The 57,081-nt window shown below is 37.4% G+C and carries 66 protein-coding genes (1 of these 66 only partly in view); 28 read left to right on the top strand and 38 right to left on the bottom strand.

Annotation, left to right across the window (positions count from 1 at the left end; all coding sequences use genetic code 11):
• The 8 genes in view from C6H22_RS03395 to C6H22_RS09000 are tightly spaced (at most 39 nt apart) and all read left to right on the top strand, a layout consistent with a single transcriptional unit that may run on beyond the window.
• On the top strand, positions 1-59 hold the end of the coding sequence (locus C6H22_RS03395) for a 4Fe-4S binding protein (RefSeq protein ID WP_095627721.1). 256 nt of this gene lie to the left of the window's left edge; the window shows 59 of its 315 coding nt (coding positions 257-315); the start codon falls outside the window, past its left edge; the stop codon is at positions 57-59.
• Between the two features lie 18 nt (positions 60-77).
• Positions 78-1,202 (top strand): 2-oxoglutarate synthase subunit alpha, encoded by a 1,125-nt coding sequence (locus C6H22_RS03390; RefSeq protein ID WP_104693937.1) that lies wholly within the window; start codon positions 78-80, stop codon positions 1,200-1,202.
• Between the two features lies 1 nt (position 1,203).
• The gene (locus C6H22_RS03385; protein ID WP_104693936.1) at positions 1,204-2,031 is read left to right on the top strand and encodes a 2-oxoglutarate ferredoxin oxidoreductase subunit beta; all 828 of its coding nucleotides are present in this window, start codon (positions 1,204-1,206) and stop codon (positions 2,029-2,031) included.
• A 1-nt stretch (position 2,032) separates the two neighbouring features.
• Positions 2,033-2,584, top strand: a complete 552-nt coding sequence (locus tag C6H22_RS03380; protein WP_104693935.1) for a 2-oxoacid:acceptor oxidoreductase family protein — start codon at positions 2,033-2,035, stop codon at positions 2,582-2,584.
• A 13-nt stretch (positions 2,585-2,597) separates the two neighbouring features.
• Entirely contained in the window at positions 2,598-3,707 is a 1,110-nt protein-coding gene (locus C6H22_RS03375; protein WP_104693934.1) for a DegT/DnrJ/EryC1/StrS family aminotransferase, read from the top strand.
• 39 nt (positions 3,708-3,746) lie between these two features.
• A complete protein-coding gene (locus tag C6H22_RS03370) occupies positions 3,747-4,067 on the top strand; it encodes a 4Fe-4S dicluster domain-containing protein (protein ID WP_104693933.1) in 321 nt (106 codons plus the stop codon).
• Between the two features lie 32 nt (positions 4,068-4,099).
• Complete coding sequence (locus C6H22_RS03365) at positions 4,100-5,875, top strand: Coenzyme F420 hydrogenase/dehydrogenase, beta subunit C-terminal domain (RefSeq protein WP_104693932.1); 1,776 nt, start codon at positions 4,100-4,102, stop codon at positions 5,873-5,875.
• Entirely contained in the window at positions 5,799-6,359 is a 561-nt protein-coding gene (locus C6H22_RS09000) for a polysaccharide pyruvyl transferase family protein (protein WP_324826069.1), read from the top strand. The genes C6H22_RS03365 and C6H22_RS09000 overlap by 77 nt, the downstream gene beginning before the upstream one ends.
• 6 nt (positions 6,360-6,365) lie before the next feature.
• On the opposite strand, the gene C6H22_RS03355 is transcribed toward C6H22_RS09000, so the two are convergent.
• From C6H22_RS03355 to nth, 5 genes are read right to left on the bottom strand one after another with little or no spacing between them, the layout of a single operon-like run.
• Positions 6,366-7,235 carry an energy transducer TonB gene (locus tag C6H22_RS03355; protein WP_104693930.1) on the bottom strand — a complete coding sequence of 290 codons (870 nt, stop codon included), beginning with the start codon at positions 7,233-7,235 and terminating at the stop codon, positions 6,366-6,368.
• Positions 7,219-8,217, bottom strand: a complete 999-nt coding sequence (locus C6H22_RS03350) for a hypothetical protein (protein ID WP_104693929.1) — start codon at positions 8,215-8,217, stop codon at positions 7,219-7,221. The genes C6H22_RS03355 and C6H22_RS03350 overlap by 17 nt, the downstream gene beginning before the upstream one ends.
• A gap of 3 nt (positions 8,218-8,220) precedes the next feature.
• Complete coding sequence (fliN, locus tag C6H22_RS03345) at positions 8,221-8,574, bottom strand: flagellar motor switch protein FliN (protein WP_104693928.1); 354 nt, start codon at positions 8,572-8,574, stop codon at positions 8,221-8,223.
• A gap of 23 nt (positions 8,575-8,597) precedes the next feature.
• The gene (locus C6H22_RS03340; protein WP_104693927.1) at positions 8,598-9,014 is read right to left on the bottom strand and encodes a chemotaxis protein CheX; all 417 of its coding nucleotides are present in this window, start codon (positions 9,012-9,014) and stop codon (positions 8,598-8,600) included.
• A 48-nt stretch (positions 9,015-9,062) separates the two neighbouring features.
• On the bottom strand, positions 9,063-9,719 hold the full coding sequence (nth, locus tag C6H22_RS03335; protein ID WP_104693926.1) for an endonuclease III: 657 nt from the start codon (positions 9,717-9,719) through the stop codon (positions 9,063-9,065).
• 109 nt (positions 9,720-9,828) lie between these two features.
• Here nth and dnaB point away from each other — a divergent pair, with 109 nt between their 5' ends.
• Positions 9,829-11,250, top strand: coding sequence for a replicative DNA helicase (dnaB, locus tag C6H22_RS03330; RefSeq protein ID WP_104693925.1), 1,422 nt, complete (start codon positions 9,829-9,831; stop codon positions 11,248-11,250).
• A 117-nt stretch (positions 11,251-11,367) separates the two neighbouring features.
• Positions 11,368-12,477: a GDP-mannose 4,6-dehydratase gene (gene gmd / locus C6H22_RS03325; RefSeq protein ID WP_104693924.1), complete on the top strand. Its 1,110-nt coding sequence runs from the start codon at positions 11,368-11,370 to the stop codon at positions 12,475-12,477.
• Positions 12,478-12,542: 65 nt separating this feature from the next.
• Here the strand turns inward: gmd and C6H22_RS03320 are convergent, their stop codons facing one another.
• Complete coding sequence (locus tag C6H22_RS03320) at positions 12,543-13,109, bottom strand: YhcH/YjgK/YiaL family protein (protein WP_104693923.1); 567 nt, start codon at positions 13,107-13,109, stop codon at positions 12,543-12,545.
• A gap of 111 nt (positions 13,110-13,220) precedes the next feature.
• Here C6H22_RS03320 and C6H22_RS03315 point away from each other — a divergent pair, with 111 nt between their 5' ends.
• The 9 genes from C6H22_RS03315 (at position 13,221) to C6H22_RS03275 (ending at position 18,901) form a co-directional block, all read left to right on the top strand.
• Positions 13,221-13,940, top strand: coding sequence for a DUF3943 domain-containing protein (locus tag C6H22_RS03315; RefSeq protein WP_104693922.1), 720 nt, complete (start codon positions 13,221-13,223; stop codon positions 13,938-13,940).
• Positions 13,941-13,964: 24 nt separating this feature from the next.
• Positions 13,965-14,567 carry a GTP cyclohydrolase II gene (ribA, locus tag C6H22_RS03310; RefSeq protein WP_104693921.1) on the top strand — a complete coding sequence of 201 codons (603 nt, stop codon included), beginning with the start codon at positions 13,965-13,967 and terminating at the stop codon, positions 14,565-14,567.
• Positions 14,568-14,638: 71 nt separating this feature from the next.
• The gene (locus C6H22_RS03305) at positions 14,639-15,895 is read left to right on the top strand and encodes a molybdopterin molybdotransferase MoeA (RefSeq protein WP_104693920.1); all 1,257 of its coding nucleotides are present in this window, start codon (positions 14,639-14,641) and stop codon (positions 15,893-15,895) included.
• Between the two features lie 21 nt (positions 15,896-15,916).
• A complete protein-coding gene (locus C6H22_RS03300) occupies positions 15,917-16,141 on the top strand; it encodes a MoaD/ThiS family protein (protein WP_104693919.1) in 225 nt (74 codons plus the stop codon).
• Positions 16,141-16,689 (top strand): molybdopterin synthase catalytic subunit, encoded by a 549-nt coding sequence (locus C6H22_RS03295; protein ID WP_233707008.1) that lies wholly within the window; start codon positions 16,141-16,143, stop codon positions 16,687-16,689. The genes C6H22_RS03300 and C6H22_RS03295 overlap by 1 nt, the downstream gene beginning before the upstream one ends.
• On the top strand, positions 16,689-17,231 hold the full coding sequence (gene mobB, locus C6H22_RS03290; RefSeq protein WP_104693917.1) for a molybdopterin-guanine dinucleotide biosynthesis protein B: 543 nt from the start codon (positions 16,689-16,691) through the stop codon (positions 17,229-17,231). Before C6H22_RS03295 ends, mobB begins: the two co-directional genes overlap by 1 nt.
• Positions 17,231-17,761 (top strand): molybdopterin adenylyltransferase, encoded by a 531-nt coding sequence (mog, locus tag C6H22_RS03285; RefSeq protein WP_104693916.1) that lies wholly within the window; start codon positions 17,231-17,233, stop codon positions 17,759-17,761. The genes mobB and mog overlap by 1 nt, the downstream gene beginning before the upstream one ends.
• Before the next feature lie 19 nt (positions 17,762-17,780).
• Entirely contained in the window at positions 17,781-18,092 is a 312-nt protein-coding gene (locus C6H22_RS03280) for a hypothetical protein (RefSeq protein ID WP_104693915.1), read from the top strand.
• Positions 18,093-18,097: 5 nt separating this feature from the next.
• Entirely contained in the window at positions 18,098-18,901 is an 804-nt protein-coding gene (locus C6H22_RS03275) for a hypothetical protein (RefSeq protein WP_104693914.1), read from the top strand.
• Positions 18,902-18,981: 80 nt separating this feature from the next.
• Here C6H22_RS03275 and C6H22_RS03270 read toward each other — a convergent pair whose 3' ends face one another.
• From C6H22_RS03270 to uvrC, 18 genes are all read right to left on the bottom strand, one after another.
• A complete protein-coding gene (locus tag C6H22_RS03270) occupies positions 18,982-20,202 on the bottom strand; it encodes a phosphoglycerate kinase (RefSeq protein ID WP_104693913.1) in 1,221 nt (406 codons plus the stop codon).
• Positions 20,203-20,260: 58 nt separating this feature from the next.
• Positions 20,261-20,584, bottom strand: a complete 324-nt coding sequence (locus C6H22_RS03265; RefSeq protein WP_104693912.1) for a histidine triad nucleotide-binding protein — start codon at positions 20,582-20,584, stop codon at positions 20,261-20,263.
• A gap of 27 nt (positions 20,585-20,611) precedes the next feature.
• Positions 20,612-21,805 (bottom strand): cation:proton antiporter, encoded by a 1,194-nt coding sequence (locus C6H22_RS03260; protein WP_104693911.1) that lies wholly within the window; start codon positions 21,803-21,805, stop codon positions 20,612-20,614.
• 1 nt (position 21,806) lies between these two features.
• Positions 21,807-22,406 (bottom strand): formyltransferase family protein, encoded by a 600-nt coding sequence (locus tag C6H22_RS03255; protein ID WP_104693910.1) that lies wholly within the window; start codon positions 22,404-22,406, stop codon positions 21,807-21,809.
• Positions 22,403-22,633 carry a hypothetical protein gene (locus tag C6H22_RS03250; protein WP_104693909.1) on the bottom strand — a complete coding sequence of 77 codons (231 nt, stop codon included), beginning with the start codon at positions 22,631-22,633 and terminating at the stop codon, positions 22,403-22,405. Before C6H22_RS03250 ends, C6H22_RS03255 begins: the two co-directional genes overlap by 4 nt.
• 15 nt (positions 22,634-22,648) lie before the next feature.
• Entirely contained in the window at positions 22,649-23,722 is a 1,074-nt protein-coding gene (locus C6H22_RS03245; protein WP_104693908.1) for a DHH family phosphoesterase, read from the bottom strand.
• An 8-nt stretch (positions 23,723-23,730) separates the two neighbouring features.
• Entirely contained in the window at positions 23,731-25,956 is a 2,226-nt protein-coding gene (gene flhA, locus C6H22_RS03240) for a flagellar biosynthesis protein FlhA (RefSeq protein ID WP_382275382.1), read from the bottom strand.
• A gap of 68 nt (positions 25,957-26,024) precedes the next feature.
• Positions 26,025-26,816, bottom strand: coding sequence for a histidinol-phosphatase HisJ (hisJ, locus tag C6H22_RS03235; protein ID WP_104693907.1), 792 nt, complete (start codon positions 26,814-26,816; stop codon positions 26,025-26,027).
• The gene (gene ubiE, locus C6H22_RS03230) at positions 26,816-27,538 is read right to left on the bottom strand and encodes a bifunctional demethylmenaquinone methyltransferase/2-methoxy-6-polyprenyl-1,4-benzoquinol methylase UbiE (RefSeq protein WP_104693906.1); all 723 of its coding nucleotides are present in this window, start codon (positions 27,536-27,538) and stop codon (positions 26,816-26,818) included. The genes hisJ and ubiE overlap by 1 nt, the downstream gene beginning before the upstream one ends.
• 2 nt (positions 27,539-27,540) lie before the next feature.
• Positions 27,541-28,938, bottom strand: a complete 1,398-nt coding sequence (argH, locus tag C6H22_RS03225; protein ID WP_104693905.1) for an argininosuccinate lyase — start codon at positions 28,936-28,938, stop codon at positions 27,541-27,543.
• An 8-nt stretch (positions 28,939-28,946) separates the two neighbouring features.
• The gene (gene hemJ, locus C6H22_RS03220; RefSeq protein ID WP_104693904.1) at positions 28,947-29,393 is read right to left on the bottom strand and encodes a protoporphyrinogen oxidase HemJ; all 447 of its coding nucleotides are present in this window, start codon (positions 29,391-29,393) and stop codon (positions 28,947-28,949) included.
• A gap of 26 nt (positions 29,394-29,419) precedes the next feature.
• The gene (locus tag C6H22_RS03215; protein ID WP_158654609.1) at positions 29,420-30,058 is read right to left on the bottom strand and encodes a YigZ family protein; all 639 of its coding nucleotides are present in this window, start codon (positions 30,056-30,058) and stop codon (positions 29,420-29,422) included.
• A 4-nt stretch (positions 30,059-30,062) separates the two neighbouring features.
• Positions 30,063-30,548 (bottom strand): META domain-containing protein, encoded by a 486-nt coding sequence (locus tag C6H22_RS03210; RefSeq protein WP_104693902.1) that lies wholly within the window; start codon positions 30,546-30,548, stop codon positions 30,063-30,065.
• 10 nt (positions 30,549-30,558) lie between these two features.
• Positions 30,559-31,314: a glutamate racemase gene (murI, locus tag C6H22_RS03205; protein ID WP_104693901.1), complete on the bottom strand. Its 756-nt coding sequence runs from the start codon at positions 31,312-31,314 to the stop codon at positions 30,559-30,561.
• An 8-nt stretch (positions 31,315-31,322) separates the two neighbouring features.
• Positions 31,323-32,618: a transcription termination factor Rho gene (gene rho / locus C6H22_RS03200; RefSeq protein ID WP_104693900.1), complete on the bottom strand. Its 1,296-nt coding sequence runs from the start codon at positions 32,616-32,618 to the stop codon at positions 31,323-31,325.
• 101 nt (positions 32,619-32,719) lie between these two features.
• Positions 32,720-33,391 carry a response regulator gene (locus C6H22_RS03195; protein ID WP_104693899.1) on the bottom strand — a complete coding sequence of 224 codons (672 nt, stop codon included), beginning with the start codon at positions 33,389-33,391 and terminating at the stop codon, positions 32,720-32,722.
• Positions 33,392-33,417: 26 nt separating this feature from the next.
• Positions 33,418-34,911: a sensor histidine kinase gene (locus C6H22_RS03190; protein WP_104693898.1), complete on the bottom strand. Its 1,494-nt coding sequence runs from the start codon at positions 34,909-34,911 to the stop codon at positions 33,418-33,420.
• 29 nt (positions 34,912-34,940) lie between these two features.
• The gene (uvrC, locus tag C6H22_RS03185; RefSeq protein WP_104693897.1) at positions 34,941-36,818 is read right to left on the bottom strand and encodes an excinuclease ABC subunit UvrC; all 1,878 of its coding nucleotides are present in this window, start codon (positions 36,816-36,818) and stop codon (positions 34,941-34,943) included.
• A 79-nt stretch (positions 36,819-36,897) separates the two neighbouring features.
• On the opposite strand from uvrC, the gene C6H22_RS03180 reads away from it, so the two are divergent.
• The 8 genes from C6H22_RS03180 (at position 36,898) to C6H22_RS03145 (ending at position 43,842) form a co-directional block, all read left to right on the top strand.
• The gene (locus tag C6H22_RS03180; RefSeq protein ID WP_104693896.1) at positions 36,898-38,274 is read left to right on the top strand and encodes a sigma-54-dependent transcriptional regulator; all 1,377 of its coding nucleotides are present in this window, start codon (positions 36,898-36,900) and stop codon (positions 38,272-38,274) included.
• Between the two features lie 77 nt (positions 38,275-38,351).
• Complete coding sequence (gene mqnP / locus C6H22_RS03175) at positions 38,352-39,230, top strand: menaquinone biosynthesis prenyltransferase MqnP (protein ID WP_104693944.1); 879 nt, start codon at positions 38,352-38,354, stop codon at positions 39,228-39,230.
• Complete coding sequence (locus tag C6H22_RS03170; RefSeq protein WP_104693895.1) at positions 39,220-39,798, top strand: hypothetical protein; 579 nt, start codon at positions 39,220-39,222, stop codon at positions 39,796-39,798. The genes mqnP and C6H22_RS03170 overlap by 11 nt, the downstream gene beginning before the upstream one ends.
• 11 nt (positions 39,799-39,809) lie before the next feature.
• Positions 39,810-40,334 (top strand): DUF6115 domain-containing protein, encoded by a 525-nt coding sequence (locus C6H22_RS03165; protein WP_104693894.1) that lies wholly within the window; start codon positions 39,810-39,812, stop codon positions 40,332-40,334.
• Positions 40,335-40,462: 128 nt separating this feature from the next.
• Positions 40,463-41,752: a murein transglycosylase domain-containing protein gene (locus tag C6H22_RS03160; RefSeq protein ID WP_104693893.1), complete on the top strand. Its 1,290-nt coding sequence runs from the start codon at positions 40,463-40,465 to the stop codon at positions 41,750-41,752.
• On the top strand, positions 41,752-42,486 hold the full coding sequence (locus tag C6H22_RS03155; RefSeq protein WP_104693892.1) for an arginyltransferase: 735 nt from the start codon (positions 41,752-41,754) through the stop codon (positions 42,484-42,486). The genes C6H22_RS03160 and C6H22_RS03155 overlap by 1 nt, the downstream gene beginning before the upstream one ends.
• On the top strand, positions 42,467-43,120 hold the full coding sequence (gene thiE, locus C6H22_RS03150; RefSeq protein WP_104693891.1) for a thiamine phosphate synthase: 654 nt from the start codon (positions 42,467-42,469) through the stop codon (positions 43,118-43,120). The genes C6H22_RS03155 and thiE overlap by 20 nt, the downstream gene beginning before the upstream one ends.
• Positions 43,117-43,842, top strand: coding sequence for a hypothetical protein (locus tag C6H22_RS03145; RefSeq protein WP_104693890.1), 726 nt, complete (start codon positions 43,117-43,119; stop codon positions 43,840-43,842). Before thiE ends, C6H22_RS03145 begins: the two co-directional genes overlap by 4 nt.
• Positions 43,843-43,860: 18 nt before the next feature.
• Here C6H22_RS03145 and C6H22_RS03140 read toward each other — a convergent pair whose 3' ends face one another.
• The 11 genes from C6H22_RS03140 to C6H22_RS03090 form a co-directional block, all read right to left on the bottom strand.
• Positions 43,861-45,837 (bottom strand): LTA synthase family protein, encoded by a 1,977-nt coding sequence (locus tag C6H22_RS03140; protein WP_104693889.1) that lies wholly within the window; start codon positions 45,835-45,837, stop codon positions 43,861-43,863.
• The gene (locus C6H22_RS03135) at positions 45,815-46,423 is read right to left on the bottom strand and encodes a hypothetical protein (RefSeq protein ID WP_104693888.1); all 609 of its coding nucleotides are present in this window, start codon (positions 46,421-46,423) and stop codon (positions 45,815-45,817) included. Before C6H22_RS03135 ends, C6H22_RS03140 begins: the two co-directional genes overlap by 23 nt.
• Positions 46,424-46,436: 13 nt before the next feature.
• Entirely contained in the window at positions 46,437-47,774 is a 1,338-nt protein-coding gene (locus C6H22_RS03130) for an exo-alpha-sialidase (protein WP_104693887.1), read from the bottom strand.
• On the bottom strand, positions 47,761-48,960 hold the full coding sequence (locus C6H22_RS03125; RefSeq protein WP_104693886.1) for a pyridoxal phosphate-dependent aminotransferase: 1,200 nt from the start codon (positions 48,958-48,960) through the stop codon (positions 47,761-47,763). Before C6H22_RS03125 ends, C6H22_RS03130 begins: the two co-directional genes overlap by 14 nt.
• A 115-nt stretch (positions 48,961-49,075) precedes the next feature.
• Positions 49,076-50,053 (bottom strand): beta-ketoacyl-ACP synthase III, encoded by a 978-nt coding sequence (locus tag C6H22_RS03120; protein ID WP_104693885.1) that lies wholly within the window; start codon positions 50,051-50,053, stop codon positions 49,076-49,078.
• An 8-nt stretch (positions 50,054-50,061) separates the two neighbouring features.
• A complete protein-coding gene (plsX, locus tag C6H22_RS03115; RefSeq protein ID WP_104693884.1) occupies positions 50,062-51,045 on the bottom strand; it encodes a phosphate acyltransferase PlsX in 984 nt (327 codons plus the stop codon).
• Positions 51,046-51,086: 41 nt separating this feature from the next.
• Positions 51,087-51,236: a 50S ribosomal protein L32 gene (rpmF, locus tag C6H22_RS03110; RefSeq protein WP_104693883.1), complete on the bottom strand. Its 150-nt coding sequence runs from the start codon at positions 51,234-51,236 to the stop codon at positions 51,087-51,089.
• A 1-nt stretch (position 51,237) separates the two neighbouring features.
• Positions 51,238-51,591, bottom strand: coding sequence for a hypothetical protein (locus tag C6H22_RS03105; RefSeq protein ID WP_104693882.1), 354 nt, complete (start codon positions 51,589-51,591; stop codon positions 51,238-51,240).
• A 46-nt stretch (positions 51,592-51,637) separates the two neighbouring features.
• Positions 51,638-52,051, bottom strand: coding sequence for a nucleoside-diphosphate kinase (gene ndk, locus C6H22_RS03100; protein ID WP_104693881.1), 414 nt, complete (start codon positions 52,049-52,051; stop codon positions 51,638-51,640).
• 189 nt (positions 52,052-52,240) lie between these two features.
• Positions 52,241-52,447 carry a KCU-star family selenoprotein gene (gene kcuS / locus C6H22_RS03095; protein ID WP_104693880.1) on the bottom strand — a complete coding sequence of 69 codons (207 nt, stop codon included), beginning with the start codon at positions 52,445-52,447 and terminating at the stop codon, positions 52,241-52,243.
• On the bottom strand, positions 52,444-54,621 hold the full coding sequence (locus tag C6H22_RS03090) for a carbon starvation CstA family protein (protein WP_104693879.1): 2,178 nt from the start codon (positions 54,619-54,621) through the stop codon (positions 52,444-52,446). The genes kcuS and C6H22_RS03090 overlap by 4 nt, the downstream gene beginning before the upstream one ends.
• Positions 54,622-54,850: 229 nt before the next feature.
• On the opposite strand from C6H22_RS03090, the gene C6H22_RS03085 reads away from it, so the two are divergent.
• Entirely contained in the window at positions 54,851-55,759 is a 909-nt protein-coding gene (locus C6H22_RS03085) for a DMT family transporter (protein WP_158654608.1), read from the top strand.
• Here the strand turns inward: C6H22_RS03085 and C6H22_RS03080 are convergent.
• The 3 genes from C6H22_RS03080 to C6H22_RS03070 form a co-directional block, all read right to left on the bottom strand.
• Positions 55,756-56,232 carry a methyltransferase domain-containing protein gene (locus C6H22_RS03080; RefSeq protein ID WP_233707011.1) on the bottom strand — a complete coding sequence of 159 codons (477 nt, stop codon included), beginning with the start codon at positions 56,230-56,232 and terminating at the stop codon, positions 55,756-55,758. The genes C6H22_RS03085 and C6H22_RS03080 overlap by 4 nt on opposite strands.
• Positions 56,233-56,252: 20 nt before the next feature.
• A complete protein-coding gene (locus C6H22_RS03075; protein ID WP_104693876.1) occupies positions 56,253-56,492 on the bottom strand; it encodes a methionine biosynthesis protein MetW in 240 nt (79 codons plus the stop codon).
• A gap of 34 nt (positions 56,493-56,526) precedes the next feature.
• A partial coding sequence (locus C6H22_RS03070; protein WP_104693875.1) for a YggS family pyridoxal phosphate-dependent enzyme occupies positions 56,527-57,081 on the bottom strand: 555 nt, incomplete at its 5' end.

The following is a 57,081-nucleotide window of genomic DNA, read 5'->3' as shown; positions in this document are numbered from 1 at the left end:
CAGAATCTAGAGAGCGTGCACAACGTGTAAAAGATAATCATTTTATGGTTGTTGATTAATTTTAAGAAGGAGAAAGAATGCGAGAGGTCATTACAGGCGGAAATGAGTTGGTGGCACAGGCTGCAATTGATGTGGGTTGTAGGTTTTTTGGCGGATATCCTATTACACCATCGAGTGATATAGCCCATGAGATGAGTGTGAATCTTCCTAGAGTTGGTGGAAAATTTATCCAAATGGAAGATGAAATCGGTGGTATTTCAGTAGCGCTTGGTGCTGCTATGACAGGTAAGAAAGCGATGACTGCTACTTCAGGACCAGGTATTTCACTGAAAGCGGAGCAAGTTGGTTATGGTTTTATGGCAGAGATTCCATTAGTTGTTGTTGATGTCATGCGTGGTGGACCTTCTACAGGATTACCAACACGCGTTTCACAAGGTGATCTTAATCAAGTCAAAAATCCAAGTCATGGGGATTTTTGTTCTATAGCAATCGCGGTTGGGAATCTTAGTGAAGCGTATACACAAACCATTCGCGCTTTTAACTTGTCGGAAAAATATATGACTCCAGTGTTTTTACTTCTTGATGAAACCGTAGGACATATGCATGGTAAGGCACTTATTCCAGACCTTAGTGAAGTTGAAAAGATGATTGTTAATCGTGAGGAGTTCAAGGGCGATCCTAAAGACTACAAGCCCTATGGTGTGCCACAAGACAAACCAGCAGTATTAAATCCTTTCTTTAAGGGATATCGTTATCATATTACAGGGCTTCATCATGGACCTACGGGATTCCCCACAGAAGATGCGGTTCTTGCACAAGAGCTTATTGATAGACTCTTTAGCAAGATAGAAAATAATATTGATGATATTGTAGAATATGAGGAATACCAATTAGAAGATGCAGAGATAGCAATTATTGCATATGGTTCGGTGTCTTTGGCTGCCAAAGAGGCTATCAATACATTACGCCAGGAAGGTAAAAAAGTGGGTATGTTTAGACCTATTACAATTTGGCCTAGTCCACAAAAGCGGCTTCAAGATCTTGGTAGAAAAATCAATAAAATCCTTGTGCTTGAGCTTAATAAGGGACAATATCTCCACGAAGTTGAGCGTGTAATGCAACGCAATGTAGAGTTTTTGGGTAAGGCAAACGGACGAAGTCTTTCACCTCAAGAAATTATCAACAAAATACAGGAGCTATAAGATGGCATTTAATTACGAAGATTACTTACGAATGGATAAAATGCCCACACTTTGGTGCTGGGGTTGTGGCGATGGTGTGATACTCAAATCTGTTATACGAGCTATAGATAGCTTAGGTTGGAAAATGGATGATGTATGTATTGTGAGTGGGATTGGCTGTAGTGGGAGATTTTCATCATATGTCAATTGCAATACCGTCCATACTACGCATGGTAGGGCTTTGGCATATGCTACAGGCATTAAACTTGCTAATCCAGAGAAAAAGGTTGTTGTGATTTCAGGTGATGGAGATTCTATGGCGATTGGTGGTAATCATACCATTCACGCTTGTCGTAGAAATATTGATATTAATCTTGTGCTTATTAATAATTTTATTTATGGTTTGACAAACTCCCAAACTTCCCCTACAACACCTAAGGATTTTTGGACTGTAACGGCACAATATGGCAATATTGATCCAAGTTTTGATCCTTGTGAAATTGCTATGGCAGCCGGTGCAACATTTGTAGGTAGAGAATCTGTAATCTCTCCTAAAAAGATTGAAAAACTTCTTGTAGAAGGTTTTAGTCATGAGGGCTTTAGTTTCTTTGACGTTCATAGCAATTGCCATGTGAATCTTGGGCGCAAAAATAAGATGGGCGATGCTACCAAAATGCTTCAATGGATAGAATCTCGCCTTGTTTCTAAGAATAAATTTGATACATTAAGCGAAGAAGAAAAAGCTGGTAAATTCCCTACAGGTGTGCTTAAACACGATACAAGTCGTATAGAGTATTGTAAGGCATATGATGGTGTGATAGCAAGAGCTCAAGCTAAAGGGGGGCACTAAGATGGAATATCAACTTCGTTTTACAGGTGTTGGTGGACAGGGCGTGTTGCTTGCAGGAGAGATTCTTGCAGAAGCTAAAATCAGAGATCATGGTTATGGTGTGAAAGCCGCTACCTATACTTCCCAAGTGCGTGGAGGACCTACAAAGGTGGATATTTTGCTTGATAATAAGGAAATTTTATATCCTTATGCCAATGAGGGAGAAATTGATTTTATGCTTTCTACTGCGCAAGTGAGTTATAATACTTTTAAAGGTGGTGTGAAGGCAGGTAATATCATCGTAGTAGAGCCAAACCTTGTAACACCAAGCGATGAGGATAAAAAGAAATTCAAAATTTATGAGATACCAATCATTACAATCGCCAAAGAAGAAGTGGGTAATGTGGTAACGCAATCTGTGGTGGCATTGGCTATCACCGTGAGTATGACAAAGTGTGTAAATCGGGATTTGGTATTTGACACGATGTTGGAAAAAGTTCCAGATAAGGTTAAAGATCTCAATAAAAAAGCCTTTGAATTAGGCGAAAAATATGCACTTAAAGCATTAGGATAGAATCTAAGCCCTAATGCTTCCTTTCATTGATCTTGCCAAGATTAATACACGCTTTGCATTTGAACGCAGTTTTGATGCATTTGTGCAGAGTGCACAATATATTCAAGGTGAGGCGTGTGCCCAGTTTGAACAGGCATTTGGCACATATTGTGGGAGCAAATATTGTATAGGCGTTAGTAGCGGATCTAGTGCTTTGTATTTGATTCTAAAAGCCTATAAAATTTTAGGTAAACTTCGTGATAATGATGCAATTATTGTCCCAGCCAATACCTATATAGCAAGTGTATTTGCAATCACACAAAATAATCTTATTCCTTTTTTCGCTGAACCTAGCACACAGGATTTTTTGATTGATGTCTCCAAACTCTCAAATCTTATGAATGATCGTATCAAGGCTATTATGCCCGTGCATTTATACGGACAAGTCTGTGATATGTCGGCAATTTCTGATTTTGCCAAGATACATAATCTGCTTGTTATTGAAGATAGTGCACAGGCACACGGAGCGTATTTTACAGATTCTACAAGGCGAGCGGGATCTTATGGCAATGCTGGAGCTTTTAGCTTTTATCCTGCCAAAAATCTTGGGGCATTGGGTGATGGTGGTGCTATCACAACCGATGATGATGAGCTCTCCACAATGATTCGATCTCTTGCTAATGCCGGAAGCACAAGTAAGTATATTCATGCTTTTGATGGTATTAATGCACGTTTAGATTCACTACAAGCCCTTATCTTACACACCAAATTACCGCTTTTAGATTCTGATAATGCACATAGACGAAAAATCGCCAATATATATATACAAGAGATTAGACATAGTGAGATTATTTTGCCAACACACCGCGCTTTGTATCCACATTCACATGTGTGGCATTTGTTTGTTATCTGCACCAAAGATCGTGGGAGGCTACAAGAATATTTATCGCGTAATGGTGTGCAAACGATCATTCACTATCCTATACCTGTGCATAAACAACAAGTGTATGCATGTTATAATCACTTAGAATTACCTATCGCACAAACCTTGCAAAATGAGATTATAAGCTTACCCATTAGTCAAGTCCAAAGTATAGAGGATACGTATAGGATTGTTGAGATTATAAATGGGTTTATGTTATAATGCTTCATTACCTAAAATAAAATCAAGTAAGGGGTTTTGATGCCGATTTTACCACAATACAACGATTGTTGTGGATGTAGCGCATGCTATGCAGCTTGTCCTCATAATAGCATTGCTATGGATCCAGATATAGAGGGATTCTTGTATCCTTATGTAAATGTTGATACATGCACAGAATGTAAGGCGTGTGAGGTTGTGTGTCCTACACTGCCATTTCTAGATTTTGCACCATATAATGCAGTGAAAAAAACTTCAAAGTTTCCATATAATACAAAACTTTCTTGTGCTCAAACCATAGATCAAGCGTTGCTATCACAAGTGCATTTCATACCCCCCCCCCTATTACAAATTTTCGTATAAATTCTACTATAAATCCTTCTTCTCATTCCGACATGGATTCCACTCATGTTGTTTCTAATACAGATTCTAAGCGCCACTATTTTGCTTTCAAGGCTAAAGATACGCAACTACGCTTAAACTCTTCATCCGGCGGTATCTTTAGTTTACTTGCAGAATCCATTATAAAGCAAGGTGGAGTTGTTTTTGGTGTTGGATATGATGAGAATCTGCGCGTGGTGCATAAAGGTATAGAAACTATTGATGAGTTAGATTCTATACGACGATCTAAATATGTGCAATCAGACAAAGGAGAGAGCTTCAGGCAGGTTAAGGAATTATTAAAAAATGGTCGAAAAATATTGTTTAGTGGTGTACAGTGCGAAATTCAAGGACTCTTAGCTTATCTCAAAAAACCTTACGCAAATCTTTTGACTTGTGAGGTTATTTGTAATTCTGTTCCAAGTCCGAAAGTGTGGGAGATTTATAAGGAAAGTTTACTTGAAGAAGAGGGAGAAAAGCTTATAGATTTTAATTTTAGAGGTAAAGATTATGGTTGGAAGAAAGGTATTTTTGCGGTAAAGACAAAGACAATTCCACATTACGAGTCTGATTTTATGCGCGGATTTTTGGAGCATGTGATTACGCGTCCGAGTTGTGAAAATTGTTATGCAAAAGATGGACAGAGTGGATCGGATATTACACTAGGTGATTTTTGGGGTCTTGAAAGATCTCACCCAGAATTTAGTGATGATGTAGGGGTAAGCTGTGTGATTACACATAACACAAAGGCACTCCAGGCAATAGAATCTTTAAAAGATTTTGGAGAATGGGAGTATAGTAGTTATGAATCTATAGCATATGGGAATCGTGCCCTTTTTGTATCTGGTCATACAAATCCTGTGCGGAAGCAGGCTTTACATGAAATTATACATACTTATAGCACACAGGGTGCGAAAGAAGCTATGCATATTTTGAGGAAGTATCTTAAGTCAAACGTAAATAAATCTTGGTATTTACGAGCTTTACGACAAAAAATTGTAACATGTATGCCGTATTCTCTAAAGACTACATTAAAGAGGATTTTTAAGAAGACTGGTGGAAGAGACATAACAATTGTCACCTTTATAGATACAACCAATAATTATGGGCAAGTTATGCAAGCTTATGCTCTTCATCAATATCTACATAAGACATATCCAAAGGTCAATATTAGTTTTGCTGATATTGGCGATATTCGCGTACCTTTTGTGCGTCGAATATGGAGAGCATTGAAAAAATATGGAATTTTTGGATTTATACAAGAGTTTTTTATTAGGTTTAATGCTAGACTTAGTAAAAAAGATATAGATTCTGCTAATCTAAATTTTTGTGTCTTGGACACAAGGCGTGCATTTGATGTATTTCGTGCAAATTTTATGTATAAATCAGATAAAACTTTTGGTAATTTGTATTTCAGAAATATTCCTAAATCGGATATTTACATTGCTGGGAGTGATCAGATTTGGAATAGTTACTGGGGTGTGACTAGAGAGAATTTTTGCGTGAATCCTTTGTATCATTATATGCTTGGGTTTGTAGATAAAAAGAAGCCACATTTTAGAAATGTAAAGAAAATAGCCTATGCTCCAAGTATAGGGTCACCAGACATAGCACAGGACTTACAAGATTTATATTATCAATATTTATCCTCCTTTGATGTTTTATCTGTGCGCGAGGAGTGCAATATTAGTTCGCTTAAAACATTGGGCCTACATGCTGTGTGTGCCAGATCCTACCATGTTGCTTTCTCGAGAGGATTACTTATCGATAGCTACAAGATTAAAGGATAAAAAAGATGTATTTGTGTATATGTTAGGACAAGAGACATTGATTGATAAAAATGCACTTTTAGATTTTATCCAAGAGCGTGCAGAAATACTCTATGCAAATGCCAATATTGATAGCAAAAATGCATGTTTATATGATGTAAGCACGGATTTTTATCCAACACCATCACAATGGATAGGGGCAATAGCAGATTCCAGATTCATGGTTACAAATTCTTTTCATGGTTGTGTCTTTGCAATTATTATGAATACGCCATTTTTGGTACTAAAGCTTGGAGGAAGTGCTGGATCTATGAATACGCGATTTGAAACATTATTGGAGATTTTTAATTTACAAGATTGCTTGTGTGCTTCGTTAGAAGAATTTATGGATAAATTTTTGACACAAATAGAAATAGATTGGCAAGAAGTCAACGCGCGCCTTTATCTATGGTCACAAGTGGGCAAGGATTATTTAGCAAAAAATGTAGGGATTTATGCAATTTAATATAGTTTAATAATAATATAGCTCCATGCTTACTCGGATTCTAATAAGCACGGTGCTTGTGGGGTGCGGATAGTCTTTATAGGCAATTTCTATTGTGCGTTCAGAATTTCTATCTAAAATCACATAACCCGAAGATTTGATCAGCCTAAGATCCGTGATATCTCCATTTGGGTGAAGATAAAATTGCACAATATTAACTCCTTGTTGTTCTAGTCGGATTGCATCTTGTGGATATTTGAGATATTTGCCCGTGATACGCCCTATATCTCGTAAATTGTTGATGATAAAATCCTGTTCCACAAGTCCATAATCTCCAAATTCTTCGCCATAGAGATCATTAATATCACGTTTTGTAATCTTATCAAGTTTTGGATAGTGCGAAAAAATTGCTACTAACGAAGGGGATTGTCTTTTTTTTCTAGAGCGCGAATCTATAGAATTATTTGCGTTATTGGAGGGATTATTAATCGTGAGATTATGCAAGTTTATAGAATCTAGAGTGTTTTCTGGGGTTTGTGAATAGGTAGTGTTTGGCGTAGAGTGAGAATCTAGTGATTTAGAATCCCGATTAGCGATATTGCCAGTTTGTGTCGTATTTTGGGGTTGTGTAGTGTTTTTGGTTTGTGATTTTTGTGCAGAGGTGCTTTGTTTTGTTTCGGTGGCATTTTGATTTGTTTCTCGTGTATATGATTGCTGGGGTAAAAATCCTGAAATTTTTATTTTATTTGGGATTTCTCCTGTGCCCTTTTTAAACCGGAGGTTTGGTTGCCTTAGATTCCAAAATATCACTGCAATGATAGCGATGTGGATAATAATTGAGCAGAGCAAAGCAAAACGTAAGCGTTCATGTTCTGTGATTTTATGTATTTTGGTCATTTTTGAGTTGTCGCAAACGCTGCGCTTTTTGCTCCAAAAGATTACTAAATTGCGAATCTTCAATCACAAGACTATCATAAAGCGTCGGTTTTGGAGATTCATTGTGTTTGGCTATTGGATATCGATCAAGTAAGGTATTGGAGTTACCTATGAGCAGGACATAACGATACCCATTTGTTTCGAGTGTGAGAATCTTGTTTTTAGAATCTACGCGTTTTTGGGCAATGATTTTTATTGTTGGATCAAATGGATTAAGCTCAAAGTGTGTATTTTTTGTAGATTTTGTATCTAGATAGGATGAAAAGGGCTGTGTGTTTTTACGCAAGGTATTTCGTGTCCACAATAAAATCACAAGGAGAAGCACCATAATTCCAACCAAGGCACCATAACGCCAAGGGTCTAGATCTCCATTTTTGCCAAGTTTCAAGGCTTGTGTAGAATCTTCTTGATTAGGGTTTTGTTGAAATTGTTTAGTATCATTTTGTAGCAAAATTTGAGTAGATTGTGTTGTGCTAGTAAAATGCGCATCATTAGGCTTTGGAAGTGTGGCGATATTTTGAGAAATTTCAGAATCTCTTTGCGTAGTGGGAATATTGAGTGATTTATTCATCAAAAGTTCTAAATGCGAGGGTTTAGCTTTGAGAAATGTAACTTTAAATGTTTGTCCCGCTTTACTCACTTCGACATCAATTTGTGTTGGATCACCCACGCCTAGAACATAGAGATCATTATTGATGTTAAAAACTTGTATCTCATTTACAAGCGATCCACTGATGCGCTTATTTTGTGCTTGTGCGGTAATATTTGTAAAAATTACCCCCTTATATTCATCTTTGGTTGTGATTTGAGGTGTGAAATCATAGGGCGTATCCAAATATAGTAGAACTTCATTGCTTTGTTTGCCTGTGTGTATATCTATCTTTTGTGCTTGTATAGCAAAAACAAAACTCAAGTTACACAAAAACCCCATAATATAGCGCATAATTTAGACTTTCTCACGTGTGAGATAATATACAATCGCATTAGAATCTAAAACCTCATTGATACGGATAGCGAGGTTTTTTTCATAGACCATAACCTCGCCTTTTCCGATCACGCGACCATTAACAAATGTTTCAATGCTTTCACCAGCAGGTTTACCCAAATCAATAATCGATCCTTTTTCAAATCGCAAAATCTCATTGAGCGGAAGTTTTGTAGATCCTAATTCAGCCTCAAAAAGCACTTCCATATCCAATAACCCATTGTAGTTTTGCATCATATCTTCAAGATATGTTGCAAGTTCTATTTCTTTTGGCGTGTGGATTCGCTGTTTATCAAGGATAGATTCACCACCCATTATTCACTCCTTATTGAGATTTACTAATTTTTGGCTATATTTCTTACATAAATTCCGCAATGTCCTCTACCTAATTTAAAGTGCAAGCCACTATCATAGTCTTTTATGAGCTTGTGTCCTAAGTAGCTAGGCACAGATATACCAAAGCTTGTATTGCCCTTATAAAGCACTTTGGCATGTCCTACTATAAGATTTGCGAGTTCTTTTGCTATATCTTCTAGGGTTTCTTTGTTAGGATCATCATCTTGGAGCATTGCTTTTGCCATGATTTTTAAAAATGCTTTATCAAAGAGCAAAAACACATCTGTATCTGGCGTAGAGCCTTTGAGCATACTAATTTTTGTGAGGTAGCCCTTTTTGATTGGCAAGAGAGAATCTTTTGGGAGTTTGTTGATGCTTTGTTGCACTACTTCTATAAAACTTTGGCGAATGACATCCATGGAGATCTCCTTGTATGCTAAAATTTTCGCATTATAGGCATTTTTTGTTTATTTTGGCTTAAAATTTCGTGTGCTTTTACATAAATGTTGCACAAAACACTCTTGACATAAGGGTTTTTGTGCCTTGCAAATATAACGCCCAAAGAGCACAAAGGCTTGGTGGAGTGTGGATAGATGATCTTTAAAAGCTTTGGTGAGATCAGATTCTGTTTGTAGAGCAGTGTTAGAGCTACTTAATCCTAATCTATGAGAAGTGCGAAATACATGCGTATCTACTGCCATAAAATTTGCTTCAAAAAATTCTATAAGCACGACATTCGCGGTTTTTTGTCCCACACCAGCAAGAGTTTTTAATGCTTCTTGCGTAGTGGGAATTTCCCCATTATACTCCTGCGTGACTTGGGTTGCCATTTTTTTGAGATTTGCCGCTTTGTTATTGAAAAACGAAATAGATTTTATATATTCTTTGATCTTTTCTAGTGGGGCATTGGCTAGGGATTTGACATCGGGGTATTGTGCAAAAAGTGCAGGAGTTACAAGATTGACCCGTTTATCTGTGCATTGAGCTGAGAGCATTACGCACACAAGAAGTTCGTACATATTGTTGTAGCGTAATTCTGTTTTAGCATTTTCATAGCGCTCTAAAAAAAGAGATTTTATCTCACTAACTTGTGCCTTTGTAGCTTTTTTTGGCTTTTGTGGCATTATGATCCTTAAGGTTGGTATCTTAAAAATTTGCATTATAATATTTTTTGAGACTTTTAGCTATAATTTACGACTTCATTGTATTTTGTTTTAGGTGGGAGTGGAGTTTATGGAGACGATTATTGCTATTGAGCGTGCGGTGCTTTCTTCGATTTTGTATGCACCAAGTATTTATGAAGAAATTGCAGTAATTCTAAGTCCCAAAGATTTCTTATATCCCACACACAAAAATGTTTTTGAAGTTATGCGTGAGTGTGATGCACTAAATCTCCCTCTTGATGCTCAAATCATCTTGCAGCGATCACAAGGTAAGGTGCGTGAAGATGAGATTGTCGAGATTGCTAGTGCAGATTCTATTGCTAATGTCGAGGCTTATGCCAAAGAAATTAAAGAATCTGCACTCAAAAGAGAACTTCAAGAATTAGCAATGCTTTTGCGTGAAAAATCACTAGATTCACACTCTAGCGCGCAAGAGATTATGGAGGTTATTGAAAAACGTGTTAGTGATATTGCACTGGGCAACATAAGCGGTAAGGGTTTTATCGATGCTCCGACACTTGCAAAAGAAACAATGCAATACCTTGTGGATCTTAAAGAGCGTGGTAATGAGATTCTCACAGGTGTTACGACAGGGTTCCATGAATTAAATGATATTACAACAGGCTTTAATAGCGGTGATTTAATTATCATTGGTGCACGTCCTTCTATGGGTAAAACAGCCTTCATGCTAAGCATTGCCCAAAGCATTTTAAATGCCGATGTTGGCGTAGCAATTTTTAGTCTAGAAATGCCCGCGTTGCAGTTAATGATACGCTTACTTAGTTCTCTTAGTTCTATTTCTATGCAAAATCTGCGTCGTGGTAATTTAAATGATAATGAGCTTGAGCAACTTAGTATGTGTACGGATATGATGACGCATAAAAAGCTTTTTATCGATGATGGGAGTGTGCTTAATATCGCACAATTACGCTCTAAACTTCGAAAGCTTAAGCGTCAGCACCCAAGCGTTGGCATTGCGATGATTGACTATCTTCAGCTTATGGTGGGTGATAGAAATCAAGGCAAACAAATTGAGATTAGTGATATTTCTCGCGGACTTAAGACATTAGCAAGAGAGCTAGAAATGCCTATAATTGCACTCTCACAGCTCAATCGTGAGCTTGAAAGACGCGATGACAAACACCCAACGCTTTCAGATCTCCGAGATTCTGGAGCTATTGAACAAGATGCAGATATGATTTTATTTTTGTATCGTGATGATGTATATAAAAAACGTGCCGATAGAGAAAGAAAAGCACGCTTAGAAAAAGAAGGTAAAGCAACGGATTTTAAAGCAGAATATATAGAGCGCGATGTAGAGCCTGCAGAACTTATTGTGGCTAAAAACCGAAATGGTGAGACACGAACAATTAAACTTCAGTTTAGAAAGCGTTTTACCCGTTTTGAGAATCCAGAAACAACACAGCAAGAAGAGCAGCACGACACAAAACTTGATGTGGATGAAATAAGAAGTATTATTAGCCCCTATTAGGAGTATTTAAGATTTTGTAGATTTTATAGGTTTTGGGATTTTGTAAAAGTTTAAGCACCTTTGGTGTAGAATAGCTTTTATGTTTTTTTAAGATTTTGTAAAGATTAAGGAAGTTATATGAAAACAGCGCTTATTACAGGGATCACAGGGCAAGATGGTGCGTATCTTGCGGAGTTTTTACTCAAAAAGGGTTATGAGGTGCATGGGATTAAGAGAAGAAGTTCGCTTTTTAACACCGATAGAATCGATCATCTCTATCAAGATCCCCATGTAGATAATCGCAATTTTTTCTTACACTATGGAGACTTGACAGATTCTCTTAACCTTACACGCATTATCCAAGAAACCAAACCTGATGAAATTTATAATCTTGCAGCGATGAGTCATGTGGCTGTGAGTTTTGAGACACCAGAATATACTGCAAATGCCGATGGTATAGGCACACTTAGAATCTTAGAAGCTGTTCGCTTATTGGGACTTGTAGAAAAAAGCAAGATTTATCAAGCTTCCACGAGTGAGTTGTATGGACTTGTGCAAGAAGTGCCACAGAGTGAAAAAACACCATTTTATCCACGTTCTCCATATGCGTGTGCCAAGCTTTATGCGTATTGGATCACGGTTAATTATCGCGAGGCATACAATATTTTTGCAAGTAATGGTATTTTATTTAACCATGAAAGCCCTATACGAGGGGAAACTTTTGTGACAAGAAAAATTACGCGTGCAGTGGCAAAAATTGCATTAGGATTGCAAGATAAACTTTATTTAGGGAATCTTAGTGCCAAACGCGATTGGGGACATGCCAAAGACTATGTGCGAATGATGTGGCTTATTTTGCAAGCACCAAAGCCAGAGGATTGGGTTATCGCCACAGGAGTAACTACAGAAGTGAGAGAGTTTGTCAAAATGGCGTTTGCAGAGTTAGGCATAGAGATAGAATTCCGTGGTGAGGGTGTGCAAGAACGAGGATATATCAAAGCATGTTTGGGAAGTTTTAAGCTTGAAGTCGGCAAAGAAGTGGTGAGCGTAGATGAGCGATATTTTCGCCCAACAGAAGTTGATTTATTGATTGGGGATGCGAGTAAGGCACGAGAAAAATTGGGTTGGGTGCCAGAATATGATTTAGCTGCATTGGTAAAAGATATGGTGCATAGTGATCTAAAGCTTATGCAAAAAGACAAATATTTAAAAGACGGCGGTTATACTATTTTTAGTTATTTTGAATAAATATTGTGAGCCAAATCTAAAACACATAGAATTCCTTTAGTAGTTGTGACTATTTGTGCTGTATTCTAGATAAAGTATTGTATAGGGATTTTTAGGACTACTTTTTTTGGTTGAGTAAGTAACTCTATAGTACTCATTGCATCTTGTGTGTTTGTATGGGATTGTATAGGATAGGTTAAACCACCAGCATGCACGTCTTGAGGAAAAAATATCCCCAAAATTCCACTATGAAAAAAGAAATGATGGGGTGGTGTAATTGATTTGGCATAGACAATAAGGTCTTTGGATTCATCATATGGTGTAAGGGGAATAAAATCTTTGATATAGCCTACTTCAAAACATTCTGATCCCTCTACACATAGCTGAAAATCCACAAATTTTTTATGAGATTCATAAAATGCTTCCGTATGAGGCTTTAGAGGATACGTTTGCTCAATGGCGCGTATATTTCCTCCTAACTCATATGTAAATTCTACGCGAGCATTTTCTTTTGTACTCGCAAGTGCATTGATGCGCTTATACACTACAGAATCTATCGTAAGTGCTTGTGCAAGGTAGTTTTTTACTTCCATAAGTGATGGATAGAGTGCAAAAAAAGATTCAAATTGCCTAAAATCTCCAACAAGTGCCATATGTAATTCCTTTTTGTTCAGAATTATAGCATGTTGTGTATTATTGCATTAGGCAAAAGATAGTAAAATGCGACCTTTCTTGAAAGATTTTGTGTAATATAAGGTTGGCTTTTGTTGCGGTGTATGTTTATATCATTATTGCTTATAGCCACGCTGTATACACAATCGAGTATAGATTATAGTAAATTACAATTACATTCAGATTCACAACAAAATGCATCGTATGTAGCCTTGAGTAGCGGTGTCTTATTGGTGGGTTCTATAGGTGGCGCAGTGATTTTGTATTTCATGCCCCAAAGCGTAACACATTGGAATAAGGAAGATATTTACAATCTTGACACAAACTATAAGGATCACGTTTCAAATGTGCTTGTAGCTGATAGAGATGATTGGTTTTTAAACTGGATTACGCATCCTTATTGGGGTAGTGTATATTATATGCAACCTCGCAAAGCTGGGTATGGATGGTTTGATAGTGCACTATTTTCATTTGCAACAAGCGCATTGTTTTGGGAATTTGGTATTGAAGCCTTTGCAGAAGTGCCTAGCTGGCAAGATCTTGTTGTTACTCCTGCTTTTGGTGCAATACTTGGTGAAATGTTTTATCAAGCGAGTATATATATTTATGCCAATGATCGCACCTTGTTGCATTCGCGATTTTTAGGAAATTTCGCTCTTATCCTTATGGATCCTGTTGGTTCATTTATCGAATTGATGAGGCTTGATGAGCGTTTTGGGGTAGATAAAAATGTTTTTTATACACGTCTTAGCCCTCTTCGTTCAAGACAGGGAAGTAATGGCGTGATGTTAAGTTTGCATTATGCATTTTAAAATATTTTGATACAAAGGAAAAATATGCGTTTTGAAGTGTCACAAAAAGCTAAGCTCCCTACAAAATATGGAGTGTTTTGGATTCAGAGTTTTAAGGAATATGAGGAAGATTTTGATACACAAAAAGTAATATGTCCTAAAGAGCATTTAGTGGTATTTACGCAACATCTTGGTGAGATTCCATTGGTGCGTTTGCATTCTGAATGTCTCACTGGCGATGTATTTGGATCATTAAAGTGTGATTGTGGTGAAGAGTTGGCGCATTCTATGCGAGCTATCCAAGCTAATAAGCAAGGTGGCATGCTTTTATATCTACGTCAAGAAGGTAGAGGCATAGGGCTTTTTAATAAGGTTAATGCCTACGCATTGCAAGATAAAGGCTTAGATACAATTGAGGCAAATTTAGAGCTTGGTTTGCCTAGTGATTGTAGAAATTATGAGATTGTGGGAGCAATTTTTAAAACTTTTGGGATAGAAGAAATTGAGCTTTTAACAAATAATCCTCTTAAAGTAGATTCTCTTGCGCAATATGCTAAGGTGAGCAGGCAAAGTATTATTGTTGGTTGTAACGAACACAATAAGCAATACTTAGAGGTCAAAAAGAATAAAATGGGGCATATGCTTTAGGCTACTTTAATAATAGACTAAGATAAATAGCCTACAATACAACTCCCTAATATTTGCAAAAAGGATAAGATATGCGCGCGATGATTGGCTATGATGAGGCTGTGGAGATCTTGCGTAATGTCCCCGTGCATACACTTCCTAGCCAAAAGGTTATTTTCACTCAGGCACTTAATCGTTATCTTGCTCAAGATGTTTTTGCTTCCAAAAATATCCCACCTTTTCCCACTTCTAGCATGGATGGTTATGCGATTTCTAGTGCTTATATAGAGACTTTACGCACAAAAGGATTAACTATTCAAGCCACAAATAATGCTGGTATAGAACAAGAATTTAACATACAACCTGCCCATACTATCCGCACCTACACGGGATCGCGTATGCCAAATGGTGCAGATACGATTATTTTGTGTGAAGATATTACAGAAATACAAATGCAAGACACAAAGCTTGTGTACCTAAAAGATCCAACACAGACTATCAAGCCCACACAATGGGTGCGTCAGGTAGGTGAAAATTACACCAAAGGACAGAAGCTCTTAGAATCTGGCACACGCATCACACCTTTTGAGATAGGACTTCTTGCAGATCTTAATCAAGTTTTTGTGCAAGTCGTGCAGAAACCCAAAGTCGGGATTTTAAGCATAGGTGATGAGATTCTTGAAGTGGGTGAAGAGAGTGATAGGACTAATGCATTACGGAGTGTCAATAATCATTTACTCAATGCACTTGTGGAAACTTTTGGAGGTGAGGGCATACTATATCCACAAGTTGGTGATGATAGAGATTCTATACGCGCACTTTATCGCCAAGCCTTGAAACAATGCGATATATTACTTACCACAGGTGGTATGAGCGTGGGGGATTTTGATTTTACCAAAGACATTATGGCTCAAGAAACAGAAATGATTTTTAAGGGTGTGCGATTAAAACCCGGTAAGCCCGTAGCATACGGAATCTACTCTCGCGGAGAGAAACAAACGCATGTCTTTGGATTACCCGGTTATCCAAATTCTTGCGTAGCGACATTTTTGCTTTTTGCGCGGAAGATTCTTGCGCGTTTGTGTGGCACACAAACAAGAGAGCTTGTTTTGGAAGCGACTTTGCTTGATGAAGCAGTGCGCGTAGATTCGCGTATGGAATTTCGTGCGTGCGATGTGGAAGTGCGTGATGGCAAATTGTATGCAAGTTTTGCAAGTAAAAAAACCTTGCAAAGCTCAATGATTGAGAATCTAGGCGCACACACGGCGTTTGCGATTTTGCAAGAGGGAGGCGAGAGCTTGCCAAAGGGTGCAGTTGTGCCATTATTAGTGTTTCGTGATTTTATATAAATTTAGCATTAGGGGGAAATAATGATACGCGTGGAGTTTTTAGGACCTTTAAGCACACAAGCACCACTTGAATTAGAGGTGAAAGATATGCGAGAATTAAGGGAAGTTCTTGCCCAAAAACCAGAGCTTAGTAAATGGCTACAAATCTGTGCCATAGCAGTAAATGATGAGATTATCAAAGATGACAATTTTGCACTTAAAAGTGGTGATAAGATTCTGATTTTGCCTCCTGTATGTGGTGGATAATGCAAGATTTAACCCTTTATAATGGTCCTTTGCCAACGACAAAAATTTATACACAATGGGAGAATGTTGCACGAGAGAAAAATTGTGGTGCATTGTGTGTTTTTACCGGTATTGTGCGTCAAGAAGAATCTAAAGAAGGTTTCCAAAGGGATTCTAAAGCACAACCTAACACAGAATCTCATGCACATACACAATCCCACGGAGGCATAGATTCTCATAATCCTTGCGCAAATATGGTAAATGCTTTAAGCTTTGAAGTGTATGAGCCATTGTTGCATAAGTGGTTTGAAGTTTGGCAAATAAAAGCAAAGAAAATGGGTGCGGTGTTGCTTATGGCACATTCTGTAGGCGATGTTTCCCATACACAAAGTTCTTATATGTGTGCAGTGATTTCAAAGCATCGTCGTGTAGCTCTTGGGTTGTATGAAGAGTTTATCGAAGATTTTAAGGCAAATGCACCCATTTGGAAATATGATATTATTGATGGACAAAAAGTTTTTGCCCTAAGTCGTAGTATGCCTATTAATGGCAGTGGAGTGCTTAGTTAATGCCAAAAATCGTAGCTTTTAGCGGTAAAAGCAATAGTGGCAAGACTACACTTATTTGTGCTATTGCTGAAATATTGCGCAGTGAGGGCAAACGTGTCGCAATTATCAAGCATGATCCTAAGGATAAAGCGGAGTTTGATACGCAAGGTAAGAAAGGTGGCAAAGATAGCTATAAGTTTTCTTGCGTGGCACAATATGTTGCAGTGATTTCTCCAAAAAAGAGTGCGATTTTTGGATTTTGTGATGATATAGCCCCTAGCACTGAATCTGTAAGTGCGTATGAATTACGCGAGTTTCATCGTGCATTAGAGTTTTTTAATGAATGTGATTATGTTTTTATCGAGGGGCTTAAGTCCTTGCCTTATAAGCGCATCATTGTGGCGCGTCAAGAGTTAGATAGGCGATATTTATCTTATGGCGTTGCGATTGCTATGGATTTGGCATTGCAAAAGCGTGTGGATAAGAATATGTTAGGAGGTTTAGAAATTTTAGATCTTAACAATCCGCGTGAAATTATAGATTTTATCAATAAGGGGTGTTGATGCAAACAATTAAAATAGGCATTTTGGTATCTTCTGATCGTGCTTCTAGTGGTGTGTATGAGGATATTTCTGGTAAGGCAATTAAAGAAGTGCTAAGCAGTTTTATTGCAAATGAATGTGTCTTTGTGTATGAAGTGGTGAGTGATGATTTTGCGCCATTGCAATCTGTGCTAAAAAAAATGTGTGATGAGGACAAATGTGATTTGGTCGTTACCACAGGTGGCACGGGACCCGCACCACGCGATATTATCCCTGAAGTTACGCAGAGTGTGTGTGAAAAAATGCTACCGGGTTTTGGGGAGCAAATGCGTGCGGTGAGTTTGCAGTATGTGCCCACCGCGATTCTCTCTCGCCAAAGTGCTGGTGTGCGAGGTAAAAGTCTCATATTAAATCTCCCTGGTAAGCCAAAGAGCATTAAAGAATGCCTAGAGGCAGTATTTCCGGCTATTCCATATTGCATAGATTTAATAGGCGGGGCGTATATCGAGCCAAATACGCAAGTTATCACGGCGTTTCGCCCAAAATCTTAAAATGGAACAAGGAGAAAGCATGTTTAAAGATTTATCTAGGAATTTGATATTTTATACAAAAAAATATATCTATAAGTTGTTATTGAAATGGATTTTCCCAAAAAAATGGAGCATGTATCTTAAAAGAAAATTTGGCATTCCTGAGTATCGAGTTTCTTATAAGGAGGTTGATATATACGTCCCCAAAGCAGTGTTAGATTTTATGCATACACACGTACCTATGGATATAAATCCTTTTAAACATTCATATAAAACACAATTGCAACCTACACCATTGCACGAGATTCTTGCTAACAAAACTTCTTTTACTCCCCCCCCCCTAATAGCTTAGAGGATTTGCAAGCCAAAGCCAAACTCGCGCATACAAAAGTAAGACATAAGGGATATTTTGAACTCGATCCAGATTCATCTAATCCCAAATCTCCACGCAATCCTTGGGCATATTTACGCGTAAAAAATGAAGCTCACACGCTTAGGGCGAGTTTGTATTCTATTTTGCCAGCAATACAAAGAGGTGTGATAGGGTATAATGATTGTGATGATGGGAGTGAGGAGATTATTCTAGAATTTTGCGCGGCGTTTCCAAGCTTTATCCCTGTGAAATATCCGTTTAGCGTGGATATTTATGAGCCACAAAAAGAGGAAAATAAGCTGTATTCTTATTACAATTATGTGCTAAGTGTGATTCCAAAAGATGAATGGTTTACTAAAATCGATGTAGATCACATTTATCATTCCCAAAAGCTTTATAAGAGCTTGTATCTGTTGAAAAAGCCTTGGGAAGTCTTAATATGGAGCGTGTTAGATTTTGATATAAGTGATAATAAAGTGTATGCTAGAGATATGAAATGTCGCAGAGAGTATGATCATTGGGTATGTTTGAGATCCAAAATTCATTTTCGTGAAGCAATGGCAGCATGGAATGGAATAGATTCAAAAAAGGGATCTTTTGAGGTGTGTTTATTGCCAACAACAAAGAGGTGTATTCTTCCAGAGCTTACAAATTGGCATTTTCCATTTATAAAAGATTCTCGTAAGATAGCTGTTAAAAATTATAAATGGCTCTTACCAAAAGAGTGGCATAGCCCAGAAATAGGAACAATGATAGATCCAATTTATGTTAGATTCTATACTTATTGAAGAGCTTTGTAAGGATTTTGAATAACTTGAGAGTAAGGGCAATGGAGAAATGCCATTGCTTTGTGTATCGCAATATGTGCTTAAGAATCTTTTTTGTCTAAAACTTCAAATGCTGGTAACACTTCGCCTTCTAGTAATTCCAAACTTGCACCACCACCTGTAGAAATAAAACTCATATTATCGCGTTCACCGGCTTTATCGATCGCATCGGCAGTATCACCACCACCAATGAGACTAAAGGCATAGGTATCGCTCACGGCGTGAGCAAGGCTAAAAGTCCCACGTGAAAATGCTCCAATCTCATAGATTCCTAAAGGTCCATTCCAAATGATTGTTTGAGAATCTCGCACTACTTCACCAAAAAGTCTCGTTGTAGCTGGTCCGATATCCACTGCCATATAGCCTTCTGGTATATCTTGAGCTGGTGTAACTTTAATATGCTCGTGTTTTTTAATATCATCAGTGCTTACAACATCTACGGGAAGATAAATTTTAACTTTCTTTTCTTTTGCAGTATCAAGAATCTTGCGTGCTTCGGCTACAAGATTATCTTCTACGAGAGATTTTTGCATATCAAAGCCACGCGCTTTAAGAAATGTATTACTCATCGCACCGCCGATAATAATTTTATCTATAGAATCTAAGATATTATAGAGTAGGCTAAGTTTGGAGCTAACCTTACTTCCTCCTACGATAAGCAACACCGGCTTAAGCGGATTAGCCAAGGCTTTAGCAAATGAATCTATTTCTTTTTTAAGCAAAAGTCCCGCAACTTTTTCTTTGACATATTTTGCAATTCCATAGGTGCTAGCGTGTGCTCTGTGGCTTGTGCCAAAAGCATCATTGACATACACATCACATAATGCGCCAAGTTTTTCTGAGAGCTCATCGCTATTTTTTTCTTCTCCCTCATAGTAGCGAATGTTTTCTAGTAAGATTACCGCATTTTCTGTGCTAATGCTCTCTTGCAAAACTTTTACAGATTCTATGCTATCAGCAAATGCCACATCTTTACCCAAAAGGCGCTCAACGCGCTTAAGAATGTGTTTTAATGAAAATTCTGGAGTATGCCCCTTTGGTCGCCCCAAATGACTAACAAGTGTGATGTTTTTTGCACCATTATCAATGCAATAATTTATAGTAGGCAATGCCTCACGGATACGCGTATCATCAGAGATATTAAAATCATCATCCATTGGGACATTGAAATCCACGCGAATCAGCACACGCTTACCCTGCACATCTATGTCGCGTATGCTTTTTACGCCTTGCATAAGTTGGATACCTGCTACTTGTTTCATAATCATTCCTTTAGTATATTTTGTATGAAATATTGTATCTCATCTTTGCTAGAAGAAGCTAAAAGCCCCTGAGTTTCTCACCACCAAGTATATGAAAATGTAAATGAGGCACTTCTTGTCCGCTATCTGTACCTATGTTACTTACGATTCTATAACCACTTTTGTCAATTCCTAAGACTTTGACTACTTCTTGGATAAACGCACTAAGCTCTCCCAAAAGCTTAGGATTTGCTTCTTGAAAGTCTTTGATACATTGTTTTGGAATCGCAAGAACATGAATCTTTGCTTTTGGTGCGATATCATAAAATGCCAAAAATTGCTCATTTTCAAGCACTTTTTTACATGGAATCTCTCCAGCGACAATTTTTTCAAATATAGTCATTTTTGCTCCTTGTGTGAGAATGGAAAATTATAACATATCCTTTTTTAAGTTGGTAGGTTTGTGCCATAGCGTGTGAATGATTTTTATGGCTATACTAAAGAATATGCCTTCAAAAATCGCCCCAAAAATGCACGAAATATAGAGGGATTGCGAGATAACGCCAAATTTTAATCCCATACTCGCTGTAATGACCAAAAATGTAAGAGGCATACAATCACTAAGTGCAAAGAGTAGGGTATTTTTCATACTTTTAAAGAAGCGCAAAAACACAAGCAAAGAGGCACTAATACGAATAAGTAGCATACCAACTACAAGATAGAATGCATGTAGGAGAATCCAAGGCGATTCTAAGACACTAGGAATATGTATTGTTGTGCCTACATAGACGAAAAAAAATGGCACAAAAAAACCAAATCCCATATCATTAAGCTTTTGAGGGAGTGTATGTTTGTATTTAAAATATGTAGAGAGAATAACACCCGCGATAAATGCCCCCAAAACTTTTTCTAAATGTAATCCTGTAGTAAGTAAGATAAAGATAAAAAGCAACATAAAGACAAAGCGTAAATCTTGAGAGTTACTATCATCGTGTGGGAGCAAGAGAAGCTTTAGATTAGGAAACCACCAAAACAAAATATTAGCAAGTTTAAAAATACCTACAATACATACTAAAAATATTGTTAAAATTAGGAGATTCTCACCCAAGCGCCAATTAAAGCCATAACGATACACACCCTCTAGAGTTACAAGCACAGAGATACTAATTACTTCACCAAGGACACCAATCTTTAGTGCAAAATTGAGCCAAGGCTTGTTTTTGCCATAATCTCGGATAAGTGCCATAATCATTCCCAAACTCATCACAGGTAATATCGCGATAAAAATCAGTGGTAATTGCAAGGTTATAACTGCGATAGCAGAGAGACAATATAAACTCACAAAATAAAAAAGCGCCTGATAAAGAAATTTAGAACCCATGGAAAGAAAAGATTTTAAATCTACTTCTAGCCCACATAAAAACATTAAAAACAAAAGCCCTATGTCTGCTACAAGCGTAATATAACTATTATGTGAATCTATAAATCCTAAATATTGTCCTATAATCCCCAAAAGAATTTCTGTTACAACTATAGGGATTTTTGTGGCAGTGCTTAGTGGTACAGCTATAGTGATGAGAATAGCAATGGTGACAAATGGCAAAAGTGGCGTGATAACTTCCATATCAATTCCTAATGTGTAATCCAAGTATCTCTAAGAGTGCCTGCGGGAAAAGTTTGTATTCTAGTGTGTGGATTCTAGATTCAAAATCTTGTAGAGATTCACCAGGGATTTTTGGGAGTTTTTCTTGCATGATGATTGTTCCAGAATCTAGCTCTTCACTCACCCAATGCACACTTACCCCCCCAAAATCTTGGATAGATTCAAAGCTATTCTTGATAGCATGTGCACCTTTGTGATAGGGCAAAAAAGAAGGGTGAATATTAATAGCACGTATATGTTGCGTAAATATGGGTGTAAGGATTCGCATAAATCCACTAAGCACGCATAAAGTAGGATCATAACGCCTAATCTCACGCACGAGCAATATGTCATACTCATGGCGCTCTAAGCCTTTGTGCGAGAGCACAACACAAGGGATATGAAACTCTTGCAGTGCTTGTATACCTTTGGCTTGGGGATTATTACAAAGTGTGCCAATAATTTCAATGCGACATACACAATTTGCATTATCGACAAACTCACGCAAATGAAGGGTGCGTATGAGGTTTATCATATTGCTCCCTGTGCCACTAAAGAGGATAAAAAGTTTAAGTGTTTTCATGTGAATAAATCTTTGTGTTTTTGGCGTAGAGATTCTATGGTTTCAATCATTTCATCGATACCATATGGGCTTTCTTCATCGTATTCTACCGAATCTAGAAGCTCTTCATACAGCTCTAATGCATCTTCTAGCTTTTCTTTTTTGACACCTGCATAATACAATGCCACGCTTAGCGTGTCAATAAGCTGTGCGGCAAGTTCTTGGATTGAGATTTGTGAATCTTTCATGAAATATTCCTTGTGTTATAAAAGTTTTTGAAGAATTTGTTTTTTGATATCCGCATAGAAAAAACTCTCTCTAAAGCCATCAAGCTTCCCTCCCGCAGCGTTTTTATGCCCACCACCATTAAAGTATTCCTTACTAAGTGCGCTCACATCACATTTGCCATTTGCACGCAAACTCACATTACCTTTACTATTAATGTCAATGTAGAAATCATATTCAGAATTTGACCGCAAAAAAAGATTTGCCAATACACTAATACCACCCATACTATAGCTTAAAAACCCTAGTTTGTCTTGAAAATGCAAGGAGCATTCTTGCTTTTTGGTTTCTAAAAGTCTCACTTGGGCACAAGAAGTGATGTGATCCATTGTTTGTGTCTGTGGATTGCCACCTAGGATTTGCTTTTTGAGACAAAAGAGCGCATTATCAAACTCCACAGCACCATTTTTCCTTTCTAAAAAATCTTTGGTAGATTCGATAAGACGGAATTTATAGAATCTATGCTCACTATCAAACATAAAGCGGTTAAGCTCATTACTTGTGCTAATCATATTCATAGCGACTTTACCAAACTCAAAGTTATATCCATCTTCTAGCCAAATATCTACAGAGTTTGTCATCTCCACAAGATTGTGTAACCAAGCTTTGTGATTTGGGTTTTTAAGTGGATAGAGCCCCAAAAGCCTTTCCCAAGTGATTTTAGTCGCACAACGCGTAGAATCCAAAAAATACCACGGATATTTATTGGCACATTCTTCCCCACTAATATGATGATCTAAAAGCATAAGCGTAAGGTCATAGCCTTGAGATTGCAAGTCTTGGACGCGTTGATGAAGATTGGTAGCTTCAGTAAGAGTGAGGTTTAAATCCGTGATAAGGATAAGAAAAGTGTGAGATTTTTGGGAGTGAAATTTGGCATTAAGTTTATGCGCTGGATCAGAAGTAATAGATTCTAAAATCATTTCCAAACGCACCCAAACTTCTTTGCCATAGTTTGCATTAAAAAACTCTATGTCTTCAAAAAATTCTCTAGCGATAAATTGACAAGTGTAGCCATCTAAATCTGTGTGTGAGAGATGAAAAACCTTCATAAAAATCCTTATAATGTCGTATCAATTTCAGAAAGTAGCTCGTATTTGATATGTGTATCAATTTCGGCATTGCTAAGCACCACAACTTTACTAAGCGTATGGAATCTGTGGCGGTATTGTTCTATGAGATTTGAAACTCCTTTGCGGAATCGATAATCTACAAGCAATACAGCAGGCACAATACCACGATCGCTTAATTTCTGGGCTTCTGTGCTTATAGCAACACTTAGCGCCTCGGTTTCTTCAGCATTAAGCAGGAGCATGCGATCTTTGAGTTTGCCAAAGAGGAATTGTTCTACTCGTGCAGAGAAAATCATAGCTTTAAGGATATTATCATCGGATTTGTATAAATCTGTGATTGTCCTAGAAAGTCTTGCACGCACTTGTTCTATGAGGGCATCCGTGTCGCTTTGTAATTGCGGATATACATCCACAAGAGTTTCTAAGATTGTGATCATATCGCGGATAGGCACACCCTCTTTGAGTAAGCTTTGCAGTACTTTTTTAATAGTGCTAAGCGAAATGTTTTGTGCTTCAGATACGATTGTGGGGTATCGGTTGGAGAGTTTATTCATAAGGGTTTTTACTTCGTCAATCGTGATAAATTCTTCTGCATATTCTTTGATAAGTTCTGTAAGGTGTGTGGTGATCACACTTGCGGGATCGATGATGGTATAGCCTTGAATCGCCGCTTCATCTTTTTGAGACATATCGATCCATAACGCGTCCATACCAAAGACTGGCTCTTTGATGGCAATCCCTTCGAGATTACCTTTATCCATAACCATGCCCACATCCATTGCAAGCATTTTATCCGGGATCACGCTACCGCTCCCAATAATCACGCTTTTAAGGATGATATTATAGGTATTTGGATCAAGATTGAGGTTGTCTCTAATGCGCACTTGCGGGATCAAAAATCCATAATCACTTGCTATTTTTTTGCGCATAGATCGTATGCGTTCTAGTAAATCACCATTTTGACGCACATCAACAAGCTTGATAAGGCTATATCCGAGATGAATCTCCAAAACTTCTACTTTGAGGGCTTCATTAAGCACCGCTTCTTCTTGTTCGCGGATTTCTTCTTCGCTTTTTTGTTCTTTTTGTCTTTTGTGGCGCTCTATATCTTCTGGAGTGCTAGGATTATCTTGGATAGGGGGTTTTGTTTTGATATTAAAGTATTTATCAAGCCAAGATTCTATAGTATGAAAAAAACTCTTTGAATCTTCTCTACTTGCAAGCCATGCGATAAGAAAAAAGAATATTCCCACAAATCCAAGTGAAATAGGAAGTCCCGGCACAAGCGCAAACACACATAGAATAAACCCAACAATAAGTAAAATTTTGGCATTACCAATAATTTGCGTGACAATATCACTTGCAAAGCTTGTTTGGCTACTTTTTGCTGCACGTGTTGTGATGATACCTGTGGCTGTAGCGATGATGAGCGCAGGGATTTGTCCTACCAAACCATCGCCAATGGTAAGGATTGTGAATGTTTGTGCACTTTGAGCAATACTAAGATTGTATTCAAACACCCCAATAAGAAAACCACCGATGATATTTACAAGCGTGATGATGATAGAAGCGATCGCATCACCTTTGACAAACTTGCTCGCTCCATCCATTGTGCCATAAAAATCCGCTTCTTGCTGGAGAGATTCTCTTCTTGTGCGTGCTTCTTCTTGAGTGATAAGTCCGGCATTCAAATCCGCATCGATTGCCATTTGCTTACCGGGCATTGCATCAAGTGTGAATCTCGCTCTTACTTCTGTGACGCGTGTTGAACCATTGGTAATCACGATGAGATTGACAATCACAAGAATACTAAACACAATCACGCCTATGACATAGTTTCCTTCTGCAACAAAGCGACCAAAGGCATTAATAATGCTACTGACATTATTTGCACCATTATGTCCTTCAGAGAGAATCATGCGCGTGGTGGCGACATTGAGTGCGAGGCGATAGAGGGTTACGATAAGTAATATTGTAGGAAATGCCGAAAATTCGGTGGGTCTATCAATGTAAAGTGCCATAAGAATGATAAGCACTGAAAGCGCTAAAGAAATACTTAGTAAAAAATCAAGCACATAGCTAGGTAATGGCACAATAATGATCGCCATAATGACAATCACAAAAAGCACGACACTCAAGTCTTTTGAACCCGTAAGTGTGCGCATAAAAGGCATAATTTTTTGCGATAAGATTCTTTGTATAGTATCTGCCAAATTTACCCTTTAGGAATACTGCAAATTTCTTTATGCTAGGATTGTAACGAGATTCATGTAAAACTTTGCTAAGTAAGCGCAAAAGTCTGTATTTGTTTGTCTTTAAACGCACACATATGCGTGTAACCAAGCTCTAACGCAAGATTTTTACAAATCTCATAACCTGCACCTACTTGCTCTAAGCTATGTGCATCTGATGAAAAAGTGATAGGGATTTGCATATCTTTTGCCATTTCTAGGATATGTCGTGATGGGTATTGTTCTGCGCAAGGCTTACGCAATCCTGCACTATTAATTTCTAACGCACATTTATTATCTTTGATAGATTCCAGAGTTGCTTGAAGTTTGTGGTGCAGGGTAGAAGGTGGTGGATTATTAAAAACCTTCAATAAGTCAAAATGTGCAATAATTTGAAATAGCCCGCTTTGTGCCATTGCCGTAATAGAATCTAAATACTCACTCCAACATTGTGTCATATCTGTGTGCTTGTAGCGTCCGATAAATTCAGGATTATCAAACCCCCAATCATTTAAAAAATGCACAGAACCTATAAGGTAATCTACCTCGGCATTTCGCACTTGAGATTCTATGAGATTTTCTTTGCCTTTGATAAAATCTACTTCTAAGCCTATACGTATATCAATGCGTGTTTTGTAGGATTGACGCAAGGATTGTAGGGTCTCAAAATACTCTGGAAGTTGTGCCAAAGACATACGATATTTGATGTCAAACGCCATAGGTGCGTGGCAAGAGAAACCATAAACATCGATCCCAAGAGCAATCGCCTTTTGTATGTATTCCTCTGGTGTGCCTGTAGCGTGTTGGCATAAAGGTGTGTGATTGTGTAAATCAATACGCATTAAGCTTTTACCCCTACATAGAGCGTGGCGACATTGGCACTATAGCCTTTAAGGAGAAGTGTGCGTATGCCTTGTGCTTGCATAAGTATTTCTAGTTCATTTGCGCTTACAAAATTCTGCATAGATTGCGGTAGATATTGATATGCTTTGAGATTGGTAGAAATAATCCCGCCTATAAATGGAAGAATCTTGGTTGTGTAAAAACTCATACATTTTTGGAGTAGGGTTGTGTTTTGTGGTTTGAAAAATTCTAAAATTACCACGATACCATTTAGTTTTAACACACGTACAAACTCATCAAGTGCTTGTTCGTATTCCAAAACATTACGCAGTCCAAAGGCTATAGAGAGAATATCAATGCTTTGATTTGCAAAGGGGAGTTTTTTTGCTTCGCCCTTAAGTAATTTTATGTTTGTATCAAGATTGTGCAGCTTTTCTTGTGCAACTTTTAGCATTTCCTCGGAAGGATCATATCCATAAATTTGCTCTATGTGTGTATCTTTTGGGGCATTATGAATCCAAGAAGTAATCATATCGCCACTTCCACAAGCTATATCAGCTATGACGATGTTACGTCGTGTTTTTAATTCCAAAAATGCGAGACGACACGCCTCCTTGCGCCATGCCTTATCAATCCCAAAACTCATAGCACGATTTGCTAAATCATATTTTGGTGCAATCGCATTAAACATATCAATGATTTGTGTTTGTTTATCTTGCATAGTTACTCCATAGCGCTTTTTGCCTGTGTGATAAAGGCTTTTAAACTTACAATTTGCGCAAGTGTTTGCACACTTGCTGTGCCACCTAGAGAATTGCGTGCTTCCATACTAGATTCTATGTCAAGCACTGCACTTGCACCATCTTTTATTCGAGAATCTATACTTTGGAGCTCTTGTTGCGTGAGTGTGCTTATATCCACACCTTTTTTTTCTGCATATGCCACGACTTTACCTGTGATATGGTGAGAATCTCTGAATGGTATCCCGCATTTGCGCACCAAAAAATCCGCTAAATCTGTAGCACTTAAATGCCCTTTGGTAGCCATTTTTCGCATATTGTGTGTATGAAAGGTTGCTGTGTCTAGGCATTCTTTTAGGATTTGGAGTGAAATTTTGGCAGTATGCACACTATCAAAGACATTTTCTTTGTCTTCTTGTGTGTCTTTGTTATATGCAAGAGGGAGAGATTTCATCACACTTAAAAGTGCCATTAGATTTCCAAAACTTCTCCCACTTTTCCCACGCAAAAGTTCTGGGACATCGGGATTTTTCTTTTGTGGCATAATCGAACTACCCGTGCTATATGCATCGCTAAGTGTGATAAAGCCAAATTCCACACTACTCCAAAGCACGAGTTCCTCACTTATACGCGAAATGTGCATCATAAGCATAGCAATATCATAGAGTAAATCAAGTGCAAAGTCTCTATCACTTACAGAATCCATGGCATTAAGTGTGGGCGCACTAAACCCTAATTCCTTGGCGACAAATTCTCTATCGTTGCCATAAGGCGTACCTGCGAGTGCACCAGATCCTAGAGGAGAGAAATTGTTGCGTATAAAACTATCTTGGAATCGCTGCACATCTCGTTGCAGTGAGCAACACCACGCTACAATATGAAATGCGAGGCTGACAGGTTGGGCGTGTTGGAGATGTGTCATACCGGGCATAATAGTGTGTGTATGGTCTTTGGCAATCGTAAGGAGGGTTTCCATGAGTGCCAATATAGAATGCGTAAGGGATTTATTAGCTCTAAGACTAAAGAGACGAAAATCGAGTGCTACTTGATCGTTTCTGCTGCGTGCGGTATGGAGTTTTTTGCCACTTTCACCGATGAGTTGTGTGAGTTTGGATTCTATTGCCATATGGATATCTTCATCGCTGTTGCTAAAGACAAATTCTCCAGATTCAATCATAGTAGCGATTGTGTCTAAGCCACTCATAATTGAGTTTAATTCATCTTGCGTTAAAATCCCTATGTTTTTTAGCATTTTGGCATGTGCTCTTGATCCTTGTATATCTTCACGCCACATTTGCCAATCAAATCCAATAGAGGCGTTGAAGTCTTCAAGCAACTTACTAGATTCACTCTCAAAACGCCCACCCCATAGTTTTGCCATGCACACCCCTAAAATGGTTTGATGACTACAAAAATCACGATTGCTATAAGACAGAGTGTGGGAAATTCATTAAAGATTCTAAAAAATTTGCCACTTTTTTGACAACTGCCATTGCCTAACGTTTTGATGAAGTATCCACACAAAAAGTGATATATCACAAGAAACACTACAAATAAAAGCTTAGCATGAAACCACCCACCATTGGTAAAAATACTCGTATTTGCAAGTATGAGTGTCACGCCACTAAAGATTGTCACTACAAATGCAGGCATACCTATATAAGCATAAAGGCGTTGTTCTTGCAATTTTACAATTGTAATAAAATCTTTGTTATCTCGATTTTGGGCGTGATACATAAAAAGCCTAGGAAGATAAAACAACATCGCCATCCAAGAAATAAGCGCAAGAAGATGCAAAACTTTAAATTCCAAATAGTATGTGCTAAAAAACTCCATAAATAAACTCCTTAATAAATGCGTGATTATAGCGTATTTTTTAATGTATCTAGTGCTTTTTGCGTCCCAGAACACAAAATTTCTATGCTAGATTCTGTAAAGTTTTGTTTTAAGAGTGTGATATCAAGATTTTTAGCAAGATATTGTAATTTTGAAAACTGCGTGTAAGGAATGCAGAGGGTAAGAGTGTGTTTTTGGATAAAAGGCATGAGGGTTTGCGTGGTTTTAGCATTATGGATTGCTGCGTGTGTCGTAGCAGTGTAGGCTCTTACTAATCCTCCTATTCCAAGCAATGTGCCACCAAAATATCGCACAACTACACAACCCACATTTACAAGGCATTCGCCCTTTAGGACATTTAGACAAGGCACGCCTGAGCTACCTTTTGGCTCTCCATCATCACTAGAAGATTCTATGATACTAGTTTCTGTGTTCTCACTTTCAGTATATGCAAAAGCTCGCATAGCACTTACAAAATGCACAGCCTTAGTATGCTTGGGTTTGAGTGCTTGTATATAATTTTGCAAGATAAGTTTTGGCGTTGGCGCGTGTATATCACATTCTATAGGAAAGATAAAGGCTAAAAATTTTGATCCCTTAGATTCAAAAATGCCCTCTGCATCTTGTGTGAGGGTAAAGTGTTGTTTGGTGGAGAGATTTTGCATGCGTTTAGGGTATGAGAAAATAGGCTTTGAATCTACTGGCGAGGATAAGCATGTTTTGGGAAACTTTGCTGTCGTATAAATCTGGATTTGTAATTTGTCCATAGGTGCTTAAGCGATCTTTGTATTCTTGTAGCGTGATGATGTCGTATTCTCCTTCAAGGCTACGCAAAAATGCAAACTCATAATCCATCACTTCTTGAGATTCACAAAGTTTACGCGTAAAGGTGCGCTTGGTGATAATAAGTTTATTTTGCTCCACTTGTATGTTAGCCGTGTAGTTATTGCACCCAGTATTGCCATAGATTCTGTTTTGTTGCGTGTCAAAAATCATAGTGGCATTTTGTGGTGCAAAAAGCACTTTGGTATCAATACTTAGGCGATAAGCTTTCCATTCTTTATCTGATAGAGTTTTTGGTTTGACGCTTGTAGAACACGCCCAAAAAAAACATACATACATTATTGCACAAACACAGATACTAAGATATTTCATCTACATACTTTTAGGGCATATAAAGGTTACCAAGCCATCCTTTTGCAGTGTGTTTTAGTGCATTGACATCATCACTTGCAAAAAATCCTAAAGAATGTAATTGGCGTTGTGTAGGTAAATGATAGGTACTTTGAATATATTCTACAATAGCTTCACCACTATGAATAAGGATTGTATCCTTGCCAAAATATGTGCTAAGGGCGTGAGCAATAAGCGGAAAATGTGTGCAACCTAAAATAAGTGCATCAGGGGGATTATATCCACTAAAGTAATATTCCAACAATGCTTGCATAGGTTTGCCATCGTAGATTCCCTCTTCGACAAATGGCACAAAAAGTCCTGTTGCTAGACTTTTTACATTACAAAAACCTTTTTCTTGGAGTTTGGTAGCATAAAGATTTGAAGCGATTGTGGCTTTTGTGGCAATTACAAGGATAGAAGAATCTTTAGAAGGGAGTTTATTTTGCGTAGCAAGTACACCGGGTGTGATAACTCCTATAACTGGGAATGGAGCATTTTGACTAAGTGAATCTAGCGCATATGCACTTGCAGTATTACAAGCTATAACAAGCATATCGATATGTTGAGAGATAAAAAAATCAAGTGCTTGGAGAGAAAATCGAATAATAGTTTGTTTATCTTTGGTTCCGTATGGGACACGAGCGGTATCGCCATAATATACGATAGATTCAAAAAGTTTGGCTTCCAAAAGACTTTTTAAAACACTAAGTCCTCCAACACCACTATCAAACACACCGACTTTCATAGTTTTACTTATTCTTGAGGATTCATAGCATTTAAAAATTCTTCATTGTCTTGAGTTTGCTTCATCTTACTATAGATGAAACTTAGTGCTTCCACATCATCCATCGTATGCATTACATTACGCAACATCCATACTTTTGTGAGCTTATCTTTACCAAGTAGCAACTCATCTTTGCGTGTGCCAGATTTGAGAATATCAAGCGCTGGATAGATTCGGCGATCCGCAACACTACGCGCAAGGACAATTTCACTATTTCCTGTGCCTTTAAATTCCTCAAAAATCACCTCATCCATGCGTGATCCTGTATCAATAAGTGCAGTAGCGATAATAGTGAGGCTACCGCCTTGCTCAATATTGCGAGCTGCACCAAAAAATCTCTTTGGTTTATGCAAGGCATTTGCATCAACCCCACCGCTTAGCACTTTGCCACTAGAGGGTGTGGCGGCATTATATGCGCGTGCCAATCGTGTAATAGAATCTAATAAAATCACGACATCTTTGCCCATTTCTACTTTGCGTTTAGCGCTTTCTATGACAAGTTCAGCGACACGAATATGGTTTGTTGCAGGGAGATCAAATGTTGAGCTAAATACTTGTCCTTTGACGCTACGCTCCATATCGGTTACTTCCTCTGGGCGTTCATCTACCAAAAGTACCATGAGTTCAACTTCTGGGTGATTTTTGGCTATGCCGTGTGCAAGTTCTTTCATAAGTTCAGTTTTTCCCGTGCGTGGCGGAGCAACAATAAGTGCGCGTTGTCCCTTGCCTATAGGTGTGAAGAGATCAAGCATTCTACCTGTTACCATATCGGATTGATATTCAAGTTTAAGCTGTTCTATAGGAAAAAGTGGTGTGAGATTATCAAAAAGTGGGCGATTTTTGATTTCATCAAGAGAGATAAAATTGACTGCTTCAATTTTTAAAAGTGCATAGTAGCGTTCTTGATCTTTTGGTGGGCGCACCTGTCCCATTACTATATCACCATTTCTTAGTGCAAAACGGCGAATTTGGCTTTGTGAGACATAGGTATCGTTTTGGCTATTACTAAAGCTCTTATCAGATGCACGCAAAAATCCGTGTCCATCAGGCATAATTTCTAAGATTCCTGTAAGGAGAATGTAGCCACCTTGCGTAACTTGAGTTTTTAGAATCTCAAAGATGAGATCTTGTCGGAGATATTCTTGTGGATTTTCAATACCAAGTTTTTTAGCGATTTCAATTAGTTTAACAACAGAGCTTGATTTAAGATCTTCTATTTTATAACCTTCTACTGGTGTATGCGTTCGTGTTTTTTCATTAGCCATTTAAGTCCTTAGTGAAGTAAATTGAAGTTTTAGAGCAGTAAAACTAGCCATTCTAGCGATTTTTTGCTTAAGGCTGCGTAAAGTTCGCTATTTGCTTAATTTTACAATTGCATATTTTCAAGTAAAAAATCTTGGTGAAAACGATACATTTTGTTGCGGACTTTGATAAGAATTCCTGCGTCCATAAGTTGTTTAAAAGTTTTGACAATTGTTGGTTTGCTAACATTAAGGTGCAGCAAAATATCTTCGTACGATCCGTGAAAAATCTTATCTTCATCGCAATGCTCGATGAGGAATTTAACAATTTCTATTTTTTTGCCACCAACAAAGGTAGAAATAGCCTTGATAAGGAGACTCTGTGCTTCTATTTCCTTGGCTTGGACAAAAGGTAGAATCGCCTTTTGCAAGACTTTAAGTAGTGAATCTATTTCGATAGGTTTTAGAATGTAGTTATCCACTCTAAGATTAATAGCTTCCAAGAGATATTTTACTTCAGTGTGTGCAGAAGCAATGATGATGGGGATATTTGGTTGGGTGGAATGGCGGATAAGTCCCACAAGGTCTAGCCCACTAAGTTTTGGCATTAAAATATCAGTAAGCACCACATCAATCTTGTGCTGATTAAATAAATGCCATGCCTCTTGTCCATTTTTTGCTAAAATAAGTCGTCCGACATAATCTTCTAGTACCATTGCAGTGAGTTTTAGCGTATCTTGATCATCTTCTGCATAGAGGATTGTCAAATCTTTTAAGCTACGCTTAGGGTGATTCATACTTTGTCTCCTTGTGTGGTTTAGATTTATGGTGCTGTGGTAGCGGTTTGTAAAATACACGCACTATGAGGAATAATAATACTAAAAGCACTTCCTTTAGATCCCTTATGAACAATATCGGAATCTTCTTGAAGCTTAAAAGTGATATTTTGCACCGCAATGCTACCAAAAAATTGTTTTTCAATAATTTGTTTTGCCATATAAAGCCCTATTCCTGTTCCTGCCGATTTGTGTTTGGTTGTAAAGTAGGGTTCAAATATTTTTTGTATGTCATCAAGCTTGATACCTCCTGCATTGTCTTTGACATTGATAGCGAGATTTGTATCACAAGGCGTAATGCTAATCTCTACAAAACGCTTATCATTAGGAATTTTAGATTCTTTAAATGCATCTATGGCGTTGTTAAGCAAAACAAATACCACTTGTGTAAAAGCATTTTCGTAGCCTAAAATTGTAAAATCCTCTTGCATATTGGTGCTTACTTGGATATTTTCATCATATAGCACCCCAGAAAGAAGCTCAAGAGAATCTAAAAGCGCTTTTTTGATACTAAAGCATGTTTTTTCTTTGTCGGGACGAAAAAATGTGCTAAAACTCTCAATGGTTTCGGACATATTTTTAGCAATTTTGAGGCCATATTGGGTTTGTGCATATAGAAATTCTTTATCAAACTTGCCTTGATCGTATTTGGTTTTAAAACTCTGTATAAGAAGGGTAAGAGAATTTAGCGGTTGTCGCCATTGATGCGCGATATTGTGAATCATCTCTCCCATAGAGGCTAATCGTGCTTGTTGATACAAAAATAAGTCTTTTTGTTGATTTTGTTTTACTTCATATTCTATGGATTTTTGGAGATTATTGTTTAGTGTTTGAAGTTCGATAGTTTTTTGTGCCACAAGGTTTTCTAGCGAATTATAGGCATTATTAATAGAATCTGTAATGGCTTTAGAGAGTATAAGAAACATACAGGCTAAGACAAGCAAGAAAAATCCCAGAATCTTAAGGCTAAAGTCATAGAGTGAATCGCTTACTTCTTTATTGATTGTTGCGAGTTCTATATTGCATCGTACAAGTTTAGTAAAAAGATCATAGCGAGATATATTGTGCTCTTGTAGTGCATGATCAATTTGTGCGATTATTTCTCGCTGCATATTAGAAAGCCTCATAATTTCTTCTTTTTGTTCTCTTAAAAAACTAGCTTGATACCAATGACGGATTTTATTAAGGAATTTATAGCGGTTTTCTTTTTCTTGCAAATCATGCTTATAAGTTTGCCAAAGTATTTGGACATTATCACTATTGGTGCGTGAATCTAAAAAGGAGTTTTGCATCTCTTGTGCATAGAGCATGCTCATTTTTTGCGTGGGATAGTTGCTATCATAATCTGCCTTTAGTCCCATAAGTGCCAAAAGTCCCATAACCCAGCAAAGCACAAAAATAACAGCGATGAGATACAGCAGGATATGCGTTTTGCCTTGAATGGTAGTTTTTTGGAGTTTATTTTGGATTGATTGTAGCACTTTATGTCCTTTATTAATATTTCTTTTTTTTATGGTTTTGTGTGTCGTTGGCGTAATGCTTGAGTAATTTCTATTGGTGTGAGATCGCGTATATGTGCAAAATCACCATAGATTCTAAGAAGTTTTTGTATTTGGGCAACGCTAAGATTTTTTTCTATGCCTAAAGCTTGGGCTTGTGTAAGATTTTTTAACTTTTTGTTCCTATGGAAAGTGATTGCATAGCGATGTGCCTCATCGCGCAATTTTTGCAAAAATTGTAGTCGTTTGTCGCTTGGAGGCAGTCGTATTTGTGTTGTTTGTATGTGTTCTTGTGCTGTGTGTTTGGAATCTAGCATATATACATAATCGCTAGCACTTCCCTTAGCCCGATGTGCGCGCCCATTGAGTTTGTGTTTGGCTATTCCTAAGATATCTATTTGCACTCCTGCACTTTCTAAAATCTCTTTTGCTATAGTAATTTGTGCCGCACCGCCATCAAGGAGCCAAAGATTTGGTGGGGGATTAGATTCAAAATCTAGGGCTCTGCGTGTAAGCATTTCTCGCATTTGTGCGTATTCATCAGTGCCTTGTAAATGATAATGTCTGTAGGCATTTTTCAAAAACCCATCATTTTCATACACGACCATTCCTCCCACACAGGCACTTCCACTATGATGTGAGGTATCAAAAATTTCTATGCGATAAGGGAGATTTGAGAGAGCAAAAAGTTCGCGCAAAGCTTGTAGTTCTTGTATGTAGTGTTGCTTTTGTTGCTCTTGCAAACGCATAAGTTCTTTGGCATTTGTGCGTGCAATATTGATAAGTTCGTGTTTTTTGCCCCTCTGGGGTTGAAGTATGGTAATTTTTTTGCCTGTGCGTTTTTGCAAAATTTTTTCTAAGCGTATTTTTTCTTCAAAGATGCCGATTTCATAGGGTAATAAAATAGAATCCGGTAATAATGGCGCAGGGGTTTTATAATGGTTGAGTAGGGCTTGGGTATATAAAGAGTGTAAGACTTGGGATTTATCTGCTTGGGAAGATTCTGTAGTGAGGGATTGTAGGGATTCATCATGAATAGATAAAAAATCGCTTGAGCTTATGCGTCCATTACGTATAAAAAGCTTCATCATTATGCCATAATGATTGGTATCTGCACAAAATACAAAGACATCAAGATTACTATAGTCTAACAAATCGATATGAGAAAACGCCTGCATTTGAGTGATTTTAGCGATACTATCGCGTATTTTTGCGGCTTCTTCAAACGCATAATGTTGTGCGAGAGTTTGCATTTTGGATTCTAATATAGCAATGAGCTTTTTTTTGTGCTGTAGTAAATCAATAGCTTGTTCAAGGAGTTGGGCATATTGTTCTTTGTTTGTTTTACCTTCACATGGAGCTAAGCAACGTTTAATCTGATAAAACAAACATGCTTTTTTGCCTCTAAGACAAGACTTCTTTTGCACTAAAGGTAGGGATTGCAAGATGCTTTCTAGCAAATCACGAGCCCCAGTGCTAAATGGTCCAAAATATGTGATATTGCGCTTCTTAAGCAATGTGCGTGTGATCTCTAGTGTGGGGAAATCTTCATTATAATCAATGTAAATATATGGATATGTTTTATCATCACGCAACAAAATGTTATATTTTGGTTTGAGGCTTTTGATAAGAGAGTTTTCCAAAATGAGTGCATCTTGTTCGTTTGGAGTGATAAAAGTTTTTATTTCAGATACTTGTGACACCATAGAAGCTATGCGTGGGCTTAGCTTTGTGCTTGGTGTGAAATAACTCTTAATACGTTTTTTAAGATTCTTTGCCTTCCCTACGTATAAGAGATGTCCGTTTGCATCAAAGTATTGATACACGCCAGAACTTTGGGGGAGATGAGCGAGTGTGGGCAATGCGTTATTAGTAGTGAGATGTAGCATTATCACCTTTACTTTAAGCACAAATGAAATATAATGGAATTTTAGCCTGTAGATTCTATAAGCCAACTTAAGGAATATAATGAAAGTTTGTATCGTAGAAGATGACATCAATTATCGCAAATCCCTAGAAATCGCCTTTAACGACTATCCAGACTATGATATAAAGAGCTTTAAAAACGCCAAAGAAGCGCTAAAAGCAATTTCTATGCTTCAGCACACACCACAAGATTTTGATGTGATTATTACCGACATTAATATGCCCCAAATGGATGGGCTACAATTTTTGCAAGAATTAGAGGGCAAATACATAAGTATCGTTATTACAGGTAACGCATCTGTGCAAAATGCGATAAAAGCTATCCGTTTAGGTGTTAAGGATTTTTTAGTAAAGGGCTTTAGTTTTGAGGAATTAATCCAAACCCTAGAAAACCTCAAAAAAGAGCAAGAAATCCTGGGTGAATACAACCAAGAAGATTCTATAAGCAAAAAAACAGGCAAAACAAAGACACACCCCACGCAATCTATGAAAGATACACACAAAAAATTTTTCATCTCCTCTTCCCCAGCTCTTGAAAATGCCAAAAATATCGCCCTAAAAGTCGCTCCAACTGACGCAAATGTATTTTTGATGGGGCAAAGCGGTGTAGGCAAAGATGTGTTTGCAAACTTTATCCATATACATTCCAAGCGTGCTAATGCCCCATTTATCGCTATCAATATGGCAGCAATCCCTGAACATTTACTAGAATCTGAGCTTTTTGGGTATGAAAAAGGCGCATTCACAGATGCGACAAACTCAAAACACGGAATCTTAGAGGATGCTAATGGTGGAAGTGTGTTTTTAGATGAGATAGGCGAAATGCCTATTGCCTTGCAAGCTAAGTTATTACGAGTATTGCAAGAAAAAACACTCACGCGTTTAGGAAGTTCCAAAAAAATTTCTATTGATGTGCGTTTTATTTCTGCCACAAATGCTAATATTATGCAAAAAATCACGCAAGGTCATTTTCGCGAGGACTTGTTTTTTCGTTTGCAGACAATCCCCATTTTTGTCCCACCGCTTAAAGAGCGCAAGGAAGAGATTTTAGATATTGCACGATACAAACTTCAAGAAACGATACAAAAATATGGATTTGCTCCAAAAGTTTTGCACAAAGATAGTGAAAAGGCATTGCTTGAATATCCTTGGTATGGGAATGTACGTGAGCTTCTCTCGGTGATAGAGCGAGCAGTAATTTTAAGTGATGGTGAGCAAATCACACCAAAAGATTTGTTTTTAGAATCTAGACAAAAGGTTTTTGGCAGTGCAGGGGAAATAGGAGGATTTGAGGAGATAGAGCGTGAATTTTTGGCACAAGCGCTCAAGCATAATGATAATGATTTAGAGAAAGTAAGTGCTTTGCTAGGTATGGAGCTTAGTGTGTTGCGACACAAAAAGGCACATTATGGACTCTAGGTTTAAGAATCTAAAGAGGCTTTTTTAAAGTTAGTTAATGTAAAATAAGGCATTTGTCAAGTTTTTGGAGTGTGGTGGTGCTAAAGAAAATAAAAAATTTTAATGAACTTGTGATGTTTGAGCACACAATTTTTTCTGCATCCTTTATCCTCATATCCATGGTCGTTGCAAGTTTACAGGCTGATGGAAGCATTTGGATGGGATGGTCTACATTTTTTTTGTGTGTTATGGCACTTGTGAGTGCGCGAAATTTTGCAATGGCCTTTAATCGGCTTTTAGATAGAGATATAGATGCGCTTAATCCACGCACTACAAATCGTCCTAGTGTTGATGGTAGGGTAGGGTTTGTGGCTTTAAGTGTGTTTTGTGGTGTCAATGCTAGTATCTTTGTGCTTGTGTCTTACTATATCAATACCCTTGCTTTTACGCTGTCTTTACCTTTTTTGGTAATTTTGGGAGGATACTCGATGATGAAGCGCATTTCTTCATTCGCACACCTTGTGCTTGGTATCTCATTGGGTCTTGCGCCTATTGCTGGATGTATTGCAGTGCTAGGAAGTTTAGAGTGGTGGTGCATAGCTTTGAGTGTGGCAGTGATGTTTTGGGTAGCCGGATTTGATTTGTTGTATTCCTTGCAAGACAGGGAATTTGATATAAAGCACAATCTCTATTCAATTCCTTCGCGATTTGGGGTGCAAAATACCCTATATCTTTCAAGACTATTTCATCTTTGTGCGGTGATTTTTTGGGGAATATTTATATATCAGACACAGATTCTAGGTGTTATTTCGTATGTGGGCTTAGCTATTTGTGCAATAATGCTTACATATGAACAATACCTCGTGCATAAGGACTTTGTGAATATCCCTAAGGCATTTTTTGCGACCAATGGATATTTGGGGTTTGTGTTTTTTGCATTTGTAGGTTTTGATGGGGTGTGGCATTATGGACTATAAGGCATTATTAGAATCTTTGGGGATTTCGACGCGTTTGGGGAGATGTCATCTGCACCTAGCCTATGAATACCTACAAACTCAAAAAATGCCTCTGTATGAAGAGGAGTTTTCTACTCTCGCGACTTTTAGTGAAGCACCTATATTGAAATGGATAAAAACTATGCATTCTAAGAATGCTTTAGGTGAAGAAAATGTAGTGATTATTGAGATTTTAACCCAAATGTATAAAAAGCTTGAGAGATTAGAACAGATACTTACGCATAAAGAACAAGAGTTTTTGCCTCTTGCACACAAAGCCAAACTTAGATTTGTCGGACATGATGCATTATGTCTTGATGAAGATCAAAGTTTTGGGGATTGTGAGGGAGAGAATGCGATTTATGTGCGTATGTTTGTTCCATTTTTTCCTGAACGCACACTTGGAATCTTTGCAAGAGTTTTGCACCCACAAGTTGCTAAAATCGAACATATTCATATCAAAAACCGCACATATTTTGATACTTTTGTAGCAGAGTGTGAGCGTGGTATGATTTTGGATACAAAAAGCCTCCAACAAAAGACACAATAAAGGATAGTGTAGTGTTTGAATTGTCATTTCAAAATCTTAGTATGATTTGCAGCATCGCTTGTTTGCTTGTTGTCATTGTGCTTGTTGTAGCAAATTATTTTCGTAATATGGATACATACAAGCGCCTTAGGCGTTTTGAGCGTGGGATTGAGGATCTAAACAAAGAAATGTATAAAATTAAAAAATGGATAAAAGACAATGAGCTTGAAAACCAATATACCAATACCGCACTTGGGAGCAAGATAAAGGCCGAAGTGCGAGACGCATTAAGCAATGGGCTTATTAAGGTGCAACGACAAATAGAAATCTTAGAATCTGATATTCATAAACAAAATGACTATATGGAAGAAAAAACCCTTATGCTTGAGGAAAAACTGCGTGAGTTAAATTATATGCCCTCAAATGGAAATACTATTGATGAAAAACGCATTAGCGCACTTTTTAGAGATGGCTGGAGTATAGATTCTATTGCCAAAGAAATGCGTCTTGGTAAGGGGGAAGTGGAGTTTATCCTCAAGCTTGCTAATATCCGCTAAGACTTTTTAGATAATGCACATAAGTCAAAATCTTGTCTCTAAGGAATTTTTTTTGCTTGTTTCTTTAAAAATTAAGAAAAATTGTAGATTCTACGAGCTTGTATAGAATCTAAAGTAAGGTTGGTGGCGTGAAATATCTCTCTTTTTTTGCGTGTCTGTGTATATTGTATGTGTTTATTGGTTGCAAGATAGATACAAGTCATACAACACTCAAGCGACACACTCTCATGGATGGTGCAGATTCAAAAATGTGGGCTTCATATGAAGATGATATACGCACAACAAAAAAAGCCAAAAAAATTTCAAGTGGTAATGCAAATACTTCATTTTTTGGTCGTGATAGTCTTTTGGCACAATCCGATCTTGCCTTAGAGAGTGAGTTACATAATAATTCAGACTTTTCAAGCCAAGCAAATGAGAATCTCAAAAAAGCTCATAAAGCCCATAGACAAGAATTAATGAATCTTAGTGGGAATATTTCAAAAAATTGGGGGGAGAGTGAGTTTGCAGTATCAGATACCTCAAAGCTTGTTAAATATAGCGATCATTATCTTTCGCGCTCAAGCATTGATTTTGCAAGCGGTAAGATTCGCGTAGAAACCATAGATGATTCAAATCCCACTAATGCCTTAGAAAACGCAATCACTAAGGCATTGCTAACCCCAAAGGATCCTAGAGATGTGGATTTGTATTCGGATTCTGAAGTCAAATTTGATGGAAAGCCATTTCTTGCAGGACTTATTAAGGACAATGAGGGACAGGATATTTTGTATGAATGGCGAGCCAAAAAATATGCACAATATTTAGTGCAAAATAAACTCCAAACACGCACTGATACTAATGCTCACAAGGTGTATTACGTAGATTTGCAAATGAGTGATGATTACCAAAAACTTGCTGGTAATAGTTACCAAGCTATTGCACAACGCTATGCCAAGGAATTTGGTCTTGATCCTGCACTTGTGATGGCAATCATTCATACAGAATCTAACTTTAACCCATATGCTATGAGTCATGTGCCTGCATATGGATTAATGCAGATTGTTCCAAGCACAGCAGGGGCAGATTCACATAAGCTTATCACTGGCAATAGTGGAGTGCCAACAAAAACAATGCTTTTCACACCAGAGACAAATATTAGGTATGGTAGTGCATATTTACATATACTTTTTAATCGCTATTTACAAGGCATTACCGATCCAAAATCGCAAGAGTATTGTGTCATAGCGGCGTATAACACGGGAAGTGGAAATGTGTTGCGTGCGTTTCATAGCGATCGAAAACAAGCTATTAGCGTTATAAACTCTCTTTCTGCAGATCAAGTATATAAACGCCTCACAACAAAGCTAAGCCAAGATGAGGCACGCCGTTATGTCCAAAAAGTTACAAATTTTAAAAGGCAGTATGTGGGATTATGATGAAAATATTTGAATTTTTTTCAGATTCTAAGCATTGTAGCTATCTTGCCAATCAACAGAGCACAATGCGTTATTTTCATATTTTTCATTGTTCCCAATCCTTTTATTTGGGTTTATTGCAAAGAGGTTGGAGACGCTTTGGAAAATATTTTTTTGTTCCTGTGTGTCAGCATTGTAAGGAGTGTATTTCTATACGCACTCTAGTGGAAGATTTTGAATTGAGCAAAAATCAGAAACGAGTGCTAAAAAATAATCAAGAAACCGCTATATACATACAAAAACCAACTTTAACACAAGATCATCTTTTGTTGTATGACAAATACCACCGCGTAATGAATCTCAAAAAATCGTGGGAATACACGCTTATCACAGAGCAAAGCTATCACGAAATGTTTGTCGAAGGTCATCAGGAATATGGTTATGAGTTTTTGTATGTGCGAGATTCTAAACTTATAGGCGTTGGATTAGTAGATATACTTGGAGATAGTATAAGTGCAGTGTATTTTTTCTATGATCATGACTATGGACATTTAAGTTTGGGGACATTTAATATTCTTGTGCAACTTAAGATTGCTAAAGAAAGGGGATTGCGCTATTTTTATCCCGGTTATTGGATAAAAGATCATTATTCTATGGGCTACAAAGAACGATTTGAACCTTTTGAGTATCTACATAATGCACCAGATTTATTTGAAATGCCAGATTGGAGAATCTATGAGCGGACAAACATATGATTTAGCAGGTCTTTATGGCATCAGTGACGAAAAACTCACACCATTTAGCACTCTTATAACTCAAGTGCAAGAAGCCATAGCGGGTGGTATAAAAATTTTTCAATTTAGAGATAAAAATAGCTTAGATAAGGATATTATAGAGATTATTAAGCATTTAATGCATATATGTGCTACTTCAAATGTGCTTTTTGTCTTGAATGATCGCATAGATCTCGCGATAAGGCTTGGTGTTCCGGGATTGCATATTGGCAAAGATGATGGGAATCTCGCATTGGTGCGCAAAAGATTTAAGGGTATTTTGGGTGTTTCGAGTTATGGAGATATATCGCGCGCCAAAGAAGCACAATCTCAAGGTGCAGATTATGTAGCATTTGGTTCTATCTTTCCTTCTTTGACTAAGCCAAATGCCGTGTGTATTGGGGCAGAGATTCTTGTTGAAGCAAAGGCACTGCTTGATATTCCAATTTGCGCTATTGGGGGAATTAGCAAAGATAATATCAAAGTGCTAAAAAATGCTGATATGTCCGCTGTAATAAATTCTTTATGGAATGGAAATCCACGTCAAAATGCTCAAAATCTTGCTGAAAGTTTTATATGTGCCAAACTTGTAGGCATTAAAAAAGGTACTTCGTGAATCTAGGACTTCCTATTGCATTGTGGCGAGGTGATATTCCCCCTCCAAAAACTGCTTATAAACAAACAAATATCTTTTTGCGCCATGAGGACTTACAGAGTATTAGTGATTGTGAGGATTTTCACTTACAAGCCACCACATCACGAGATTATAAACATATTATTATTTTTGTTGGTGGGCTTATGGATAGCTATCATCATGTGGTGTTTAGGGAATTTGCACAATTTACAAATGGTAGCTATCAAAAACTTGCTCATATTCTTTTTTGCACAAAAATATATACAACCTTTGATAGCAAAGCACTTTTTCATGCGTGGTTACCCGAACTTCTTAATGCAGGGTATCATCCTTATTTATTCGCACATAGCTGGGGAGCAGCAAATATTACTAAGGTGTTAGCAACACTAAATCTTGCACCACAAAGTATTCCTTTACTTGTAACAATGGATCCTGTAGGATATTGGTGCTTAAAAGAAAAGCCACAAAGTATCCAAAAGTGGGTGAATCTTTATATTGCGGATAAATGGCAACATATCACGCCACCAAATATTTGCACATATTTTGGGCATGCTTGGAATCATTGTTTTAGCGCTGATAAGGATATTGCAGTGAAAAATTATCATATATCCACTAAGAGTGCTAAAGACCGAAAGATTATCACGCATGCAAGCATTAGAACAATGCTACATTATTTTAATACAAGCACAGAGTTTTCTTTGTGATACAAAAATGTAGTGAATCTATTCTATCATATAGCCATTTTTAAAGATCCACCAACTTAAAGCTCGTGCTTGTTGTAAATGTTGATACAAAGAATAGGCAAGTTCTTTGTCTTTTGCGCGCTCTAAACCTTGACTAACATACTCTATATGTGCCCCATTGTATATAAATCGTTCATTTGCCACTACTTTATCACCAAATGCCTTATAGAGATTTTCTTGATATGAGCTGTTTTTGTTGCTAAGAAGTGGTTTTCCAAAACTTACATATTCGTGCCTGTTTGGTGCCACTAGCTCAAGGATTGTTGGCATGATATCCACATGTGAACCCACATTAGAAAGTATTCTAGGCTTTAGACTTGGTGCATAGAGAATAAAAGGCACATTATATTTGTTTTTTGATGTAGAGATTTTGGTGGTGTTATGCGTGCTTGTGATTACAAAAAGTACATTTGGGAATCTCTCGTTTATATCTGCTATAAATTTAGCCAAAATCTTATCTTGTTGGTATAGATAGCTTAATAGATGTATATCACCTTGTGTGATGATTTCTGGATGTGCCTGCACAAATTCTTGTATATGTTGCGTATAGCTAGATTCTATCTCTTGGTCTTTGGTATAAGGCGTAGTCACTATAACATTAAAGCTTTTTTGTTGATAACCTACAAACAATCTATCTCGCACGAGATTTACAAGGTGTTGATTATAAGCACCCGTTGTGTGCGCATATGGAGGCTTATAGGATCGTGTTTTGGCACTTTGGATAATCTGCGTGTTATAAAAACTCTCATCAAAGCCTTGGGAATGCACAAACTCATCAAGCTTATCCCAATGATCTCTGTCGCCACCAAAGAAAAAGTTTGTTGTATATCCTAATGCTTTAAAATTCATTGCTAACGAAGTTTTGAGATTCTCAATCTGTTTGGAGGCAAGGCGTAAATCAATACCGATATTAAAAAGACCGCTTATTTGCATTTCAAGACTAGCTATATCATTAGGGGCATTTTCTAAAAAGATATTTGTTTTAAATGCACCTTGTGATACAAGCGTATTTAATTCGCTACATAGTCCAATTTTATCAACCCCCTTCTCCAAACACCAATCATTAAGTCCATCAACAATAATATAAAAAATATGATTAATTTGCGTATTAGATGGGTTATTGGTGCTTTTTTGGAGAAGTTTTTGCAAATCATAGTGTGGTAAATCTTCTTGTATTTCAAAAAAATCTTTCACAACCTCTGTGGGTGATTGATCTATATAATCACTAAAGGAGGAATGATTGATTTGTGTATAGAGCTTGTATGTTTTACTAAGGCTAGCTATCGCGTTAGGTAGTGTTTTTTGGAGATTGCTATGGAGTTGTAGGTATTTTGTCGTTATGCCACTTAATACAAAAGCCTCCCAAGTCGCAAAACATACTACAAGAATAAGCAAAGGCGAATATTTGGGAGTTTGATACGAGAGGCGTGTATATGTATTTGTCTGATACACAGAATCTATAATCTTAAAGCCAATGCGCATAACCCCAAAAAACACGATACAACTTACAAGAAAGATAAAAAGCTTCCAGTGAGTGTATTTTTCCCAGGGTGCTATAAAAATAGAAAATTGTATATTATCACGAAACAAATTTGCATCAAATGTATCGTGATACAGATAATAAAACCATATTTGGCTTAAACCTACATAGAGACTTACAACGATACACAAAATAGCAAGCATATGTAAAATCTTGCGCCCCATGGAGGATTGATACAAGAAAAGACCCAAAATAAAGATTATAAGTGTCAGAATCCCTACAATATTGCCATCATACAACAAGCCATAAGATAGTATTTGGAAATAGGTGGAAAAAGGAATGTGTGTTACGTCGTGATCAGAAAAATCGATATATATCACAAACCCTAAACGCAGTGCAAAAAAGACTCCATACATTGTAAGTGCGAAAACAACACACTTCCACAATGAAGCTCTAAACCAAAATGCGTTTTTCATAATATTTCCTTAGTGATATAAAACTCATAAAAAGTGTATAGCCTACACTATAAACCCACAAATACGGACAAAAGATTCTATCTAAGATATTGTGCGTATCTGTGAAAAAGAGGGTAATAGAGGCTAAAGCAAGAAAGATCCCCATAAGTGAATCACTATATATCATCACTGCTATCACACCCAATACAACGAGATTTTCAAAAAGTGGATCAAAATGATAAACATCAAGCCAAGGCACTATGTTCAGTGTGCCCAAAAGCAATAACGCCCCAAAGATTGCATAATAAAAAAATGTTATAGGTCGCAATGCAAAGGATATGGAGATTTGTTTGTGCATAAGAGTCCCAACGTCTTGCACAAAAGTTTTAGCCAAAAAAGTAAGTGCAATCAAGATACTTATAATGCCCGGTGCATCAAAAAATGTATATATGATCTCAATACTATTATAATGTGTAAAAAACATCGGTATACAGGCTAACACAATACATACGAGACAAAATATATATTTCACAAGAATTCTAGATTCCAACAAGTGAGTCCCAATCCATAATGCAATCGCTACATATATAATCCATAAGTCAAACATTGCTACTTACCCCTTAGTGTCTAAAATCTTGGGACATATAACCATTTTGTGCGAAATAAAAATCTCTAAGATATAAAAGTGGATCCTCTCCAATATCTTTATCTTGCTCTTTAAAAAATACTGGATTCTTTTCTTTTGCTTGAGCGATAAGCTCTTGGAGTGTATCAAGGCGCACCTTGGCATATTTAATTTGTTTGCGATCGTAAGTGTATGTGATGTAGAGATTTTCAGAATCTAGCACTGCAGCAGGATAGCTTACCTCTCCATTTTTGCTAATATCAAGTGTCAAAAGTCGCTCAAAAATACCTTGCACAGAATCTTTTAGCCAAAATATGCTTAATGAAGCTCTAGAATGAATATGAATATCTTCTCCATAAAGCTGATATAACTCCAAAAGAGGATTATTAAAACCATCATTGTGGATTAGCACGACTTCTCCCCCGATATTCACAAGCACACTTGAGCTATCATAATTTATAAGGTTTGTTTGTATAGGTTTATGCCATACGTTGCCCATATCATCACAATGTTGCAAATACGCATAGTCAGCGTGATACGATCGAGAAAATTCAAGACATTCAGAAGAAGCAGTAGCGACTATGCTAGGTTGGAGTTGCCCACGCAAATTATTAAGGCGTTTGCTAAATTGCATATGTCCTTGCACATCAAAGAAAAGAGCAAGCGGATATTTGTCGGCAAGCTCATGATACACTGGAAGCATAAATCCGCCATTTTCCAACAAAACTGCTGGAGTTCGCACTAGGTGAGAAAAATTTACAAACACCCCTAAGTGTAATTCTCTAATATAGGTGAGATTCTCTAAAGTCTCATCAAATAGAAGTTGATAGATTTTGGAAGTGCTCCACCCACCTAGACTTACCCCTACAACAAAGAGGTGCGTCCTACCTAAACTATCGCGAAATGCGACTGGATTACCAAGCTTTTTGATGAATTTGCCACTTTGTTTGGATAGCCATTCTGGCGTGAGAATAGGTTTTGGCTCACTCCAAGACTTGCCACCTTTGTATAAAAAGCTTTGATAAATTTTGACATTGCGAGATCCCTCTTTGTCTCCGGCAAAAAATAACACCATAAGCTTAGAATCTAAATCCAAGACAGAGCTTGCATGTGCGCTTTTTTCAAAATTTCTCACAAGGATAAAATCTTGTGAGAAATCTTGTATATCTTGTGTGGTATTTTGTGAGAGAATAGAGGCGTTATTAGAAAGTGTTAAGAGTGAATCTGGTACGTATGAGATAAATGGTGTAGTGTTGGTGTATGTGCTTTGGTAGGTAGCTATACTTAGCGTTAATGTGCAAACTCCAAAACACACAAACTTAAGGATTCTCATTATGAGAATCCTTAATAAATCGCGCAATTCGTTCTATTCCTAATTGAATCTGCTCTGTATTACATGCAAAAGAAAAACGCACATAGCCATCTTTACCAAAGGCGCTACCTGGAACAAGTGCGATGCCTTGAGATTGCAATAATTCTTGACAAAATCGCATAGAATCCCCATTGAATTTTGTAATTTCTTGGATATTAGGGAAGAGATAAAATGCTCCTTGTGGCTTTTGGAGAGTAATACCTGGCAAGGTATTAAAGAGTTTGTAAGCAACTTCCATACGTTCCTTAAATGCAAGACGCATTTCTTCTATGTCTGCTACACATTCCTTACCAAGTGCTACTACACTTGCTTTTTGTGCGATAGAGTTGACATTTGAGGTACATTGACTTTGGAGGTTATCCATATATTTGATAAGTTGCTTATCCTTACAAGCAATATAACCTACACGCCACCCTGTCATCGCTACTGCCTTGCTCAATCCATTAATAACAATTGTGCGTTCTAGCATGTCTTGACTAATAGCTGCACTAGAACAAAATGTTATATCATAGACAAGTTTTTCGTAGATTTCATCACTAAGCACCCAAATATTACTTCCCGCCAATATATGTGCTAACTCTTCTAGCTCTTTCTTGCTATATACTATGCCCGTAGGGTTTGAAGGAGAATTTAAGACAAGTATTTTTGTCTTGGGTGTAATGGCTTCTTTAAGCTGTTTTGGTGTGATTTTAAAATTTTGTTTTTCGTCTGTAGAGATAAAAACATTTGTTCCACCGCAATATGTAACAACTTCTGGATAGCTCACCCAATATGGTTTGGGGATTATCACTTCATCACCCTCGCATATAAGTGCTTGAAGTACATTAAAGAGTGAATGTTTGGCGCCATTACTTACAATAACCTCACTAGGGTCATAATGTAAATCATTTTCACGCTCAAGTTTTTCGCAAATCGCCTTGCGTAATTCTGGAATACCACCCACCGCTGTATAATGTGTAAAACCACTATTAAGCGCTCGTATTGCCTCATCTCTGATAGGTTTTGGTGTATCAAAGTCTGGCTCACCGGCTGAAAAACTCAAAATATCTTTGCCTTGTGCTTTAAGATCGCGTGCTAGAGAGCTAATTGCAATAGTAGTAGATTCACTAAGAAGCTGGATTCTAGGTGCATATGTAGGATTTTGCATATATTCTCCTTATGCGTTAATCTGTAGCCTTTTTATTTGGAAGGCTAGGATTGTAATATATCTTTACTTTTACAAAACTTATGCAATGTTGTTGTGTAATGAATGCACACAAAAATTAGCCATTAAAATACACAAGGGCAGAGCCCCAAGTAAATCCTCCACCAAATGCATCAAGCAAGAGTAGATCGCCATTTTTAAGTTTGCCCTGCGTATAGATCTCATCAATAGCCATAGGAATTGAAGCAGCAGAAGTATTGCCATATTTTTGCACGGTGAGCACAATTTGTTCTGGAGAGAAGTCTAGCATTTCCCCAACGGCGTTAATGATGCGTAAATTTGCTTGATGTGGCACAAAAAAATTTACATCTTGAGGTTTAATGGCATTATGCTCCAAAATATCCTTAACATCTCGAGCAAGTGTCTTTACTGCCTGTTTAAAGACTTCATTACCCTTCATTTGTAGGCATTGTTTGGGTGAATTATTTGTAGCACCAAGTCTAGGTGTATATAGCAAATCAGCATATTGCCCATTTGCAGCGACATGCACATCGAGAATAGATTTAGATTTGTCTGTAGTAGCACTCACAACTGCAGCACCACTTCCATCTCCAAAAAGCACACATGTGCTACGATCTTCAAAATCTAGCACTGAACTTACTTTTTCGGCCCCTATGATAAGAATATTTTTGTAAGTGCGTGATTTTATAAAAGATTTTGCTATATCAAGGAGATAGATAAAACCACTGCATGCACTACTAATATCAAAAGCGGGTTTGTTGTGTATGCCAAGTTTGTGAGCAGTAATACACGCCGTAGAAGGCATTGTAAGGTAATCTGGACTTAATGTAGCAACAATTACGACATCAATATCATTAGGTGTGAGGTTGGCACGCTCTATAGCAAGTTTTCCTGCTTCGTAGGCAAGATCACTTGTATTCTGTTCTGGAGTGGCAAAGTAGCGTGTTTGAATACCTGTTCTCTTGCCAATCCACTCATCACTTGTATCTAAAGTTTTTTCAAAATCCTTATTACTCACGCATTGTGATGGCACATAAGATGCAATAGATTTGAGTGAAGCAAAGAGTTGTCCCATGGTATTCCTTATCGAGATTCAAAAACTTTCTCTAGTTTTGTGCAAATATCAGAATCTAAGGCATGTAGTGCTTGATACACAGCACATTCTATAGCTCTAGCATTTGAACTTCCGTGGCTAATAATCACAACATTTTGGACACCTAGTAGTGGTGCACCACCATATTCACTATGATCGATTTTCTTTTTAAGATTCTTGAATGCACCTTTCATAAGCATTGCACCAAGTGCGCGAATAGGGGATTTCTTGATTTCTTGTTTGAGAATTTGAGAAATAGCGCTTGCTACACCCTCGCTTGCCTTGAGAACAAGATTACCCGAAAATCCATCACATACGACCACATCAACATTGCCATTAAAGATATCTCTCCCTTCTACATTGCCTTGAAAAAACTCAAACTCTTTCAATAATGGAAATGTTGCTTTAGTGAGCTCATTGCCCTTTGTGTCTTCTTCACCATTAGATAATAGTCCTACACGTGGATTACTATATCCCATAACACTTTTGGCGTATTCATGTCCCATAATGGCAAAATCCACCAAATATTCGGGTTTGCAATCTGTGTTTGCTCCAGCATCAAGTATCACGCTAGGATTGCCATTGATAGTTGGCATAGTGGTGCAAATTGCGGGGCGAGAAACACCCTTAATTCTACCAAGTTTAAGAGTAGCAAGACTCATTGTTGCACCGCTATGTCCAGGTGATACAAGTGCATCGGCTTTGCCCTCACGCACAAGTTCTGTAGCAACAAAAATAGAAGTTTCTTTGCGTTTTGATGCATTTGTTGCACTTTCCTCCATTTTGACATAATCTAGGCAATGCACGATTTGCACATGATTTACAAGCTCACTTGGCAATAACGGGCTAATTTTGGCTTCATCACCTACAATAAGGGCTTGAAATTCTCTATGCTTTAAGGCTTCTACCACACCAAACACAATGGGTTCGATACCATTATCTGCACCCATTACATCAATGGCAATTTTTCGCATCGACTCCTCCATTTCTCAAACACACAAAATATCAAATACGACTACTTGTATTGTCCATTAAACTTATTGATATGATGAGGCATTTTCCAGCTACCATCTTTATCCTTGATAGGCATTGCAAGACTTATTTTGTAATGTGTTCTTCGCTTTGCTGCACGTGTTTTGCTTACTCTTCTTTTTGGAACTGCCATATTATTCTCCTTTTATGTGATAATCCATTTTTATAGATTCTATCTCGCTTTGCAAGATATACCCTAAGTCTATAAAACCATCGAAAAACTCGATAACATCGAGGCTATCAAGATTGCTTTGGCTTTGTGTATCCCAAACACCATCTGAAATATACAAAACCAAAGGTTCATTAAAATCTTTGATAAAAGTTTCTCCGCTTTGTGCACAAATAAGCTCTAAACCGCCACTGAGTGTAGCATTAAGTTTAGAAAGCTTAGAATCCACACGAGTAAGTGTGCCACTAAGCTTCAAACCTTCAGATTCCAAACTAAAGGATTTTGGTGATGAGGCAACTTTTCTAAAAGCAATTTTCATAGATTACTTTGTGTGATTTTTAAGATATAAACACAAAACGCTGTTGTTAGCAAATTTCTCTCTTAGCAAAGAAAAATGCAATTTCATTTTTAGCATTCTCAGGACTATCGCTACCATGCACGGCATTTGCATCGATGCTATCAGCAAAGTCTGCTCTAATTGTTCCAGGTTTTGCTTCTTTAGGATTTGTCGCACCCATAAGATCACGATTTTTAAGCACAGCATTTTCTCCCTCTAGCACCATAACGACTACAGGACCGCTTACCATAAAATCAACAAGGTCATTAAAAAATGGGCGTTCTTTGTGTATTGCGTAAAATTCTTTTGCATCACAGCGTCCAAGTTGGAGTTTTTTCATCGCTACTATACGCAAACCATTGCTTTCAAATCTATCAATAACTTTACCAATAACCCCCTTTTTGACAGCATCAGGTTTAATGATAGAAAGAGTTTGTTCCATAATAATTCTCCTAAAAAGAAATAAAAGTGAGGGATTCTAGCACAAATAAGTTTTTTAAAACCTTAGAAAACTTAAACTAACACTTTTTGCGCCACATTTATAGAATCTAGTAGTAAATTATAATGATTTAGAGGGTTACAGAGAGCCTAGAAAGTTTTGTGTATGCAAACCTTGCATTAAAGGCTTTCATCAGCATTTTGCCCTGCCTGAACCATATTTTTTTTCCATTGCTTCTTTAAAAAATTCCCTTTGTGTTTTGGGAATCTTATCGGGGTGATGAATGCGCATATGTTCTAAATATTTATCATAACTTGGCATGCCTACGAGCAAATGCAAGAATCTATCGGATCGTTGATAGATTCTTTGTGCATATCTCCAAATTTTTACAAATATCATTTATGCACGGCAATTTTGCCATCATAATCACTTGCTTTTATATATGGAGATTCAGCAAGAGGTATAGTTGGCTTACCACTTATAGTTTTAAGACAGATTCTAATACATTGCAACAATACAAGACACGTTACAAGCATAAAGAATCCGCACAAAATCGCATTAAGTAAGTTGTTATTAGCAATGAGGTTAAATTTATCTACTTGAGTACTAAGGTTTGCAATCACTTCAGGATCTGTTTGCATAGCTATCTCTGCAAGTTTTTGGGCTACGACTGCTTTGTTGTTTTGCCATGTCGCAATATGACTTACTGAATCATGAAGCCTTTCACCATTTGCTGGAAGCAATTTCAAAATCCCTGCATAGAGTGTGCTTACCAATAGCCAAACAGCAGGTAAAATCGCAATCCATGCTTGTTTGGCTTTATCCATCTTAAAGAGCACGACTATGACAGCGAGTAATGCTATACCTGCTAACATCTGATTAGAAACTCCAAAGAGTGTCCAAAGCGATTTTACTCCACCTTGTGGATCTGTAACACCTTGATAGAGAATATAACCCCAACCTATCACACATATTAATGTTGCAAGGATTCCATAACATATTGAATGGATATTTCCAAATGGCTTATAAACATTGCCTAGCACATCTTGAACCATGAATCTACCAGCTCTTGTCCCTGCATCAACAGCAGTCAAGATAAAGAGTGCCTCAAACAAAATCGCAAAATGATACCAAAATGCCAAAGAGCCTTGAGAAAATAATGGCACTTGTGAAATGATAGTTGCCAAACCTATTGCAAAAGTTGGTGCACCACCAGTTTTGCTAAGGATCGATTTTTCCCCTATCTCATTAGCAGTGTTAAGAATCTGTTCTGGTGTGATCACAAAGCCCCATGATCCAATTGTTTGTGCTGCTACTTGTGCCGCTACCATTGTGTCTTGTAACACACCACTTTGATAAAAACTAGCTGTTCCAAGAGTAGCAGGTGCAACATTGATAGAAAAATACAAACCAGGTGTAAGGATTACAGCAGCAATAAGTGCCATAATCGCCACGGCAGATTCCATAAGCATAGATCCATAGCCCACCATTCTTGCATGAGATTCGCGCTCTAACATTTTAGGTGTTGTCCCACTTGATATAAGGGCGTGAAATCCACTAACCGCACCACAGGCAATCGTAATAAATAAAAATGGAAAGAGTTTGCCACTAAACACAGGACCACTTCCATCGATAAACTTTGTAACACTTTCAAATTGTACATCCGGCGCTACTATAAGGATACCAGCAGCCATAATCACAATCACACCTATCTTTAAAAATGTGCTTAGATAATCTCTAGGAGCAAGCAAAAACCATACAGGTAAAATTGCCGCGATAAATCCATAAGCGATCATAACATAAGTAAGCGTAACAGGACTTAATGTAAAAAGTGGTGCAAGTGTTTCGCTTTCTCCTACTGCGCGACCATAATAAAGCGCCAAAAGCAATAAAATAAAGCCAATGATACTTGCTTCACCGATTTTACCAGGACGCAAGAAGCGCATATGCAATCCCATATAAATTGCTATAGGAATAGTCATAGCGATTGTAAAAAGTCCCCAAGGAGATTCTGCAAGTGCATTGACAACAACGAGTGCTAAAATTGCGATAATAAGCATCATAATACCCAAAATCCCAATCATTGCGATACTTCCCACACCTTTGCCTAATTCAAGCTTGATAATCTCTCCCAAACTTTTTCCATCTCTGCGCATAGAAACAAATAGCACAGTAAAGTCATGAACTGCCCCTGCAAGCACCACACCAACTACAATCCAAATCATACTTGGTAGATAACCCATTTGAGCAGCGAGAATAGGACCAACCAAAGGACCAGCACCAGCTATAGCAGCAAAGTGATGTCCAAAAAGAACAATCTTATTTGTTGGCACAAAATCATGTCCATCATTGTGGGCTACTGCTGGAGTAGCACGATTATCATCAAGCCCTAAAACTTTGTAAGCAATATATTTAGAGTAGTAACGATATGCGATCGCATAAATACACACCGCTGTTACCACAATCCATATTGCGTTAATACTTTCTCCAGTATGCAGTGCAAGCACTCCAAAACAATATGCACCCACAAGCGATATTAACGCCCATAGTGCAATACTTAAAGCCTTATTCATGATACACCTTTGTGTTTAGATTCCATTTTGCAATGATTGATCTATTGTATATAAGTGTTTTTGTGTAAGTCAAGATTTTTAGGATAAGTTTTTGAGAAATGCGAGGAGATGTAACATTAATTGTATATATGCACGTTATACCATAATGATACAAATTTGGCATCATTGATATTTAAGTGTGCTTATTGCATAATGTAGATAAATGACCTACCTCTTATTAGGAATCTATATGGATCGCACACAACGAATGTATATACTCGCAATGTTTTTTGCTATGTCGCTTTGGGCAATAGCTTGGCCATGTTCAAAGATTTTAATTCAGCAAGCTCACCCTTATCTCATTGCACTTATACGTTTTGCGCTCGTATCAACATGTATTTTACCTTTGATGTTGTTATTTAGGATTTCTTTTAGCCTTTCTAAGACACAATGCTTCTTTGTGTGTATTGCTGGTGTGCTTAATGCTCTTTATTCTTTATTGTTTTTTCAAGGGCTTATGTTTGGCGATGCAGGAAGAGCAGGGGTTATATCTACCACACTTTCACCTATTTTTGGATCACTATTAAGTATGTTTTTTGGTGGTATGTCTATCAATATGCGTGAGAAACTTGGGCTTCTATTAGGTTTTGTCTCTGGCATATTTTTATTACATATCCAAGAATTTTCTTCTCTGTTACATCCCTTTAATCTTTTTTTTATTGGTGCAGCATTGTCTTGGGCATTGGTAACACTTTTAAGTAAAAAAGTTCATATTCATCCACTGAAATTTAATGGCTATGTATCATGTATTAGCACTTTGCTTTTTGTCCCATATCTTTTTTTGGGAGATGGAATAGAGGAAAGCCTAAGGACTGCGGATAATGTATTTTGGATTTGCTTTTTTATCGTAAGTGTTCTTTCTGTGGTTGTGGCTACGAGTATCTTTTATAAGGGTGTAGAGGTGTTGGGTGTGCACAAAGGCGGAAGCTTTTTGCTCCTTGTGCCTGTCTTTGCACTTATTTTTTCATTTTTCCTGCTTGATGAAATACCTGACATACGCACACTGATAGGGTGTGCCTTAGCTTTGGGTGCTATTTATTTACTTAGCCTGTATAATCACTCACACATCTCGTGGCTTAGAAAATATGTGAGATTCTAGAGATTTTTAGATTTTGCGAGAACTTTAATTTCATAGCTAAAAACATTTGGGCTTGGTTGGTGTGTAGCACTTGCTGTAATCTTATTCCAAAATTTATATTGGAATACATAAAGCTTTAAAAATACTTTCCTGATAATTTTTTTAATACCCCTGCTTCCACTCATGGCATACTGATCAATTATTTTTACATCATCAAATCCAGCCATTTTAAGAACATAAATAAGACTCCCAGAAGTAAAAAGTGTGGTATGAGTAAAATCTTCATATGCCCAATAACATCCAGTGTGGCTTTGTGCATTTGGGACTGCGATAAATAATTTCCCGTTATCAGTAAGACAGTGTTTTTTGAAATGAGTAAGTATAGGAATTATCATATCTTTAGGAATATGTTCCAAACAATGTGTGCTGATAATGAGGTCGAATTTTTGTGTAGGAAAAAATTCTAAGATATTTTCTACTACTTTTGCATCTATGCCTCGGGATAAACAATATTCTATAGCTTTTGGATTAATATCAATACCAAATACACTGAACTTGCCCCCCCCCCATCTCTATAGGGTTTTGAAGAAAAAGATTGATGTTTCAGTGCATAGAGAGTTTGTCCAAAACCACAACCAAAATCTAAGATTCTTGATCCTGAATCTAACTCTTCGATAACCTCCTCAAAATATGATGGAAGTTTATAATCCATATAAAACTCACTATCGATATTTCTTGCTTCAAAATATTCCATAGTATCTCCTTTGTTTATAGTTTAGTGAATCAATTTAGCTAAAAAGTCTTGAGCCTATACGCACGAGGTTTGCACCACATGCTATAGCGATCTCAAAATCCTCACTCATGCCCATAGAAAGGGTTTTTGCCCCCATATTTTGGAGCGAATCAAACACATCTTTAGCAAGCACAAAACTCTTTTCTATAGCCCTATAATCTGTGCTATGTACCCCAATACTCATCACCCCTTCTAACTTGATATTAGGGCATTGTGCTAGAATCTCTAAATATGTTTCTTTGGCTTGTGTTGGTGATACGCCACTTTTGGTAGATTCAAAAGATGTATTGAGTTGCAATAAAGCACGCATTACCTTACTTTTGGCTTCTAATCGTTTTTGTAATGCCACGGCAAGTTTTAGAGAATCTAGTGAATGCAATAAAGTAGGATTAAGATCAATAAGTGTGTTAATTTTGTTTTCTTGCAAAGTGCCTATCATATGCCATTGTAGCGGTAGAGATTCTAAAATATGTATTTTTTGCTTAAGGTCTTGGACTTTGTTTTCACCAAACGCCCTTTGTCCACATTCATGTAAAAGCGTAATTTGCTC

Source organism: Helicobacter equorum (assembly GCF_900198655.1).
Lineage (GTDB): Bacteria > Campylobacterota > Campylobacteria > Campylobacterales > Helicobacteraceae > Helicobacter_F > Helicobacter_F equorum.
The sequence above is the reverse complement of the archived record's forward strand: the minus strand, read 5'-3'. Positions and strand labels throughout refer to the sequence as shown.

Excerpts from the sequence above, each read along its gene's own strand:
- C6H22_RS03390 (WP_104693937.1), top strand. The coding sequence starts at position 78 with ATGCGAGAGGTCATTACAGGCGGAAATGAGTTGGTGGCACAGGCTGCA.
- C6H22_RS03385 (WP_104693936.1), top strand. The coding sequence starts at position 1,204 with ATGGCATTTAATTACGAAGATTACTTACGAATGGATAAAATGCCCACA.
- C6H22_RS03380 (WP_104693935.1), top strand. The coding sequence starts at position 2,033 with ATGGAATATCAACTTCGTTTTACAGGTGTTGGTGGACAGGGCGTGTTG.
- C6H22_RS03375 (WP_104693934.1), top strand. The coding sequence starts at position 2,598 with ATGCTTCCTTTCATTGATCTTGCCAAGATTAATACACGCTTTGCATTT.
- C6H22_RS03370 (WP_104693933.1), top strand. The coding sequence starts at position 3,747 with ATGCCGATTTTACCACAATACAACGATTGTTGTGGATGTAGCGCATGC.
- C6H22_RS03365 (WP_104693932.1), top strand. The coding sequence starts at position 4,100 with ATGGATTCCACTCATGTTGTTTCTAATACAGATTCTAAGCGCCACTAT.
- C6H22_RS09000 (WP_324826069.1), top strand. The coding sequence starts at position 5,799 with ATGCTGTGTGTGCCAGATCCTACCATGTTGCTTTCTCGAGAGGATTAC.
- C6H22_RS03355 (WP_104693930.1), bottom strand. The coding sequence starts at position 7,235 with ATGACCAAAATACATAAAATCACAGAACATGAACGCTTACGTTTTGCT.
- C6H22_RS03350 (WP_104693929.1), bottom strand. The coding sequence starts at position 8,217 with ATGCGCTATATTATGGGGTTTTTGTGTAACTTGAGTTTTGTTTTTGCT.
- fliN (WP_104693928.1), bottom strand. The coding sequence starts at position 8,574 with ATGGGTGGTGAATCTATCCTTGATAAACAGCGAATCCACACGCCAAAA.
- C6H22_RS03340 (WP_104693927.1), bottom strand. The coding sequence starts at position 9,014 with ATGGATGTCATTCGCCAAAGTTTTATAGAAGTAGTGCAACAAAGCATC.
- nth (WP_104693926.1), bottom strand. The coding sequence starts at position 9,719 with ATGCCACAAAAGCCAAAAAAAGCTACAAAGGCACAAGTTAGTGAGATA.
- dnaB (WP_104693925.1), top strand. The coding sequence starts at position 9,829 with ATGGAGACGATTATTGCTATTGAGCGTGCGGTGCTTTCTTCGATTTTG.
- gmd (WP_104693924.1), top strand. The coding sequence starts at position 11,368 with ATGAAAACAGCGCTTATTACAGGGATCACAGGGCAAGATGGTGCGTAT.
- C6H22_RS03320 (WP_104693923.1), bottom strand. The coding sequence starts at position 13,109 with ATGGCACTTGTTGGAGATTTTAGGCAATTTGAATCTTTTTTTGCACTC.
- ribA (WP_104693921.1), top strand. The coding sequence starts at position 13,965 with ATGCGTTTTGAAGTGTCACAAAAAGCTAAGCTCCCTACAAAATATGGA.
- C6H22_RS03305 (WP_104693920.1), top strand. The coding sequence starts at position 14,639 with ATGCGCGCGATGATTGGCTATGATGAGGCTGTGGAGATCTTGCGTAAT.
- C6H22_RS03300 (WP_104693919.1), top strand. The coding sequence starts at position 15,917 with ATGATACGCGTGGAGTTTTTAGGACCTTTAAGCACACAAGCACCACTT.
- C6H22_RS03295 (WP_233707008.1), top strand. The coding sequence starts at position 16,141 with ATGCAAGATTTAACCCTTTATAATGGTCCTTTGCCAACGACAAAAATT.
- mobB (WP_104693917.1), top strand. The coding sequence starts at position 16,689 with ATGCCAAAAATCGTAGCTTTTAGCGGTAAAAGCAATAGTGGCAAGACT.
- mog (WP_104693916.1), top strand. The coding sequence starts at position 17,231 with ATGCAAACAATTAAAATAGGCATTTTGGTATCTTCTGATCGTGCTTCT.
- C6H22_RS03280 (WP_104693915.1), top strand. The coding sequence starts at position 17,781 with ATGTTTAAAGATTTATCTAGGAATTTGATATTTTATACAAAAAAATAT.
- C6H22_RS03270 (WP_104693913.1), bottom strand. The coding sequence starts at position 20,202 with ATGAAACAAGTAGCAGGTATCCAACTTATGCAAGGCGTAAAAAGCATA.
- C6H22_RS03265 (WP_104693912.1), bottom strand. The coding sequence starts at position 20,584 with ATGACTATATTTGAAAAAATTGTCGCTGGAGAGATTCCATGTAAAAAA.
- C6H22_RS03260 (WP_104693911.1), bottom strand. The coding sequence starts at position 21,805 with ATGGAAGTTATCACGCCACTTTTGCCATTTGTCACCATTGCTATTCTC.
- C6H22_RS03255 (WP_104693910.1), bottom strand. The coding sequence starts at position 22,406 with ATGAAAACACTTAAACTTTTTATCCTCTTTAGTGGCACAGGGAGCAAT.
- C6H22_RS03250 (WP_104693909.1), bottom strand. The coding sequence starts at position 22,633 with ATGAAAGATTCACAAATCTCAATCCAAGAACTTGCCGCACAGCTTATT.
- C6H22_RS03245 (WP_104693908.1), bottom strand. The coding sequence starts at position 23,722 with ATGAAGGTTTTTCATCTCTCACACACAGATTTAGATGGCTACACTTGT.
- hisJ (WP_104693907.1), bottom strand. The coding sequence starts at position 26,816 with ATGCGTATTGATTTACACAATCACACACCTTTATGCCAACACGCTACA.
- ubiE (WP_104693906.1), bottom strand. The coding sequence starts at position 27,538 with ATGCAAGATAAACAAACACAAATCATTGATATGTTTAATGCGATTGCA.
- argH (WP_104693905.1), bottom strand. The coding sequence starts at position 28,938 with ATGGCAAAACTATGGGGTGGGCGTTTTGAGAGTGAATCTAGTAAGTTG.
- hemJ (WP_104693904.1), bottom strand. The coding sequence starts at position 29,393 with ATGGAGTTTTTTAGCACATACTATTTGGAATTTAAAGTTTTGCATCTT.
- C6H22_RS03215 (WP_158654609.1), bottom strand. The coding sequence starts at position 30,058 with ATGCAAAATCTCTCCACCAAACAACACTTTACCCTCACACAAGATGCA.
- C6H22_RS03210 (WP_104693902.1), bottom strand. The coding sequence starts at position 30,548 with ATGAAATATCTTAGTATCTGTGTTTGTGCAATAATGTATGTATGTTTT.
- murI (WP_104693901.1), bottom strand. The coding sequence starts at position 31,314 with ATGAAAGTCGGTGTGTTTGATAGTGGTGTTGGAGGACTTAGTGTTTTA.
- rho (WP_104693900.1), bottom strand. The coding sequence starts at position 32,618 with ATGGCTAATGAAAAAACACGAACGCATACACCAGTAGAAGGTTATAAA.
- C6H22_RS03195 (WP_104693899.1), bottom strand. The coding sequence starts at position 33,391 with ATGAATCACCCTAAGCGTAGCTTAAAAGATTTGACAATCCTCTATGCA.
- uvrC (WP_104693897.1), bottom strand. The coding sequence starts at position 36,818 with ATGCTACATCTCACTACTAATAACGCATTGCCCACACTCGCTCATCTC.
- C6H22_RS03180 (WP_104693896.1), top strand. The coding sequence starts at position 36,898 with ATGAAAGTTTGTATCGTAGAAGATGACATCAATTATCGCAAATCCCTA.
- C6H22_RS03170 (WP_104693895.1), top strand. The coding sequence starts at position 39,220 with ATGGACTATAAGGCATTATTAGAATCTTTGGGGATTTCGACGCGTTTG.
- C6H22_RS03155 (WP_104693892.1), top strand. The coding sequence starts at position 41,752 with ATGAAAATATTTGAATTTTTTTCAGATTCTAAGCATTGTAGCTATCTT.
- thiE (WP_104693891.1), top strand. The coding sequence starts at position 42,467 with ATGAGCGGACAAACATATGATTTAGCAGGTCTTTATGGCATCAGTGAC.
- C6H22_RS03140 (WP_104693889.1), bottom strand. The coding sequence starts at position 45,837 with ATGAAAAACGCATTTTGGTTTAGAGCTTCATTGTGGAAGTGTGTTGTT.
- C6H22_RS03135 (WP_104693888.1), bottom strand. The coding sequence starts at position 46,423 with ATGTTTGACTTATGGATTATATATGTAGCGATTGCATTATGGATTGGG.
- C6H22_RS03130 (WP_104693887.1), bottom strand. The coding sequence starts at position 47,774 with ATGAGAATCCTTAAGTTTGTGTGTTTTGGAGTTTGCACATTAACGCTA.
- C6H22_RS03125 (WP_104693886.1), bottom strand. The coding sequence starts at position 48,960 with ATGCAAAATCCTACATATGCACCTAGAATCCAGCTTCTTAGTGAATCT.
- C6H22_RS03120 (WP_104693885.1), bottom strand. The coding sequence starts at position 50,053 with ATGGGACAACTCTTTGCTTCACTCAAATCTATTGCATCTTATGTGCCA.
- plsX (WP_104693884.1), bottom strand. The coding sequence starts at position 51,045 with ATGCGAAAAATTGCCATTGATGTAATGGGTGCAGATAATGGTATCGAA.
- rpmF (WP_104693883.1), bottom strand. The coding sequence starts at position 51,236 with ATGGCAGTTCCAAAAAGAAGAGTAAGCAAAACACGTGCAGCAAAGCGA.
- C6H22_RS03105 (WP_104693882.1), bottom strand. The coding sequence starts at position 51,591 with ATGAAAATTGCTTTTAGAAAAGTTGCCTCATCACCAAAATCCTTTAGT.
- ndk (WP_104693881.1), bottom strand. The coding sequence starts at position 52,051 with ATGGAACAAACTCTTTCTATCATTAAACCTGATGCTGTCAAAAAGGGG.
- kcuS (WP_104693880.1), bottom strand. The coding sequence starts at position 52,447 with ATGATATTTGTAAAAATTTGGAGATATGCACAAAGAATCTATCAACGA.
- C6H22_RS03090 (WP_104693879.1), bottom strand. The coding sequence starts at position 54,621 with ATGAATAAGGCTTTAAGTATTGCACTATGGGCGTTAATATCGCTTGTG.
- C6H22_RS03085 (WP_158654608.1), top strand. The coding sequence starts at position 54,851 with ATGGATCGCACACAACGAATGTATATACTCGCAATGTTTTTTGCTATG.
- C6H22_RS03075 (WP_104693876.1), bottom strand. The coding sequence starts at position 56,492 with ATGGAATATTTTGAAGCAAGAAATATCGATAGTGAGTTTTATATGGAT.